The 57,671-nt window shown below is 51.4% G+C and carries 54 protein-coding genes and 2 tRNA genes (2 of these 56 cut by a window edge); 37 read left to right on the top strand and 19 right to left on the bottom strand.

Annotated elements, in window-relative coordinates; translation table 11 throughout:
• From AC0LWT_RS02210 to AC0LWT_RS02200, 3 genes are all read left to right on the top strand, one after another.
• Positions 1–1,094, top strand: the 3' portion of a protein-coding gene (locus AC0LWT_RS02210) for a right-handed parallel beta-helix repeat-containing protein (RefSeq protein WP_474679566.1). Its footprint begins 292 nt before the window's first position; only the last 1,094 of its 1,386 coding nucleotides appear in the window; the start codon falls outside the window, past its left edge; the stop codon is at positions 1,092–1,094.
• A gap of 57 nt (positions 1,095–1,151) precedes the next feature.
• A complete protein-coding gene (locus AC0LWT_RS02205; protein WP_474679565.1) occupies positions 1,152–1,982 on the top strand; it encodes an AraC family transcriptional regulator in 831 nt (276 codons plus the stop codon).
• Positions 1,983–2,149: 167 nt separating this feature from the next.
• Complete coding sequence (locus AC0LWT_RS02200) at positions 2,150–5,443, top strand: S-layer homology domain-containing protein (RefSeq protein ID WP_474679564.1); 3,294 nt, start codon at positions 2,150–2,152, stop codon at positions 5,441–5,443.
• A 43-nt stretch (positions 5,444–5,486) separates the two neighbouring features.
• Here the strand turns inward: AC0LWT_RS02200 and AC0LWT_RS02195 are convergent, their stop codons facing one another.
• Positions 5,487–6,404 (bottom strand): LysR family transcriptional regulator, encoded by a 918-nt coding sequence (locus tag AC0LWT_RS02195; RefSeq protein WP_474679563.1) that lies wholly within the window; start codon positions 6,402–6,404, stop codon positions 5,487–5,489.
• 140 nt (positions 6,405–6,544) lie between these two features.
• Between AC0LWT_RS02195 and AC0LWT_RS02190 the strand changes: the two genes are divergently transcribed.
• The 17 genes from AC0LWT_RS02190 (at position 6,545) to AC0LWT_RS02110 (ending at position 23,817) form a co-directional block, all read left to right on the top strand.
• Complete coding sequence (locus AC0LWT_RS02190) at positions 6,545–7,762, top strand: acetyl-CoA C-acetyltransferase (protein WP_474679562.1); 1,218 nt, start codon at positions 6,545–6,547, stop codon at positions 7,760–7,762.
• A 23-nt stretch (positions 7,763–7,785) separates the two neighbouring features.
• Positions 7,786–8,475 carry a CoA transferase subunit A gene (locus tag AC0LWT_RS02185; RefSeq protein ID WP_474679561.1) on the top strand — a complete coding sequence of 230 codons (690 nt, stop codon included), beginning with the start codon at positions 7,786–7,788 and terminating at the stop codon, positions 8,473–8,475.
• Positions 8,476–8,505: 30 nt separating this feature from the next.
• Complete coding sequence (locus AC0LWT_RS02180; protein ID WP_474679560.1) at positions 8,506–9,174, top strand: 3-oxoacid CoA-transferase subunit B; 669 nt, start codon at positions 8,506–8,508, stop codon at positions 9,172–9,174.
• 220 nt (positions 9,175–9,394) lie between these two features.
• Positions 9,395–10,351: a thiamine pyrophosphate-dependent dehydrogenase E1 component subunit alpha gene (locus AC0LWT_RS02175; RefSeq protein ID WP_474679849.1), complete on the top strand. Its 957-nt coding sequence runs from the start codon at positions 9,395–9,397 to the stop codon at positions 10,349–10,351.
• Positions 10,352–10,384: 33 nt separating this feature from the next.
• Positions 10,385–11,362, top strand: a complete 978-nt coding sequence (locus AC0LWT_RS02170; protein ID WP_474679559.1) for an alpha-ketoacid dehydrogenase subunit beta — start codon at positions 10,385–10,387, stop codon at positions 11,360–11,362.
• Positions 11,363–11,384: 22 nt separating this feature from the next.
• Positions 11,385–12,773, top strand: a complete 1,389-nt coding sequence (locus tag AC0LWT_RS02165) for a dihydrolipoamide acetyltransferase family protein (RefSeq protein WP_474679558.1) — start codon at positions 11,385–11,387, stop codon at positions 12,771–12,773.
• Between the two features lie 19 nt (positions 12,774–12,792).
• Positions 12,793–14,163, top strand: coding sequence for a dihydrolipoyl dehydrogenase (lpdA, locus tag AC0LWT_RS02160; protein ID WP_474679557.1), 1,371 nt, complete (start codon positions 12,793–12,795; stop codon positions 14,161–14,163).
• A gap of 17 nt (positions 14,164–14,180) precedes the next feature.
• The gene (locus AC0LWT_RS02155; protein ID WP_474679848.1) at positions 14,181–15,470 is read left to right on the top strand and encodes an NAD(P)H-dependent oxidoreductase; all 1,290 of its coding nucleotides are present in this window, start codon (positions 14,181–14,183) and stop codon (positions 15,468–15,470) included.
• Between the two features lie 1,096 nt (positions 15,471–16,566).
• The gene (locus tag AC0LWT_RS02150) at positions 16,567–17,538 is read left to right on the top strand and encodes a sugar-binding transcriptional regulator (protein WP_474679556.1); all 972 of its coding nucleotides are present in this window, start codon (positions 16,567–16,569) and stop codon (positions 17,536–17,538) included.
• Between the two features lie 143 nt (positions 17,539–17,681).
• Positions 17,682–18,059 (top strand): transcriptional regulator GutM, encoded by a 378-nt coding sequence (locus tag AC0LWT_RS02145; RefSeq protein ID WP_474679555.1) that lies wholly within the window; start codon positions 17,682–17,684, stop codon positions 18,057–18,059.
• A 13-nt stretch (positions 18,060–18,072) separates the two neighbouring features.
• Entirely contained in the window at positions 18,073–18,603 is a 531-nt protein-coding gene (gene srlA / locus AC0LWT_RS02140) for a PTS glucitol/sorbitol transporter subunit IIC (protein ID WP_474679554.1), read from the top strand.
• Positions 18,604–18,621: 18 nt separating this feature from the next.
• Positions 18,622–19,638 carry a PTS glucitol/sorbitol transporter subunit IIB gene (gene srlE, locus AC0LWT_RS02135; protein WP_474679553.1) on the top strand — a complete coding sequence of 339 codons (1,017 nt, stop codon included), beginning with the start codon at positions 18,622–18,624 and terminating at the stop codon, positions 19,636–19,638.
• Positions 19,639–19,670: 32 nt separating this feature from the next.
• Positions 19,671–20,039 carry a PTS glucitol/sorbitol transporter subunit IIA gene (locus AC0LWT_RS02130; protein ID WP_474679552.1) on the top strand — a complete coding sequence of 123 codons (369 nt, stop codon included), beginning with the start codon at positions 19,671–19,673 and terminating at the stop codon, positions 20,037–20,039.
• A 21-nt stretch (positions 20,040–20,060) separates the two neighbouring features.
• On the top strand, positions 20,061–21,362 hold the full coding sequence (locus AC0LWT_RS02125) for an NAD(P)H-dependent oxidoreductase (RefSeq protein ID WP_474679847.1): 1,302 nt from the start codon (positions 20,061–20,063) through the stop codon (positions 21,360–21,362).
• A 1-nt stretch (position 21,363) separates the two neighbouring features.
• A complete protein-coding gene (gene ptsP, locus AC0LWT_RS02120) occupies positions 21,364–23,028 on the top strand; it encodes a phosphoenolpyruvate--protein phosphotransferase (RefSeq protein WP_474679551.1) in 1,665 nt (554 codons plus the stop codon).
• Positions 23,029–23,049: 21 nt separating this feature from the next.
• Positions 23,050–23,316: an HPr family phosphocarrier protein gene (locus AC0LWT_RS02115; protein WP_474679550.1), complete on the top strand. Its 267-nt coding sequence runs from the start codon at positions 23,050–23,052 to the stop codon at positions 23,314–23,316.
• 156 nt (positions 23,317–23,472) lie between these two features.
• Positions 23,473–23,817, top strand: a complete 345-nt coding sequence (locus AC0LWT_RS02110) for a bh protein (RefSeq protein ID WP_474679549.1) — start codon at positions 23,473–23,475, stop codon at positions 23,815–23,817.
• Positions 23,818–24,271: 454 nt separating this feature from the next.
• Here the strand turns inward: AC0LWT_RS02110 and AC0LWT_RS02105 are convergent, their stop codons facing one another.
• The 7 genes from AC0LWT_RS02105 to AC0LWT_RS02075 form a co-directional block, all read right to left on the bottom strand.
• Entirely contained in the window at positions 24,272–24,430 is a 159-nt protein-coding gene (locus tag AC0LWT_RS02105) for a hypothetical protein (RefSeq protein WP_474679548.1), read from the bottom strand.
• Positions 24,431–24,502: 72 nt separating this feature from the next.
• Positions 24,503–26,731, bottom strand: a complete 2,229-nt coding sequence (locus AC0LWT_RS02100; RefSeq protein WP_474679547.1) for a YcdB/YcdC domain-containing protein — start codon at positions 26,729–26,731, stop codon at positions 24,503–24,505.
• 445 nt (positions 26,732–27,176) lie between these two features.
• Complete coding sequence (htpG, locus tag AC0LWT_RS02095; protein WP_474679546.1) at positions 27,177–29,057, bottom strand: molecular chaperone HtpG; 1,881 nt, start codon at positions 29,055–29,057, stop codon at positions 27,177–27,179.
• Positions 29,058–29,652: 595 nt separating this feature from the next.
• A complete protein-coding gene (locus AC0LWT_RS02090; protein WP_474679846.1) occupies positions 29,653–31,044 on the bottom strand; it encodes an MFS transporter in 1,392 nt (463 codons plus the stop codon).
• Between the two features lie 92 nt (positions 31,045–31,136).
• Positions 31,137–31,730, bottom strand: coding sequence for a TetR/AcrR family transcriptional regulator (locus AC0LWT_RS02085; protein ID WP_474679545.1), 594 nt, complete (start codon positions 31,728–31,730; stop codon positions 31,137–31,139).
• Positions 31,731–31,972: 242 nt separating this feature from the next.
• Complete coding sequence (locus AC0LWT_RS02080) at positions 31,973–32,959, bottom strand: polysaccharide biosynthesis protein (protein ID WP_474679544.1); 987 nt, start codon at positions 32,957–32,959, stop codon at positions 31,973–31,975.
• 108 nt (positions 32,960–33,067) lie between these two features.
• A complete protein-coding gene (locus tag AC0LWT_RS02075; protein ID WP_474679543.1) occupies positions 33,068–33,691 on the bottom strand; it encodes a DUF1796 family putative cysteine peptidase in 624 nt (207 codons plus the stop codon).
• Between the two features lie 298 nt (positions 33,692–33,989).
• Here AC0LWT_RS02075 and AC0LWT_RS02070 point away from each other — a divergent pair, with 298 nt between their 5' ends.
• The 3 genes from AC0LWT_RS02070 to AC0LWT_RS02060 are packed head-to-tail and all read left to right on the top strand — an operon-like array spanning position 33,990 to position 36,714.
• Positions 33,990–35,204, top strand: a complete 1,215-nt coding sequence (locus tag AC0LWT_RS02070) for a glycosyltransferase family 4 protein (protein WP_474679542.1) — start codon at positions 33,990–33,992, stop codon at positions 35,202–35,204.
• Positions 35,205–35,209: 5 nt separating this feature from the next.
• Positions 35,210–35,809 (top strand): hypothetical protein, encoded by a 600-nt coding sequence (locus AC0LWT_RS02065; protein WP_474679541.1) that lies wholly within the window; start codon positions 35,210–35,212, stop codon positions 35,807–35,809.
• Positions 35,806–36,714 carry an NAD-dependent epimerase/dehydratase family protein gene (locus AC0LWT_RS02060; protein WP_474679540.1) on the top strand — a complete coding sequence of 303 codons (909 nt, stop codon included), beginning with the start codon at positions 35,806–35,808 and terminating at the stop codon, positions 36,712–36,714. Before AC0LWT_RS02065 ends, AC0LWT_RS02060 begins: the two co-directional genes overlap by 4 nt.
• A gap of 132 nt (positions 36,715–36,846) precedes the next feature.
• Here the strand turns inward: AC0LWT_RS02060 and AC0LWT_RS02055 are convergent, their stop codons facing one another.
• From AC0LWT_RS02055 to AC0LWT_RS02035, 5 genes are all read right to left on the bottom strand, one after another.
• Entirely contained in the window at positions 36,847–37,302 is a 456-nt protein-coding gene (locus AC0LWT_RS02055) for a DoxX family protein (protein WP_474679539.1), read from the bottom strand.
• A gap of 20 nt (positions 37,303–37,322) precedes the next feature.
• Complete coding sequence (locus AC0LWT_RS02050) at positions 37,323–37,922, bottom strand: TetR/AcrR family transcriptional regulator (protein ID WP_474679538.1); 600 nt, start codon at positions 37,920–37,922, stop codon at positions 37,323–37,325.
• Positions 37,923–38,479: 557 nt separating this feature from the next.
• Positions 38,480–39,439, bottom strand: a complete 960-nt coding sequence (locus AC0LWT_RS02045; RefSeq protein ID WP_474679537.1) for an endo-1,4-beta-xylanase — start codon at positions 39,437–39,439, stop codon at positions 38,480–38,482.
• A 189-nt stretch (positions 39,440–39,628) separates the two neighbouring features.
• Positions 39,629–39,868 (bottom strand): hypothetical protein, encoded by a 240-nt coding sequence (locus AC0LWT_RS02040; RefSeq protein WP_474679536.1) that lies wholly within the window; start codon positions 39,866–39,868, stop codon positions 39,629–39,631.
• A gap of 37 nt (positions 39,869–39,905) precedes the next feature.
• Entirely contained in the window at positions 39,906–40,766 is an 861-nt protein-coding gene (locus AC0LWT_RS02035) for an arylamine N-acetyltransferase family protein (protein WP_474679845.1), read from the bottom strand.
• Between the two features lie 453 nt (positions 40,767–41,219).
• Between AC0LWT_RS02035 and AC0LWT_RS02030 the strand changes: the two genes are divergently transcribed.
• The 3 genes from AC0LWT_RS02030 (at position 41,220) to AC0LWT_RS02020 (ending at position 44,178) form a co-directional block, all read left to right on the top strand.
• Entirely contained in the window at positions 41,220–41,909 is a 690-nt protein-coding gene (locus tag AC0LWT_RS02030) for a response regulator transcription factor (protein WP_474679535.1), read from the top strand.
• Entirely contained in the window at positions 41,890–43,308 is a 1,419-nt protein-coding gene (locus AC0LWT_RS02025; protein ID WP_474679534.1) for a sensor histidine kinase, read from the top strand. Before AC0LWT_RS02030 ends, AC0LWT_RS02025 begins: the two co-directional genes overlap by 20 nt.
• 174 nt (positions 43,309–43,482) lie before the next feature.
• Positions 43,483–44,178, top strand: a complete 696-nt coding sequence (locus AC0LWT_RS02020) for a hypothetical protein (RefSeq protein ID WP_474679533.1) — start codon at positions 43,483–43,485, stop codon at positions 44,176–44,178.
• Between the two features lie 40 nt (positions 44,179–44,218).
• Here the strand turns inward: AC0LWT_RS02020 and AC0LWT_RS02015 are convergent, their stop codons facing one another.
• Positions 44,219–44,656, bottom strand: coding sequence for an Lrp/AsnC family transcriptional regulator (locus AC0LWT_RS02015; protein ID WP_474679532.1), 438 nt, complete (start codon positions 44,654–44,656; stop codon positions 44,219–44,221).
• A 153-nt stretch (positions 44,657–44,809) separates the two neighbouring features.
• Here AC0LWT_RS02015 and AC0LWT_RS02010 point away from each other — a divergent pair, with 153 nt between their 5' ends.
• From AC0LWT_RS02010 to AC0LWT_RS02000, 3 genes are all read left to right on the top strand, one after another.
• Complete coding sequence (locus AC0LWT_RS02010) at positions 44,810–45,487, top strand: oxidoreductase (RefSeq protein ID WP_474679531.1); 678 nt, start codon at positions 44,810–44,812, stop codon at positions 45,485–45,487.
• 357 nt (positions 45,488–45,844) lie between these two features.
• Positions 45,845–45,920, top strand: a tRNA-Ala gene (locus tag AC0LWT_RS02005).
• A 211-nt stretch (positions 45,921–46,131) separates the two neighbouring features.
• Complete coding sequence (locus AC0LWT_RS02000; RefSeq protein WP_474679530.1) at positions 46,132–46,701, top strand: dihydrofolate reductase family protein; 570 nt, start codon at positions 46,132–46,134, stop codon at positions 46,699–46,701.
• Positions 46,702–46,978: 277 nt separating this feature from the next.
• Here AC0LWT_RS02000 and AC0LWT_RS01995 read toward each other — a convergent pair whose 3' ends face one another.
• Positions 46,979–47,185 carry a helix-turn-helix transcriptional regulator gene (locus AC0LWT_RS01995; protein WP_474679529.1) on the bottom strand — a complete coding sequence of 69 codons (207 nt, stop codon included), beginning with the start codon at positions 47,183–47,185 and terminating at the stop codon, positions 46,979–46,981.
• Complete coding sequence (locus AC0LWT_RS01990) at positions 47,178–47,633, bottom strand: hypothetical protein (protein WP_474679528.1); 456 nt, start codon at positions 47,631–47,633, stop codon at positions 47,178–47,180. Before AC0LWT_RS01990 ends, AC0LWT_RS01995 begins: the two co-directional genes overlap by 8 nt.
• A gap of 263 nt (positions 47,634–47,896) precedes the next feature.
• On the opposite strand from AC0LWT_RS01990, the gene AC0LWT_RS01985 reads away from it, so the two are divergent.
• The 3 genes from AC0LWT_RS01985 (at position 47,897) to AC0LWT_RS01975 (ending at position 49,363) form a co-directional block, all read left to right on the top strand.
• Complete coding sequence (locus AC0LWT_RS01985; protein WP_474679527.1) at positions 47,897–48,415, top strand: VOC family protein; 519 nt, start codon at positions 47,897–47,899, stop codon at positions 48,413–48,415.
• Positions 48,393–48,485, top strand: a tRNA-Ala gene (locus tag AC0LWT_RS01980). The genes AC0LWT_RS01985 and AC0LWT_RS01980 overlap by 23 nt, the downstream gene beginning before the upstream one ends.
• Positions 48,486–48,727: 242 nt before the next feature.
• Positions 48,728–49,363, top strand: a complete 636-nt coding sequence (locus tag AC0LWT_RS01975; RefSeq protein ID WP_474679526.1) for a GyrI-like domain-containing protein — start codon at positions 48,728–48,730, stop codon at positions 49,361–49,363.
• Positions 49,364–49,488: 125 nt separating this feature from the next.
• Here the strand turns inward: AC0LWT_RS01975 and AC0LWT_RS01970 are convergent, their stop codons facing one another.
• From AC0LWT_RS01970 to AC0LWT_RS01960, 3 genes are all read right to left on the bottom strand, one after another.
• Positions 49,489–49,815, bottom strand: coding sequence for a PaaI family thioesterase (locus tag AC0LWT_RS01970; RefSeq protein ID WP_474679525.1), 327 nt, complete (start codon positions 49,813–49,815; stop codon positions 49,489–49,491).
• Between the two features lie 273 nt (positions 49,816–50,088).
• A complete protein-coding gene (locus tag AC0LWT_RS01965; RefSeq protein ID WP_474679524.1) occupies positions 50,089–50,745 on the bottom strand; it encodes a transcriptional regulator in 657 nt (218 codons plus the stop codon).
• Positions 50,746–51,043: 298 nt separating this feature from the next.
• Positions 51,044–51,520, bottom strand: a complete 477-nt coding sequence (locus tag AC0LWT_RS01960; protein ID WP_474679523.1) for a MarR family winged helix-turn-helix transcriptional regulator — start codon at positions 51,518–51,520, stop codon at positions 51,044–51,046.
• Positions 51,521–51,687: 167 nt separating this feature from the next.
• Here AC0LWT_RS01960 and AC0LWT_RS01955 point away from each other — a divergent pair, with 167 nt between their 5' ends.
• From AC0LWT_RS01955 to AC0LWT_RS01935, 5 genes are all read left to right on the top strand, one after another.
• A complete protein-coding gene (locus tag AC0LWT_RS01955; RefSeq protein WP_474679522.1) occupies positions 51,688–53,202 on the top strand; it encodes an MDR family MFS transporter in 1,515 nt (504 codons plus the stop codon).
• 260 nt (positions 53,203–53,462) lie between these two features.
• Positions 53,463–54,116, top strand: coding sequence for a formylglycine-generating enzyme family protein (locus AC0LWT_RS01950; protein WP_474679844.1), 654 nt, complete (start codon positions 53,463–53,465; stop codon positions 54,114–54,116).
• Between the two features lie 116 nt (positions 54,117–54,232).
• Complete coding sequence (locus tag AC0LWT_RS01945) at positions 54,233–54,733, top strand: DinB family protein (protein WP_474679521.1); 501 nt, start codon at positions 54,233–54,235, stop codon at positions 54,731–54,733.
• A gap of 213 nt (positions 54,734–54,946) precedes the next feature.
• Positions 54,947–57,481 (top strand): SEL1-like repeat protein, encoded by a 2,535-nt coding sequence (locus AC0LWT_RS01940; protein ID WP_474679520.1) that lies wholly within the window; start codon positions 54,947–54,949, stop codon positions 57,479–57,481.
• A gap of 113 nt (positions 57,482–57,594) precedes the next feature.
• A protein-coding gene (locus AC0LWT_RS01935; protein WP_474679519.1) for a hypothetical protein crosses the window boundary here: on the top strand, positions 57,595–57,671 show its beginning. The gene runs 232 nt beyond the window's last position; only the first 77 of its 309 coding nucleotides appear in the window; its start codon is at positions 57,595–57,597; its stop codon lies off the right edge, out of view.

Here is a 57,671-nt window from a genome sequence, read left to right as displayed (position 1 = left end):
GTCTTCAGCTCGTCACCAATTTGACAGGCGCCAAATTCCTTACGTTGAAGGGGGAAGGGGAGAACTCCCGGATCGTCGCCAGCGGCATTTCTTACATGGTCACCGCCAGCGGCACGAGCAATATCGAGGGAGTCCGGTTCGAGAGTTTATCGTTTTACAGCCCGAATCGAAGCGCTTCCGCCATCGACTGCTCGAAATTTTTGCGTTGGTCCGCAGAAGACTGTTTTTTCATCTATCTCAATAACGGCATTCGATCCACGAATGCGTCCTCCATCTGGGTATGCCGCCTGCAGAACAATCGCTTCGAGAGCTGCAGCAGCTTTGCCATCGACATTCTCCAATGCTACGATTTCACGATTGCCGACAACATCATCGAGAATTGCTGGGGAGGCATTAAGATCGGCGCGCCGAGTACAGGGCAAAGTTTTGCCGGTAACACCATCCGAATCGAGAATAACGTCATCGAAGGCATATCGATCAACCCCGCTATCCAAACTTCTACTTTGATTGCTTCGAAAATAAGCGGGAACTATTTCGAGGCCAATTCCGGCGGAGATATCGAAGTTCATGACGGTCCTCAATTAGGTTTGATCATTGAAGCGAACAGCTTTTCCCCTACTTCAACGCAAAAAAGCCAAACGCCAACGTATTATCCCGTCAAACTATCGCTGCCTAACGGCGTTCACGTGATTAGCAATTTCAGTACCTATTGCCTGGTCGGTGCGGTCGATTCCGGTTTCAATACAAACTCATGCATCTTTTACCACGGCAACGTCATTTCTACAGGGTCCACATACATGGAGAACGCTATCGTCGCAAACTTAGCCAAGCTCTCGCACGTCCAAGCCAATCAAGAGTTCGGCTTGTCCGCGACGAAAGGATTTTACCGGAACCATCCCTCTTACGGAGAACGCTACATCACTTACGGTACGACCAATCCGCAGACGACGCCGGCGAACTACGGGAGTCGAACGTGGAATGCAGGGGATATCGTCATCAATTACAATCCTGCCGCAGGAGGGTATATAGGGTGGGTTTGCGTGGCCGGCGGATCGCCGGGGACGTTTAAAGATTGGGGAGCCATACAGCCGTAGCTTTAGCGGAATCGGAACGGCAGGCAATTTGATCCGACATTGAGAGGGGGTTGTTTCATGTTACCTTTTAAAATATTTCCGACTGCAAGTGGTAACATGCATCATTCTCTTCCGCTCCGGCTCCATTCGGTCGGGTACCACAGCCAGCCTCCGGTTCATCACCCAAACGGCATACATTTCTGTCAGTTGATCATCGGAAAAAGAGGCAGAGGATTGTTTCGAGTGTCCGGCGAAAAAGAATTCGTGCTGAATAGCGAGCAGGCGGTCATCATCAAGCCCGTAATCAGGCATGAATATCGCGCGTTGGATGACGTGTGGGAGACAGCGACCCTTTGGTTTGATTGCAATCCTTTCGTTTTATCGCAATTTCGCATGCAGACGCATAAGCCTATGGAATTGCTCTCCTCGAAACGAGCGATGGAACTTATTGAGTTATTATGGTGGCAGGGAGGCGAGGAGGAAGGAGTGGCATCCAAAACCTCCGAGTTGATTTATTCGCTGCTGCTGGAGATCAAATTGCAATCCGCGGGATTTCAAGAAAAGGACTCCAATCCTGTATTGACGACACAGAAAGTGATGGACTACATTCATATGCATTATGCACGAAAGCTGACTCTTGACGAACTTTCCAATTTTTCCGGTTATACGCCTCAGCATTTAAACCGGATTTTTAAAAAGGAATCGGGCTGTTCCGTCTATCAGTATATTTTGAGGATACAGTTGGAACAGGCGGCGAATATGCTTCGAAACCAAGAAATGACCGTGGAGCGGGTAGTCTATGAAGTGGGGATGGAATGGAGATCTTTTTACCGGCTGTTCCAAAGGATGTACCAGGTTTCTCCGGGTGAATTTCGGAATCAAGTAAAACGCAGAACATTCGGTTCATAATACGAAATACCGTGAGCGAATTTAGCTTGCGGTATTTTTTTATTTCTTTAGGGGTTGTTCGTTCATTTTCACCATAATTAGGTTCAATTCGTACATAACAAATTGTTATCGATTTCGCTAGAATGAGCGTATCTACACAGAAATACTTTAGAGGGGGATAAAAAGATATGAAAAAAAGCTTAAAAGTGATCGCTTCCGCAGCTTCAGCATTCTTGATGTTCACATCGGCAGCAATGGCTGACACAGCGGCAACAACCGGCACTTCCGCTACTGCGACTGCAGCAGCCAAAACATCCGCCGATTTTAAAGATCTGGCTAACGTTGATGCAAGTCTGAAAGCAAAAATTGACGCCCTGCTGAAAGCCGGCGTGATTGAGGGCGTATCTGCCGATTCCTTCGGCATCGACCAAAACATGACTCGCGCTCAAGCTGCAAAAGTGCTGACGCTGATCTACAACGTTAAAGTTGACGATTCCGTTAAAACTTCCGGCTTCTCCGACGTTAATGCTGACGACAAAGCAAACGGCTGGGCAATTCCTTACATCGAAGCCGCTAAAAAAGCAGCTCTTATCGACGGTGTAACGGACACTGCCTTCGCTCCCGGCGACAAGGTTACGTTTGGCCAACTCGCTGCTATGCTCATTAAAGGTCTTGGCAAGAAAGTTGACGTATCCGGAACTCCTTGGTACAAAGATGCAGTCGCTCAAGCAGCAGCTGACAAGCTTCTTCCGGAAGGCGTTGACGGCGCTCAAGCTGCCACTCGCGCTGACCTCGTAACAGGCGCGTTCGGCGGACAAGAAGCTTTTGCTGCTCAAAACAAGCCTGCTGCAGTTTCCGTTAAAGAAGTTAAAATTACCGGCGTGAAGACGGTCCAAGTTATTTTTGACCGCGACGTTGATACTGCAAAAGCTGCGCTGTCCCTGAGGAATGGTTCGGCAGCTGTAACAACAACAACCAAATGGTCTGACGACAAGAAATCGGCTGCGCTGACTCTGACCGATACGAAGCTGATGGCAGGCGAGTACACGGTAACTCTTGCCGGTTTGGATGCAGCTGATATCAAGACAGCAACCGGTACCTTCACCGCTCAGGACGAAACCGTTCAAAAGCTGGAATTCGTCACGACAAGCGATTCGATTGCTTACACCAGTCATGCTGCCGTAACGCTTAAGGCTACGAACCAATATGGCGAAAATGCTTCCTTTACATCCGGTGCCTACTCTGTAATTGCTGGAAACAATAACGATGTTCAGCCGATTATCAGCAAGAATGATGATGGGACACTGAAAATCAAGATGAACACCAAGAGCCTGACGAATGCACAGCAAAACGTATCTGTCATCCCGGTGAACGTATGGTTCATCGATACGCACCTTTCGGTCAGCAAAAACTTCACTCTGGGCGTTGCGCCGTTTGTAACTAAATTGGAACTCGGCGATGTAAAATATACGACCGGTACGGCGATCAACAAGTTGGGAGAAGTGGCTGCGATTGCCTTGAAGCTCTATGATCAATATGGCGGCCTTATCGGAACTGACAGCGACGCTTATTCCAGCGCCAACCTGAACACTCTTTTCACTCCTTATGAAAGCAACCTGCAAGTGGATAAGACGTATGTAAACACGGATCATCCGAACGATCCTTTTGTTCGCGTGTATCTGCTGAACGATCTGGAGAAGTCCGGCGATTACAACCTGCAAGTTTATTATCAAGGTTCATCAGCGACTACAAAGATCAGCGTTAAATCCGCAGCGGTCGCTTCCAAAGTTGTTATCGGCGACTTAGATGGCGTAATTGCTTCCGGAGATAGCGATGTTTATATTCCGATTCTCGCGTACGATGAAGCAGGCAATCAACTGAGCACTGATGACCTGATCGCCGATAAGAACCGCGATCGCATTCATTTGTCGGTTTCCGGTGCAGGTTATGAAGCGAAGATCATGAACACGGGTGACAAGAAGGGGACTATTCACATTCCTATGGTGACCGCTCCTGCGAAGAGCGTTATCACTGTCACGGCATACATTGCAACAACCGGTGCCAGCAGCACATCTACGAAGAATTATACCATCGCTGATGTCCGCACTCCTGATCGTCTGAAGATCGCTACTGAGCCGGCTAAGAAAATCGTTGCCGGAACTAACTCTTACACGCCGTTCGTTGTTCAAGCTATCGATCAAAACGGTTCCAGCCGCGATAATTTCTACATCCTTAACAACGCTGGCGCAATGGTAACAACCGCAACTCCAATTACCGGTGTTCCGACGTCCACCACTGATGTCCTGACTGCCGGCGTTGTCGGTAGTGTATACTACTATGCGCGTGTTACTCAGTCTGGAACGAACTCGACTAACTTTATGATTACACCGTCCGCCGATAACAAAGTAAATGCGGATCCGGGCGTTCCAACGACACCGGTTACCGGAAGCGGTGCGGCTTCTACCGTATCACCCGCTAACTTCGGCAGCCTGCTGAACAAACGTTTGGCGTATTTCGATCTGGGTAATGGCACCTATGCTTATAGGATTACCGACTTCGACAGACTGAACGACACTTATCGTATTTATGCTTTTCCAGGTGCTAACGGCACTGTAACGTTCAAGGTAGAATTGGTTAAAGCTTTGATTACTGCTGTCGATGCGTCAGGCAACATTACTGCAACGAAAGAAACAGTAATAGATACTCAAACAAGAAGTGTAGACGTTGTTCCAAGTACCACGGATCTGACATACTCGCTTAACAGTATAGCGACACTTTGGAATGCACTGGATAGCGGGGTTATCAAGGATACCAGCTATGTAAATTCAGCCGGAACAACAATAACGGTTGATGATGATGCGGTGCAAAAGGCGGCTCCATACAGCAAATTTGCTCGTGAAATCACGATATCCGCTAAACATGCATCCGGCGATGCAGTTGCAATTCCGAAGAAAATTACGGCAGTTGTTACTTCCAATCCAAGCGTCGCTCAAGCAGTTTATTGGACCAACCCGGCTACTAATGATCAAAAAGCATACGTCATCGGTAAAAAAGCCGGTACAGCCATAGTCAGCGTAACATTCCAGGCCAATGACGGAACGCAAAAGCAGTTGTCCACTACAGTAACGGTTAAGGGCGATGCACTGACTGCTGATTATCTGAAAAATGGGAATACCGGCGTACAAGCCTTCACATTTTCTACAGCCGGTGTAATTGCCAACGCATGGGATGCTATGAACTTGTCCACTTTTGACAACTATAACGTAGAGTACAATAAGCAGGCAGCCCTTCAGTACAACTACTTGCTGGGTGTAACGTTCTCTTTCTCAAACGTGAAGCCAATCAATAGCGCTCTTGCACAAGGTTCTATTTCCATCGATCCATATGGCAACATCTCCACAACCGGCGGCAACGTAACCTTCGACGTAACAGCTACCGCGCCCAACGGTAAGTCCGTGACAACCCCGATCAAGATCAACTAACGATTCAAAAAAAAGGAGATCCTTCCGGGATCTTCTTTTTGTCTCATTTGTTGCCTGGGGGGCATTTCCCGTGCTCTTCCTGCGCGAAAAAATCCCGCACATACTGCACCCAGCCTCTGGCGGCGTAAGAGAGGTAGCTGTTTTTCCGCCAAATGATGGCGATGTTCCACTCGATAGTGGGCTTGACAGACGGGATGACCGCGATTTGCGAAGGATCGAGCTTGTGGCAAACCGTCTCCGGCAAAAAGGAAATGCCGTGATTGGCGGCGACCATCTCGCTGATAAAATCCCACTGCGTGCTTTCGTACGCGATGCTCGGCTCGAAGCCCTCGCGAATGCACGCTTCGCGGACGCGGTCGTACAAGGCGAAGCCTTGGCGGAACACAATGAACGGTTCCCCGGACAGCTCGCCGAGAGCTACTTCGCTTCTGTGAGCGAGCGGATGTGCGTTATTAACGATCAGCATCAGCTCCCGCTCGACCAGCGGCACGATCTCGAAAACTTCCGCGTCGACAGGCAGCACGACGATGCCCAGATCAATGCTTCCGGCGAGCAAAGACTGTTCGATCTGCCTGCTGCCCTCTTCGATAACTTGAATATCGACTTGCGGATGTTCGTTTCGAAACCGGCTGATGATTTTTGGAAAAAAGCTGGAGCCTACGACGGGAGGCAGCCCCAGTTTGAATTTGCCCTTTTTCATTTGGGCGACGTCCGCCAATGCGGCGGAAAAATCGTCGATCGCTTTAAAAATGAGCTGCGCATGAAGGTGCGCCACTTCGCCCGCATCGGTTAACCGAACCCGCCGCGTGGAGCGGTCCAGCAGGACGACGCCGAGATCGTCTTCCAGCGTTTTCAGCATTTTGCTTAACGTCGGCTGCGATACGTGGAGGTTTTGGCTTGCTTTTGAGAAGCTGACTTGATCGGCTATTTCCCGGAAGTAGCCCAGCTGTCTTAGATCCATAATGAACGCACCTCTTCATTTATAGCATTATCGCATAAATATTATTCAATATATGTATTTTACCTATAAAAGACAGAGGAGTAAACTGGAAAAAGAAAGCGTTTTACACAACCGCATTTATTATGCAGGAGGTCATAAAAATGAACCCACGCGACGTTGTCATCGTTAGCGCGGTGCGCACGCCGATCGCCAATTTTAACGGCGCATTGAAGGATGTGTCCGCCGTGCGGCTCGGTTCGGTCGTCATTCAGGCCGCTCTAAAGCAGGCGGCCATCGAGCCGGCCCAAGTGGACGAGGTGCTGATGGGCAACGTGCTCCAGGCCGGCCTCGGGCAAAACCCGGCGAGGCAAGCGCTTTTGGCGGCGGGCCTGCCGCAGGAAATTCCGGCCGCGACGATTAACAAAGTGTGCGGCTCGGGGCTCAAAGCCGTACATCTCGCCTGGCAGTCGATCGCATGCGGCGAGAGCGACATTGCCGTCGCCGGCGGCATGGAAAATATGAGCCAGGCGCCTTATTTGCTGCCCGGAGCGCGCGGCGGCTACCGGATGGGCGACCGGAGCGCCGTCGACAGCATGATCCGCGACGGCTTGTGGTGCGCGTCGGGCGATTATCACATGGGCGTCACGGCGGAACATTTGTGCGACCGGTATGCGCTCACCCGGGAGCATCTGGATCGGTTCGCGTGCGAGAGCCAGCGCAAAGCGGCGGAGGCTGTCCGGGCCGGCCGGTTCAAGGCCGAAATCGTTCCCGTTGAAATCCCGCAGCGCCCGGGTGCAGGCGCCAGCGCCGGTGCCGGGCCGGTCGTGGTCGACGCGGACGAGTATCCGCGCCCGGACACGACCCCGGAGACGCTGGCCCGCCTGCGTCCGGCTTTTCAAAAAGACGGCCGCGTGACCGCCGGCAACTCGTCCGGCATCAACGACGGCGCCGCCGCGCTCGTGCTCATGAGCGCGGCCAAGGCCAAGGAGCTCGGGCGGAGGCCCCTCGCTGCGATTCGCGCCAATGCGGCGGCAGGCGTAGACCCGGCCCTGATGGGCATCGGTCCGGTGCCTGCGACGCGCAGGGCGCTGGAGAAAAGCGGGCTGACGATGGCGGATATCGGCCTGATCGAAGCGAACGAAGCGTTCGCCGCGCAGTCGCTGGCCTTCGCCGGCCATTTCGAATTCGACCCGGCCATTTTGAATGTGAATGGAGGGGCGATTGCTTTGGGGCATCCGATCGGGGCCAGCGGGGCGCGCATTCTCGTTACCCTGCTTCATGAAATGAAGCGCAGAAGCGAAGTCAGGTACGGCCTTGCCGCCCTGTGCATCGGCGGGGGCCAGGGCATTGCCACCATTGTGGAAAGGTGGAACGAATAAACCGTGCGGGAGGCTATGGAAGCATGAAAACCATCTTAACTTCTTTTGCGGAAGCGGTTGGCGATATACAAGATGGCGCTACGCTGATGGTAGGCGGATTCGGTCTGGTCGGGATTCCGGAAAATTTGATTCTCGCTCTGGCGGACAAAGGAACAAAGGACTTGACGGTCATTTCCAACAACTGCGGCGTCGACGACTGGGGGCTCGGCTTGCTGCTGCGAAACAGGCAAATCAAAAAAATTATCGCCTCCTATGTAGGCGAAAACAAGGAATTCGAGCGCCAGGTGCTGGCGGGCGAAATCGAAGTGGAGCTGACTCCGCAGGGCACGCTGGCCGAAAGAATCAGGGCGGGAGGCGCGGGAATCCCGGCCTTTTACACGCCGGCAGGGGTCGGAACCCCCATCGCGGAAGGCAAGGAAATACGCCGGTTCAACGGGACGGATTATATGCTCGTCCATGCGCTCACCGCCGATTTCAGCTTCGTTCGCGCTCATGTGGCGGATACGATGGGCAATCTGGTCTATAACAAAACGGCGCGGAATTTCAACCCGATGATGGCTGCGGCGGGGAAAGTGACGATCGCCGAGGCGGAGCGGCTGGTCGAAGCCGGGCAAATCGATCCCGAACACATTCATACGCCGGGCATTTACGTGCAAAAGCTGATCACAGGCCGGCAGCAAAAACGGATCGAAAAACGGACGACGACAGGATGACCCGCATAATAATGGGGAGGAGCAACGACGATGGAAGAAAAACAGCTTTCATTGCGGGAGAGAATTGCAAAGCGGGCGGAAAAAGAAATTGAGAGCGGTTTCTACGTAAATCTGGGCATCGGAATTCCGACGCTGGTCGCCAATTTTATTTCCGCTCATAAGCAGGTCGTGCTGCAGTCGGAAAACGGGCTGCTCGGCATCGGGCCGTACCCGGCTCCGCACGAAGTCGATCCCGATCTCATCAACGCCGGCAAAGAGACGGTGACGACGATCCGGGGATCGTCTTTTTTCAGCAGCGCCGATTCGTTCGCCATGATTCGTGGCGGGCATATTGACCTGGCGATTCTTGGAGGCATGGAAGTGTCCCGCAGCGGGGACCTGGCCAACTGGGTCATTCCCGGCAAAATGATCAAAGGGATGGGCGGCGCGATGGACCTTGTGCACGGCGCCAAGCGCATCATCGTCATCATGGACCATGTGAACAAAAACGGGGATCCGAAAATACTTGACCAATGCACGCTGCCTCTTACGGGCAAGCAGGTAGTGAACCGGATCATTACGGACCGCGCGGTCATCGACGTAACGCCGAACGGTCTGCGCCTCGTCGAAGCGGCTGCCGGATATACGGTTGAAGACATTCAGCGCGCCACGCAGCCGAAGCTTTTCATAGATGAACATATTGTGCTCGACGCTTATTGAAGCTATGCAAAATAAACAAGAATAAACAAAATTACGGTACCGGTCTCTTGCGCCATTCGTGCGTGCAGAGGCCTTTTTTGTTTGACAAAGCCCGCTCCCTGCAAGAATTTCTTGACAAAGAATAGGGTGGGGAGTACTATGGTTTTACAAATGTAATTAATTAAAACATATGTAAAAGGAGGGTCCGCAAGTGGCTGTAAAGTTCATTCAGAAGACGGAAATGTCTACGGAAAAATTGTTGGATCTGTACTATCAAATGTGGCTTGTGCGCTATTTTGACGAAAAAGTGGACGAATTTTTTGCCAAAGGTCTTATTCATGGAACGACCCATCTGTGCGTCGGGCAGGAGGGAACGGCTGTAGGAGCTTGCGCCGTACTGGAAGAGAGGGACAAAATTACAAGCACGCATCGCGGGCACGGACATTGCATTGCCAAAGGCGCCGAAGCGAGCAAAATGATGGCCGAGCTGTTCGGCCGCGAAACCGGCTACTGCAAAGGAAAAGGCGGCTCCATGCACATCGCCGACGTCGATAAGGGAAATCTCGGAGCCAACGGCATCGTCGGCGGAGGCATCCCGATTGCCGCCGGAGCGGCGCTTACCTCCAAGATGAAAAATCTCGGGTACGTTGTGCTGTGCTTTTTCGGCGACGGAGCGAGCAATGAAGGAAGCTTCCATGAAGCGGTCAACCTGGCGGCGGTTTGGCAGCTGCCTGTCGTTTTTTTCTGCGAGAACAACCAATACGGCATGTCCGGCCCGGCCAAAGAGATGATCGGCGCCGAGCATATCGCGGACCGTTCCAAAGCTTACGGCATTCCCGGCGTTGTCGTCGAGGGAAACGATATTTTCGAAGTGATGCGGGTGACGAAAGAGGCGGTCGACCGCGCGCGGTCCGGAGCCGGCCCGACATTGATCGAAGCGAAAACGTACCGCTGGAAAGGGCACTCGAAAAGCGATGCCAAAAAGTACAGAACGAAGGAAGAAGAGCAGTTCTGGAAAGAAGAAAAAGATCCGATCGTCCATATGGCTCAAAGATTGCTGGACGAACAGGTAGCTTCGCAGGATGAACTGGCGCGGCTGCAGCAGCGAGCGCTGGAAGAAATCGAAGCGGCCGTGAAGTTCGCGGAGCAAAGTCCGATGCCGTCTATGGATGCTCTTGAAGAGGACGTATATGCATAAAGCCGGGGAATCACGGCCGGGAGGAGAACAAACATGAGGGAACTCACCTATTTGGAAGCGGTTAAAGAAGCGATGTCGCAAATGATGAGGGAAAATGAGGACGTTTTTGTGCTCGGCGAAGACATCCGCGTATATGGCGGCGCTTTTGGCGTGACGAGAGGGATGATCGAAGAATTCGGTCCCGAAAGAATCCGCAATACGCCGATTTCGGAATCGGCGATCGCAGGCGCGGCCGTCGGGGCGGCGCTGACCGGGATGAGACCGATTTTGGAGCTGCAATTTTCCGATTTTATTACGATCGCTACGGATCAAATCGTCAATCAGGCGGCCAAAATCCGCTACATGTACGGCGGCAAAGGAAAAGTGCCTATGGTGCTGCGCACGCCTGCAGGTTCCGGAACGGGCGCAGCCGCGCAGCATTCGCAAAGCCTGGAGGCCTGGATGGCGCACATTCCCGGGCTGAAGGTCGTTCAGCCGTCGACGGCGTACGATGCCAAAGGTTTGCTGCGGGCGGCGGTCGAGGACGATAATCCCGTCATTTTTTACGAGCACAAATTGCTGTACAGAACGAAAGGCCCGGTTCCCGAAGAGCCTTACACATTGCCGCTCGGCAAGGCGGATGTGAAGCGCAAAGGCAGCGATGTTACGGTAGTCGCCACGTCGATTATGGTTCACAAGGCGCTGGAAGCCGCGGAATTGCTCGACCGGGAAGGCATCAGCATCGAAGTCGTTGACCCGAGAACGCTCGTTCCGCTTGATATCGAAACGATTGTCGAGTCTGTCAAACGCACCGGACGCCTGGTCGTCGTCCATGAAGCGGTGAAGCGCGGGGGATTCGGCGCGGAAATCGTCAGCCAAGTGACGGAAAGCGAAGCGTTCGATTATTTGGATGCACCGATACAGCGGCTGGGGGGGATGGCGGTGCCGATTCCGTACAATCCGTTTTTGGAAAAGAAAGCGGTTCCCCAAGTCGACGATATCGTCCATGCGGTTAAATTGACGCTGAAGTAAAGCGGCAGGAGGCCTGAGCAACATGTTGAATGAAGTGTTTATGCCCAAGCTGGGCATGACGATGGAAACAGGAACGATCATCAAATGGTTCAAAGAGGAAGGGGAGGCGGTCCGGCAGGGCGAGGTGCTGCTGGAAGTTTTGACCGACAAAATCAATATCGAAGTCGAAGCCTACCACTCCGGACTATTATTGAAGCGTTACTATGAGGAAGATTCCGTTGTTGCGGTTAATCATATTATTGGCTATATCGGCGAAGCCGGCGATCTGGCCCCCGACGGCCCGCCGGACGCCGCAGGCTTGGCGCAGGATAGCGGCGGCGCCACGCAGGAGCGGGATGCGGCGGCAGAGCAGGATGCGGCTGCCGCGGCTTCGCCGGACGGCCAAGAAGCGGCCCGCCCGGCGGGCAAGCCGCGCGCTACGCCCGCAGCCCGCAAAGCCGCTCGGGAGCGCGGCATCGAGCTGGCCGCGGTTGCCGGCAGCGGCGCGCACGGGCGCATTCACCGCACGGACGTCGAGCGCCACGCCGCCGATGCTGCGGCCGCGCAGCAAGTGCTGGCGACGCCGCTTGCGAAGCAGATCGCTGCAGCCGGCGGCCTGCAGCTCGACGCGATCGCGGGCAGCGGCGACCGCGGCAAAATCGTCCGCGCGGACGTCGAGCGCGCGCTTCATGCAGGCGCGGCGAACAGCGCCGCCGCCGAGCCGTCATCCGCGCAGGCGGGTACGCAGCGCACGGTCAAGCTGCAGGGCATGCGCAAAATTATCGCGCAGCGCATGGCGCAAAGCGCCTTTACGGCGCCGCATGTCACCCTCACATCGACTGTCGATATGACGGCGGCCAAGGCGCTGCGGGCCGAGCTGCTGCCGGTTATCGAGCGGCAGACCGGACTACGCATTTCGTATACGGAAATTTTGCTTAAAGCGGTTTCAGCCTGTCTGGTTCGCCATCCGCTCCTCAATGCGCGCTGGAAAGACGACGAAGTCGTGCTGAGCGATCGCGTCAACATCGGACTGGCCGTGTCCGTGAAGGATGGCCTGATGGTTCCGGTTATTAACGGCGCAGAGCAAATGGGACTGGCCGAATTGGTCAGGAAGTCGAAGGAGCTGGCGGCCGGCGCGAGAGACAATAAGCTGAAGCCGGAAGATTTGAGCGGGGGCACGTTCACCGTAAGCAACCTGGGGATGTATGCGGTCGATTCGTTCACGCCGATTATTAATCAGCCCGAGGTGGCCATTCTTGGCGTGGGCCAAATTCAGGATCAGCCTGCGGCTGTTGACGGCCAAATTGCCATTCGCCCGATGATGACGATCAGTCTGTCGTTTGACCATCGGGTTATTGACGGCGCTCCTGCGGCGGCATTTTTAACCGATTTGAAAAACGTGCTGGAGCATCCTTTTCAATTACTAGTCTGAGGTCTGAGGTGAAAATCTAATGAACGCTTACGATTTGGCTGTACTTGGCGGAGGCCCGGGGGGATATGTCGCCGCTATTCGCGCCGCCAGGCTCGGGCTATCCGTTGCGCTGATCGAAGGGTCCGAGCTCGGCGGGACTTGTCTGAACCGGGGCTGCATTCCTTCGAAGACGCTGCTCCATATGGCGGAAATCGCCGAAGCGATCCATAAAGCGCACGATTGGGGCATTCAAACGGGTCCGGTCTCTTTTTCCTGGAAAACGATGCTGGACCGGCAGTCGCAAGTGATCGGGCAGCTGCGCAGCGGCATCGCCGGGCTGCTGAAAGCGAACAAAATCGCCCACATCCGCGGTTGGGGCAAACTTATGGGCGCCGGTGAGATCGCCGTGCAAACCGCAGAAGGGGACATCGCAGTTAGCGCGCGGAAAGTAATTCTGGCGACCGGCTCGAAGCCTTTTGTGCCTCCGATTCCGGGACTGGCCGAAGCCTCGCACTATACGAGCGATACGATTTTTCAAATGGAGCGCATTCCGGCTTCGCTGGCGATAATCGGGGGCGGGGTCATCGGCGTGGAGTTCGCAGCGATGTTTTCCGCGTTCGGCTCCGAGGTAACGGTCATCGAAGCTGCCGAACGCATCGTGCCGGGCGAGGATGAAGCGGCTTCGCAAGCGCTGGCGAAGGCGCTCAGGCAGCGCGGCGTGACGATTTTGACGGGCACGAAAGTCGAGCATGTCCGGCAGGCGGGTGCGCACGTCCATATTGCTGCGTCCGGGAAGTCGAGCGAGCTGTCGGCGGAAGCGCTCTTGGTCGCAGTGGGGCGGGTGCCCAATCTCAAAGGGCTGGAGCACTTCGCTTTGGAAATGAACGGCCGCTATGTCAAGGCGAACGAGCGGATGGAAACGAGTGTGGATAACGTATACGCCATCGGCGATCTCATAGGGGGATGGCAGCTCGCTCACGTTGCGAGCGCGGAAGGCTTGGTCGCCGCATCGAACGCGGCCGGGAAGCGGGAATCCGTCAATTACAAAATTATTCCCAGATGCATATACACCCATCCGGAAATCGCCAGCGTCGGCATGACCGAGCAGGAGGCGAGAAACAGCGGGCTGCCCGTCAAGGTGCACACCTACTCGCTGAGGGGCAACGGGAAGGCGATATCGATGGGCGAATCGGACGGATTCGTCAAACTCATCGCCGATGAGCGGTACGGCGAAATTTTGGGCGTTACGATGGTCGGGCCCCATGTCACCGATATGATCGCTACTTCCTCCGCATTTATGCATTTGGAGGGAACGGCGGCGGAATGGGCCAAGCTGATTCATCCGCATCCGACGGTGTCGGAAGCTTTCTTTGAAGCGGCCAACGGATGGCTGGGATTGGGAGTTCACTAGAACGGGAGGAAGATATGATGATGAACTTGAACAAAAAGCTGCTGGAGCTTGACCGCCGAGGCGGGGTTATCCGCGTGGGCCTTGTGGGAGCGGGCCAAATGGGAAGAGGGATGATCTCGCAAATCGAGAGCATGAAAGGGATGCGCGTGGCGGCGACGGCCGACGTGCGCGTCGAGAACGCCCGCAACGCGTACCTGCACGCCGGCGTGAAGCCGGAGCGGATCGTGGAGACGCGGGAGCTGGAAAAAGCGGAGCGCGCGATCGGGCAGCAGCACGTCGTCGTCACCGACGACATGCACCTGCTGCTGGCGCTGCCGAACATCGACGTGATCGTCGATGCGACCGGGGTGCCGAGCGTCGGCGCGGAAATCGCTTGGAAAGCGATTTTGAATAAAAAGCACATCGTCATGCTTAACGTCGAAACGGACGTAACCGTCGGCCCGCTGCTGAACAAAATGGCGGCCTCCGCCGACGTCGTCTACACGGGCTCCGCCGGGGACGAGCCGGGCGCGGTGATGGAGCTGTACAATTTTGCCGACGCCATCGGCTTCGAGGTTGTGGCGATCGGCAAAGGCAAAAACAACCCGCTCAACGTGCAAGCGACGCCGGATTCGGCGCGGGAGGCGGCGCTGCGTGTCGGAGCGAACCCGAAAATGATCGCTTCGTTCCAGGACGGGACGAAGACGATGATCGAGATGACCGCGGTCGCCAATGCGACCGGATTTATACCCGACCGGCCGGGGATGCACGGCCCGAGCGCGCAGGTGAGCGAGCTGACGGACATATTGCGGCTGAAGGAAGACGGCGGGATTTTAGAGCGGACGGGTGTGGTGGAGTACGTCAACGGCGTCGCGCCGGGGGTGTTCGTCATCGTCACATCGGATAAGGAAGAAGTCCGGCATGAGATGGAATACTTGAAAATGGGAGCAGGCCCGAACTACGTGCTATTCCGCCCGTATCATTTGACGAGCCTGGAGACGCCGCTGTCGGTGGCGAGCGCTTACTTTTACAAGGAGCAGACGATTGCGCCATGGAAAGGGCTTGTAGCGGAGACGGTAGCGGTCGCGAAAAAAGATTTGCAGCCGGGAGACCGTCTGGACGGCATCGGCGGGTTTACGGTATACGGGACGATCATGACGGCCGCGGATGCGAAGCAGTGCGGCGGTCTGCCGATCGGACTCGTGCAGGCGCAGACGGTGAACCGGGCCGTCAAGGCGGGAGAGGTTATTACCTACGACGCCATCGAGCAGACGGAGCAGTCTGTCATTTGGGAACTGAGAAAGCTGCAGGACCGAGAAGGCTATTGAGAAACGCGCCCGGCCGGAGTTGGCGCGTCCGCTCTTGGCCTTTTGGCTGTGCGGAAATTTGCTGCAAACGAGACTGCACGTACGTTAGAGCAGCGCATTCCTATTTGTTAGTGCGTAGAAAACTTGCAATAATCAAATTGTTATGAAAGCTGCGGGTTGGGGGAACCAGAGGGGCGCAGCACTGCCCAGCGTTCGCACCACGCACAGCACCCAAGCGTTCGCATCGCTTGAAGTTCCCAGCGTTTGCACCGCGTAGCACCCAGCGTTCGCACCGCTTGCAGTTCCCTGCGTTCGCATCGCGCACAGCACCCAGCGTTCGCACCGCTTGCAGTTCCCTGCGTTCGCACCGCTTGCAGTTCCCTGCGTTTGCACCACGCGCAGCACCCAGCGCACGGTGTTACGCTGCATGACGTCGGTCGGTCGACCACTTACTGGGGCCGCTGGAAAACCTGCAAAAGTGCAGGAATTTCCTGTAATAATGGTCCATTTTAGCGAAAAACCTGCAAAAGTGCAGGAATTTTCGCTAAAAGTGAACCTGAACCCATCTCCCCGCTGAAAAGCCTGCACATTTGCAGGAATTTTCCATGGCCGGCGACCAAGAGCGCAAATTCATGTATTTTTGCAGGTTTTTTTCGTGCGGTCAGCCAGATTGTGGTATCGCCCTCTGACGTGGGGGTTTTTCAAGAGATTTCATGGCCGGCGACCAAGAGCGCAAATTCATGTATTTTTGCAGTTTTTTTCGTGCAGCCAGACGGATTGTGACTATCGACTCGGACGCGGGGGGGGTTCAAGGGCGCATTAGGAGCAAAAAGCCGCACAATCTTTCACAGGTTTTTTTTCGCGCAGCCGGGCAGAACTTTTCCGCACCCGACACAGCTAGGCGGGTATGTGCGCCCAGCTCCTGCTTACGGGTTTCTCGGCAGCCTGCGGAATCAGGCGGTTTTTGCTTAAACAGGGCTTGCTTCGGCTTGCTGAAATCGGCGAATCCACCTTCGGCGCAAACCGGCAAGGGTGGATTTTTCCTCATTGAAGGAATGGAATCTGTCCTATATTATGATATAATCTGGGTATTGATTACGGGTGATGGGATTGATCTATGATGACTGATGAGGAAAAGAAATTTTTGCTCAAAATTAGCCGGATGTACTATTTCGACGAATGGACGCAAGCCGAGATCGCCAAAAAAATCGGCGTTTCCAGGCCGATTATTTCCAAAGCTTTGCAGAGAGCCCGCAATGAAGGGCTGGTCGAAATCATTATTCACGACGACGGCTTTCCGACGATCGATATGGAGCAGGAAATTGAAAGCGTTTATTCTCTGGAAGACGTCATCGTCGTGCCTACGGCCGAAATGCCCCCAGAGATGAGCAAAACCGCCGTTTCCAAGGCTGCTGCGGCGTACATCGCCAAGCACCTGAAGGACGTGTCCAGGCTCGGCGTATCCTGGGGCAGAACGCTGCACGGCATCGTCAAGGAGTTCCCGAGCGACGCTTACGAGCAGCTCAAAATTATCCCTTTGGTAGGGGGGATGGGCTCCAACCGGATTGAGCTCCATTCCAATCAAATCGCCTTCGAGCTGTCCAAAAAATTAAGCTGCAGCTGCGAGTCGCTGTACGCGCCCGCCATCGTGGAAAGCGGCAGCCTGCGCGATCTGCTGCTGCAAACGCCGACCGTCGCCGATGTGCTGGAAGAAGCGAGAAGCATCGATATGGCCGTTGTAGGCATCGGCAATCCGTTCGTGCAGTCGACGATGGAGGAAATCGGGTACCTGGCCCGGGCGGAAATGGAAGATATCCGGCAGGCCGGGGTCGTCGGCGACATCAACTCCTGTTTTATACGCGCAGACGGTTCCATTGCCACCAATACGATCAACGAGCGGGTCATCGGCGTCAATGTCGAGGATTTGCGCAAAGTAAGCAAAGTAGTCGCGGTTGCGCAGGGCACCCACAAAGTGGAGAGCATTCTGGCTACGCTTGGCGGAGGATACATCGACGTGCTTATTACCGACGAGCAGACAGCGCAGGACCTCGTGCGAAAAATGAATAAAAAGAAGTCGACAATCTCATAATAAAGACGCAAAGGGTTGCATGAATACATGCGATCCTTTTGTTTTCAAGAGAAATATTGTTATTGACACCAAAAATGAAAGCGGTTTATAATACAAATGTAATTAAGTAAAACAAATGTAAATCGAGATTGAGGTGAGGTAAAGTGCAATGGTGGAATTCGGCAATATTGCTGCTGATCATTGCGTGGTTTCTCCAAGTCGCCCTTAGCTTTGTCCAAACGAAACATTATCAGCAAACGGTAAGAACGATGTCGAATCAGGGGTCGGGATTTTTAGGAGTGGGAGTGGTGAAGAGGCGGCTGGGTATCGGATCCGTTGTCATCTTGGTAACGAATCCGGAATGCATCGTTACCCAAGCCAAAGAGTTGACCGGAGTTACGGTCTTCGGACGGTTCAAGCCGGCGAAGGACTTCATCGGACGATCGGTTAACGAACTAGAGAATGAGCGCTCGGCGCACTCGCGTTATCATGCGGTAAGACAGGCCGCGGCCAGAATCAAACAACAGCTCGCCCAACAATAAGGAGGGAACTCGAATGGATTTTCTCGTACATGTAGCGGAAGGGTTTATCGGGATGTTTCAAGCCGGGGGCAAAACGTTCGTCGGATTGCTTACAGGCATTATCCCGACCCTCATTTGTTTAATCACGGTGATCAATGCGATCATCAAATTCGTCGGCGAAGAGCGGATCAACCGCTTTGCCCAAAAAACGACCAAATACGCTTTGCTGCGCTACACGGTGTTTCCGATTCTTGCCGTATTTTTTATGACTAACCCGATGTGCTACAGCTTCGGCAAATTTTTGCCCGAACGTCAAAAGCCCGCTTTTTACGATTCGGCCGTATCTTTCGTCCATCCGATTACAGGGCTGTTCGCCCACGCCAACGCTTCCGAGCTGTTCGTATATCTGGGTATCGCAAGCGGCATTACCGCGCTGAACCTTTCGCTCGGGCCCTTGGCGATCCGGTACTTCCTCGTCGGCATTATCGTCATCTTGATCCGCGGTCTCGTTACGGAATGGATTACGGCGTCCATGCTGCGCAAAAAAGAATCTCAAGCCCTCTAATCGAAAGGAGACGGCAACATGACAACTGGCACAACTTATCAAGCTGTAAGGGTCAGCAAAGGAACCGGCGGATGGGGAACGGGCTTCGTCGTTCAGCCGGATGAGAACAGGAAATATATCGTGTCCGTTACCGGAGGCGGCATCCACCCGGTCGCGCAGGCGATCGCCGATATAACCGGCGCAGAAGCGAAGGATGGCTTCAGCACGGCGATCGAAAGCGACGAGATGGCGTGCGTCATCATCGATTGCGGAGGTACGGCCCGCTGCGGCGTATATCCGAAAATGGGCATCTTGACGCTGAACGTGCATGCGACTTCGCCTTCCGGTCCGCTAATGAAATACATTAACGAAGACAACTTCGTCTCGGGCGTAACCGTAAGCTGCATATCCCCTCTGGACGGAAGCGCGGAAACGGTGCAAGCTCCGGCCGCGGCGCCCAAGTCGGTCGCGGAAATTAAAGCGGACGCCAAGGCCCGCGCTAAGGAAATGTATCCGAAGGGCCAGAAATCCAGTTTTATCGTCAACATCGGCCGCGCTATGGGCAACGTCGTCAGCGTGTTTTATCAGGCGGGCCGGGAAACGATCGATATGGTGCTGAAAAATATTTTGCCTTTCATGGCTTTTGTAAGCGCGATCATGGGTATCATTGTCTACACGGGAATCGGCGATCTGATCGCCAAATTCGTCACCCCGCTGGCCGGCAACCTGATCGGTCTGATCATTCTCTCCATCGTTTGCGCGATTCCGATCCTGTCGCCGATGCTCGGGCCGGGAGCGGTTATCGCTCAAGTCGTCGGGGTGCTGGTCGGCACGGAAATCGGCAAAGGATCGATTCCGCCACAGCTCGCTTTGCCCGCATTGTTCGCGATTAACCCGCAGGTAGGGTGCGACTTTGTCCCGGTCGGGCTAACGCTGGGCGAAGCGAAGCCGGAGACGATTGAGGTAGGCGTGCCGGCGGTGCTGCTATCCCGTCAAATCACCGGACCTATTGCCGTCCTTGTCGCTTACTTGTGCAGCTTTGGCTTGTATTCCTAATATAGAAACGAAAAAACGCGGAGGTGTTGGAGTTGCAAATTTTATACGATGCAGCCATTACTGAAATTGGCGACGATGTCCCCATGATTGTTGAAGAAAACATGTTGATTTTTTTCGATCAAAAAGTACCGAAAGAACTGCACGACGTAGCCGTTCTGCATAAGGACGGAAGCCTTGCTGACGATATCCGGGACGGCGATACGCTGGTGCTTGGCGATGCCGAATATCCGATTATTTTTGTGGGAGATACGGCCAATTCTACGATTCGTTCGCTGGGCCACTTTACCGTCAACTTCACCGGCGATACGTCGGAAGCTTTGCCCGGAAGCATCTACGTGGAGGCCGGACCGGTTCCCGAAGTGAGCGCGGGCTCCTCGCTCCGCTTTGTTAGAGACAAATAAACGAATCCTGGGAGGGAAACCATCATGAATTTGAATCAAAAGCTGCTGGAACTGGACCGCCGAGGCGGGGTTATCCGCGTGGGCCTTGTGGGAGCGGGCCAGATGGGAAGAGGGATGATCTCGCAAATCGAGAGCATGAAAGGGATGTGCGTGACGGCAACGGCCGACGTGCGCGTCGAGAACGCCCGCAACGCGTACCTGCACGCCGGCGTGAAGCCGGAGCGGATCGTGGAGACGCGGGAGCTGGAAAAAGCGGAGCGCGCGATCGGGCAGCAGCACGTCGTCGTCACCGACGATATGCACTTGCTGCTGGCGCTGCCGAACATCGACGTGATCGTCGATGCGACCGGGGTGCCGAGCGTCGGCGCGGAAATCGCCTGGAAAGCGATTTTGAACAAAAAGCACATCGTCATGCTCAACGTCGAAACGGACGTCACCGTCGGCCCGCTGCTGAACAAAATGGCGGCCTCCGCCGGCGTCGTCTACACGGGCTCCGCCGGGGACGAGCCTGGCGCGGTGATGGAGCTGTACAACTTTGCGGACGCCATCGGCTTCGAGGTTGTGGCGATCGGCAAAGGCAAAAACAACCCGCTCAACGTGCAGGCGACGCCGGATTCGGCGCGGGAGGCGGCATTGCGCGTCGGAGCCAACCCGAAAATGATCGCTTCGTTCCAGGACGGGACGAAGACGATGATCGAGATGACCGCGGTCGCCAATGCGACCGGATTTATTCCCGACCGGCCGGGTATGCATGGCCCGAGCGCGCAGGTGAGCGAGCTGACGGACATATTGCGGCTCAAGGAGCACGGCGGGATTTTGAACCAGACGGGTATCGTGGAGTACGTCAACGGCGTCGCGCCGGGGGTGTTCGTCATCGTCACATCGGATAAGGAAGAAGTCCGGCATGAGATGGATTATTTGAAAATGGGAGCAGGTCCCAACTACGTGCTGTTCCGCCCTTATCATTTGACGAGCCTGGAGACGCCGCTGTCGGTGGCAAGCGCTTACTTTTACAAGGAGCAGACGATTGCGCCATGGAAAGGGCTTGTAGCGGAGACGGTAGCGGTCGCGAAAAAAGATTTGCAGCCGGGAGACCGTCTGGACGGCATCGGCGGGTTTACGGTGTACGGGACGATCATGACGGCCGCGGATGCGAAGCAGTGCGGCGGTCTGCCGATCGGACTCGTGCAGGCGCAGACGGTGAACCGGGCCGTCAAGGCGGGGGAGGTTATTACCTACGACGCCATCGAGCAGACGTCCCATTCTGTCATTTGGGAACTGAGAAAGCTGCAGGATCAGGCTCTTCTTACTGGAGGGTTGTAATATGCTGCAAGGAATTTCGGCTTCTGCCGGCATCGCGATCGGCCGCGTGCTGATCGTTGCCAGAGAAGAAAGAAACTTGAGCAAACAAGTTATCGACGAAGCACATGTGACGGACGAAATCAACCGGTTTCTGCAAGCTCTTGAACGAGCGAAAGAGCAGCTGAAATCTCTTATAGACGAGTTGGAGCGTACAGGAAACGTCCAGGAAGCCGGAATTTTGGAAGGACAATGGTTTTTGTTGGACGATCCCGAGCTTAAGCAGGACGTAACCGGCAAGATCGGCGGCGAGCGGGTTGCGGCGGCTTGGGCGGTCCACGAAGTTTTTCAGCTATATGCCTTGGCGTTCGAGTCGATTGAAGATGCTTACATCAAGGAACGAATTGCCGATATGAAAGATGCCGAAAGCCGGCTGCTGGATGAAATTACGGGCGCGACCAACACGGACCTTGGCGCTCTTGCCGAGCCTGCCGTTATTTTGGCCCATGACTTGACGCCTTCCATGACGGCGCAAATGAACAAAACGATGGTGCTGGGGTTCGCCACCGAAGTGGGCAGCCAGACGAGCCATACCGCTATTATGGCCAGAACTTTCGGGATACCGGCTGTGGTCGGCGTAAAAGATTTGCTGTCCGCATTCGAGCAAGGCGACACTGTCGTATTGGATGGAGAAGCCGGCCGCATCGTGAAAAATCCCGACGGCGCACAGCTCCAAGCGTATGCGCAAAAAAGAAGCGAATACGCCGATTTCAGAAAAAAGTTGGACGACATCCGGCATATGCCGGCAAAGACGAAGGATGGCAAAACATTCGACTTATATGGTAACATAGGGAAACCGGAAGAAGCCGAAGCGGTTTTGAAGCACGGCGGCGAAGGCGTCGGGCTGTTCAGAACGGAATTTCTGTTCATGGACAGAAGCGAAATGCCTTCGGAAGACGAGCAGTATGAAGCGTACCGAAAGGCGCTTGACACGATGGAAGGCAGACCGGTGATCATTCGGACGCTCGATGTCGGCGGAGACAAGGAAATTCCTTACCTTCCGATTGACAAGGAATTCAACCCGTTTCTCGGCTGGCGCGCGATCCGTTACTGTCTGGCTGATCCCGTCTTGTTTAAAATCCAGTTGAGAGCTCTGCTGCGCGCGGCCGTTCATGGCGATCTGCGCATCATGCTGCCGATGATTTCCGGCTTGAAGGAAGTGGAGGACGCCAGGAAACTGCTGGATGAAGCGATGCAGGAGCTTGCTGCGCGCGGCGCCGACTTCAAACGGGAAGTTCCCGTCGGCATCATGATCGAAGTTCCCTCCGCGGCGCTCATTTCCGACCGGCTTGCCCGGCATGTGGACTTTTTCAGCATCGGGACGAACGATCTGATCCAATATACGGTGGCCGCGGACAGAATGAACGAAAATGTAAGCTACTTGTACGACGCGCAGCATTTGGCCGTATTGCGGCTGATCGACATCGTCTGCACGAACGCCAAAAAATACGGCAAGCACGTCGGCATGTGCGGCGAAATGGCCGGAGACCCGCAGATGGCTCCGCTGCTCGTAGGGCTTGGCGTAGACGAGTGGAGCATGAGCCCGTCGCAAATTCCGCTGGTCAAGCAAGCGATCGCGGGCCTAACGGAAAGCGATTGCATCCGCCAAGTGCGCGAGCTTTTGAACTGAAACCGGGAAGGAGCACAAAAGATGATAACGCAAACAGTGACTGTACAAAATCATACGGGTCTGCATACGCGTCCCGCCAAAGAAATCATCAAAATGGCCGGCTCGTTCCGGGCGCAAATTACGCTGCAAAAAGAAAACAAGGTGGCGAACGCGGCAAGCTTTATCAGCGTGCTGTCCTTGGGCGCTCCGAAAGGAACCGAGCTTCTGATTAGCGCCAGCGGTGAAGACGAAGAGCAGGCGCTGCAGACGATCGTCGCCTTTTTTAACAATAAATTCGGGGAAGAATAACGAACTTGCAGGCAACTCTAGCTTTGACAGTAGATTTGCCTCTTTCCTTTTTAATGAACGATCGCGGATTGCGGCTTCATCCTGATGTTGCCGTTGCAGATTTAGGTTATACTATGCATAGAGAGAGAAAAGACTGTTTCGGGAGGGAGTGATGTTATGAAAGAGACCGAAGTGAACACGTTCCTTTTTTGCGTCCGCTGCAAAGAAGAGACGGAGCACACCATCGTCTATCTGAATCAACATATCTCTCGTATCGGGTGCGACCGCTGCGGAAGGCACATTGATATTAACATCGATATATCCCATGAAGTATACGACGAGGTTTTAAAAAGAATTATGAGCAAGCCTGTCCGCATGACCGAGGAATACCGCGATCATTTGCGGGAATTTCTGCTTTCATTGCCCGGAAGAATCGTCAGCAAGCCGTACCGCGTATACCGCGAAGCCAGGGAAATCAAAGGCTATTTTAAAAAATACAGCGTTCGGAAAAAGAAACAATAACGGGCTCTGCGGAATTTTCCGCAAGCCCGTTTTTTGCTCGCCGGAGCGCACCGCTTGCGCCGGTTGAGCGGGGACTCGCGGGCACATCCATCCGTGGGCATGGCCATGTGAAGCAGCCGCAGATGAGGCTGGCGAGAACTCGCCACGCTAGAGCCAGCAGCAGTGCATCTGCCCGGATAAGCCCGGCAATGCGAAGAGAACCTGCAAAAACTCTCATGCTGCCGCGGACGTCACCACACAGAATGGTATACTGCGTTTTCGTATAAAGTTCATAGCCAGCAGAAACACCTGCCCGGCAGCGGGAAGAAAACTAGTCAGACTGATGGAAACTCATACGCTAGAAGGTAACACATTTATTCGAAAACGCGAAGAAAACCTGCAAAAGTGCAGTTTTTTGCTCGTCGATACGCTAGCAGTGAAAAATTCCTGCAAATGTGCAGCCATTTCATCGAATCTAGGGGCGCAGCCTCATTTTCAGCGAAAATTCCTGCACAATCGCAGGCTTTTCGTCAAAACGAGCCGCATTCATCGAAAAAGCCTGCACTTTCGCAGGCATTTCAAGCTGCCAGGCCGCTTTTACGGGCGGTTGCGCGCGGTTTATGGCGGCGGCCATGTCCAGCGCCACCCTTCCGGTTGTTTCAACCGAGACCTGGTGTCACGCCCTCAACCGAGGGACTCGGACATCTTAGTTCCGAGGCGGCGAAGTCGGGACGGTGATGCCGTCAGCTGGCTTGAAAGAGAAAATGTCGCGCCATATACCCGTCTGAAGGTCGAGGTCGTTCATGTATGATTCGGATGCGCGTGGGACGAGCCTGTAACAAACGCTTGTTCCAATATCTCCGAAAAACACGCTGTCCGGTCTGTAAAAACGCTCGACCCGATAAAGCTCCAGTACTCGCTGCTTCGCTTCCTCCTTCGAGATGAGGGGCGGCCTTTGCGCCGGATAGGGAATGGCGGAAAGCTTATTGTCAAAAACAATCAGTTTGCCGTCGTAGGCGCTGATTTGCAGTTCAACCTGCTCGTCGTCTACGGAAACCCCGTCCACGCGGCGCTGGTACGTAAATTTGTAGCCTTGCGAAGATGTGACGTTGCCATCCGTTAAGTACAAATTCATGGCGCTTAGCGATAGCTGGTTCGTCATATGGGGCAGCAGCGTCTTCAACCATTGCTCGGCGATAGCTCTGGCTTCCGCCTTGGATATCTCCGGCACGGTAATCCAATCATAGCTTTGCCCGTCTGTGGAGGAGTAGGACAAAAGAACTCCGGTGTCGGCATTCACAGAGGCATATGCGTAGCGGAAACGGTCCTGGTCCACGGTCGGGATTTGCAGCCGGATGTTCCAGTTTCCGTTTATGCCGTCCGCTTGCACCGCTTCCGTCTGTTCAGGAAAAGCGAGCGCCTTCTTGACGATGTCCGCGGCCTGCGCAGAAGTCAGGCCCAGGCCTCCCGAAGGCTGCGCAGACAAAGGCTCTTCCGTCACCGTTCCGGACGAAGACACCTGGGGAGCGACAAGCCCTGTCTCGGCATCGACATACGAGTAGCGCTTGGAGAGAAAGGGAACAAGAGCTTCGCTGCCGCTTGCCTTGCTTCGATAAGGAGTGGTGTACGTCATATGGTCGTACCCGTCATCCGCCAAAACTTGCGCAGCCTCGTCGGCGGAAAGCTTCGACGCGTGCGGATCGAATTGTTGGGCCGGACTCCAGTTAACAAGGTAGCTGCCCACCGTGCCGTCAGGAAGCATCCGGACTTCAAACGTGTCCTGATCATACAGAAGGCCGCCCACGGTTCGGACAAATTTTACGTTCTCTGAAGCATCCTGATCCCGGCGATTACGCAGCGGATTGACCGGCGTTTGATCCAGTGCCCACACGGCATCCGGGTCAGGGCTGTAGCGCTTGACGAAGTCGGCGGCAGTCTGTTTCAAATCCCGCCCCGTACCGGCAGGCGCAGTCGTTTTCGAAACCGGCAGCGTTTCACTCTTCGTGTAAAAATAGATCTTGCCCGTTTCGGCATCCGACCACAGGTTGACCGAACCTGCAATGTGATCCCCGCTTTTTTTCGCCAAGCCAAGGGTCCATATTTTTACATCGCTGCCCGGCGTGAGCAATAAATGGGCCGCGTCGACGGCATACTCGGAAGAAAGCCGCAGTTCCTTGACGGCAGCTGCAGCCGCCTGCTCCTTGCTGATTGCGACCGGCGCATCGTCATTGTTGTTATCCGGTTCCGCCATGCCGCCCAAGTAAGCCCAGCCGTCGCCGAATGCGCCTTGCAGATGATACCAGCCGCTCCCTTCCTCCACGGGCATCACCGTCTGAGCGGGAAGCGAAGCCGCAATCGTCTCGGACTGTCCGAACGGGTACCGGTACAAAATAGTCCCTTCGGGGACTTGAACCTGTTTGCCGGAAGGGGCTAGATGCTTGGGCAGCTTGTAGCCCATATTCAGCCACTTATCGCCTTCCTCCGTCCGCACGTGATACCAGGTCCGCCATTTTTCGAACGTATGCACCGTTCCGGCGGGCAAAGTTTTCCCGGTATTGCGCGACAGGACCGGAGCGTCGAACAAATAAGCCGGCGTTTGAAGCAGCACCGGCAGATCCTCTTGTTCCACATCTTCGAGCACGCCGTGCTGCGGCAAAATCCACTTTGTCCCGAGCCAGGTGGCAATCGGATAAAAGCCGTTGCGCGGCTCCCCGATTGGCGTCACCTGCTGAGAGGCAATTTCGGCGCCGGTCAGGGCGCCCTTGTCAGGGTTATCGTAAAGCTGCTCCGTTCCGAGCAAAACGATGCCCGCCGGCTGCGGTTTCGAGACGCCAACGCCGTCGTCATGCCGGTCTTCCGCCGCATAGGCAGGCGCGGTTCCGAGTACGAGCAGCGCAGTGCAGACCGCGCCGAACAGATGCTTTCCACCATGCATGGAGGCTTCCCTCCTCCTCATAAGTTTGTAAACAATATCATACATTAGACGCGAAATGCCGGGACTAGTTGCATCCATACATGAACAAACAAAACAACCCGAGACCGGCCGAACGGCCGATTCAGGTTGTTTTTCGCACAAGGCCGCAGCCTTTATTTTCGCGACTGTGCACGCAATTCGTATTTTAATGGCTGAGCCAATAGGCAGCGACTAAAAGGGTGTACAAGATGCTCGAAAATCCGATATAAACCGGCTGCTTCAATCTGATCATCCGTTACCAACTCCTTTTTTTGAATATTTGTATGATATCACAAAAGTGTGAATGGAGTATGAACAAGGATGAAGGGCGAAATATAGGCCCTTTTCACCACAAAATCCGGCATCAATAAAAAAACCGCCGAACGCCCGGGAATCCGGGCATTCAGCGGTTTTTTCGGCAAGCGGTTTACACCATAATTTTGCAAATATCGTTTGTAAATTCGACCGGGTCCTGGATCGGCAGTCCTTCAATGAGGAGCGCCTGATTGTACAAGAGCGCCGTGTACAAATTCAGCTTTTCCTTATCTTGCTCGAAGGCGTCTTTCAACGAACCGAACACGTCGTGATTTATATTGATTTCCAACACTTTATCGGCTTTCACGTTAGGGTTGTTCGGCATCGCATTCAAAATCTTTTCCATCTCGATCGTCACTTCGCCGTCGGTAGAAAGGCAAACGGGATGCGATCTGAGCCTTTTCGACGCCCGCACGCTCGTTACTTTGCCCGCGAGCAAGCCGGCCATATGTTCGAACAGTTCTTTGTTGTCGGCTTTCTCCGCATCGCCGTTATCCTGGTTCTCTTCCGCTTCGATACCGAGATCGCCGCTGGATACCGATTTGAATTCCTTCTCTTTGTAATTCATGATCATTTTGATCGCGAACTCGTCGATATCATCGGTAAAATAAAGAATCTCAAAGCCTTTTTCGGCTACCAGCTCCGTTTGCGGCAGCTTCTCGATTCTTTCGTTCGATTCTCCGGAAGCGTAGTAAATGTATTTCTGATCTTCCGGCATTCTCGATACGTACTCGTCCAGCGTGACCAGCTTTTTCTCCTTGGAAGAGTAGAACATCAACAGATCTTGCAGCACATCCTTGTGGGTGCCGTAATCGCTGTAAACACCGAATTTCAGCTGTCTGCCGAACGATTTGTAAAATTGCTCGTACTTGTCCCGCTCGTCCTTTAACAGGCTTTGCAGTTGGCCTTTTATTTTGCTTGAAATGTTTTTGGCAATGAGTTTCAGCTGCCGGTCATGCTGCAGCATCTCGCGCGAAATGTTCAGAGACAAACTTTCCGAATCGACCATCCCTTTGACAAAGCTGAAATAGTCAGGCAGCAGGTCGGCGCATTTGTTCATGATCAGCACGCCGTTTGCGTACAGCTCCAGCCCTTTTTCATATTCCTTGGAATAGTAGTCAAATGGAATATTTTCCGGGATAAAGAGGATCGCCTGGTAAACTACGGCTCCGTCGGCGCTGATGTGAATATGCTTGAGCGGCTTGTCGAAGCCGTACCGCTTTTCCGTGTAGAACTTCTCGTAGTCTTCGGCAATCAGTTCACTTTTGTTTTTGCGCCAAATCGGAACCATGCTGTTGATGAGCTGCTCTTCTTCATAATCTTCGAATTCGTTGTCGCTGCCTTCTTTCAGCCTTTTTCCGGTAATGTCCATCTTGATCGGGTAGCGGATGAAGTCGGAATATTTTTTGATGATCGCTTTTAACCGATATTCCTCCAAAAACTCATCGAAGCTTTCGTCCTCGGTGTTGTCTTTGATTTTCAGGATCACTTCCGTGCCGACCGAATCTTTGTCGTACGGCTCAATGGTGTATCCGTCTGCGCCGGTGGACTCCCATTTGTATGCGCTGTCGCTGTGTAACGCTTTGCTGATGACCGTTACAACGTCCGCTACCATAAAAGCGGAATAAAATCCTACGCCGAACTGGCCGATAATATTGTGCCCGTCTTTCGCTTCGTTATCTTTTTTGAAGGCCAGGGAGCCGCTTTTGGCAATGACGCCAAGATGGTTTTCCAGCTCTTCTTTGGTCATGCCGATGCCGGTATCGCGGATGGTTAGCGTTCTGCTGTTTTTGTCGACCAGCACTTTGATGTAGTAGCTGTCTTTATCAAAGACCAGCTTTTCATCGGTCAGAGCCGTATAATAGATTTTGTCGATAGCATCGCTGGCATTGGAAATCAGCTCTCTCAGAAATATTTCTTTTTGCGTATAAATGGAGTTGATCATCATTTCCAAAAGCCGCTTGGATTCCGCTTGAAACTGTTTTTTTTCCACTGGAGTTTCTCCTTTCAAAATATGAAATGAAGCTGTGACCCTCTGCAGATCACTGAATCAATTTCGCGTTAGCACTCTCGGTCAACGAGTGCCATTCCTTCTTTTTTATACCATTCCTTATTTTTGAAGTCAATACGCTGCTTGGGCTAGCCCGCGATAACCAGGCTGCCCCAAAACCCCCGCGTCAGAGGCGATAACCACAATCTGCCTGGCTGCAGGGAAGAAAAACCTGCAAAATACATGAATTTGCGTCCTTGATCGCTGGCCACGAACAATTCCTGCAATTGTGCAGGCTTTTCAGCGGGGACGTGGGCTCAGGTTCACTTTTAGCGAAAATTCCAGCACTTTTGCAGGCTTTTCGCCAAAATAAGCTAATTTCAGAGAAAAAACCTGCACTTTCGCATGTTTTCCCTACCACGCTGCCTTCTGCCCATTATGTTCAGTTCCACGACTTCACAAGGAGAGGCGCGCGCCTAGAAAAAGCGGCTGTCACTCTAAGCTGGATAAGCAGGTCGTTACCGCCGGCACACTAATTTCTCTCATACAAAAAAGCCGCTAACGCTCGGAAGCCCGAATGTTTAGCGGCTTTTGACGATTATAAGGCATCGGCTTTCTCTTGAATGCTTGTTTTCCGCGGCCTGAACTGAAAATAATAGAACAGCAAAATGCCTGCGTGCAAAGCGGCGAGAACGAGATAAATGTTGCTGAAAATCGAACTATCCGGGTTGCCCGGATACATACGAACAGGGTTCCAGGAAACCGCGGAAGGAAGATCCACCAGTTTGCTATAAACGCCTGCGGCCATTCCCTGGGTAATGAAATTCAACATGGAAAAAAGTCCCATGCCGACTCCGATCCGTTCCTTCGGCAGCATCCTTGAAATCGAGTTCGACATCGCGATCAGCATAAAAGATTGCCCCACATTGCCGAATATGAGAATCATAGCAATAATGACGGGGGAAGCTGCCGCGAAGGCCGAGAGCAAAACAAAGCATGTCAATAGCGACCCGGATGCGACGAAAAATAAAAACGGGTTTCCTTTCAAGTCCGCCAGCTTGCCGCCTTTTCGCCCCAGGATGGCGGAGGCAATCGCCGCCGGAACCATGGCAAAGCCGATCCAGGACGGCGGCAGCTGCTGCACGCGGGACAAAAGCATCGGACTCAGAAAATACAGGGAGACGCCAATTCCGTTGATCAGCACGGCAATCGTCAGACCGAGCGTATAATTTTTGTTTGTAAAAAGCTCAGGCTGAACAAACGGTTCCGCGGCGGACCGAATCCGCACAATAAACATCGCCACAGCAACCACACCGCCAATCAAGTACCACAAGCCCCCGTTCGTGACGCCAAGCAAAAGCAGCGCAACCGCAGCAGCCAGCAAGCTCCCGCCAATCCAGTCGAATTTGCCGGGTACGGCTTGTTCGTCCCGCAAATATTTGCGGTAAAAGGGGAGCGTGAACAAAATGAGAAGAGTCACGCAAAATAACCACCGCCAATGAGCGACACTGACGATCAACGCGGAAATAACCGGACCCAGCGCGCTGCCGAGCGCCAAGCCTACGGCCGACATGCCTAAAGCGGTTCCTCTGCGTTCCGGAGCAAAGTAGCGCACAGGGATGATCGCAGCCGTTGCCGGAATCGCCGCTGCGCCCGCCGATTGCACGCACCTTCCGACAAGCGCCATCCAGAACGATTGGGAGGCGAGGCCGATTACCGAACCGACGGCGAACACAAGCAAGCCGAACGTCAGCAAATTTTTGAGCTTGTACCGGTCGGCCAGCTTGCCGTAAGTCACCGTTCCTATTGCATAAATCAAAGTATAAGCCGAAGAAATCCAGCTTACTTGAGCGATAGTCAGATCGAACTCTTTGCTGATTTGCGGGAGTACGATGTTGAACATCAATGCGCTCATCGATGACAAAGTCAGCGTAAACATCAGAACGCGGATCAATTTCTCGCCCATTTGCCGCTGCGCTTCCGGTTCCATTTCCATTCCTGCATCTCTCCTTCCGGGTACCGTGCATAACGAAAACCAACGTGTGTATGCATGTACTTACTTGCAGATTTTTGATAAAAAAACTAGGGGGATAGCGCCCTAGCGAAGGTCTGTACACTCTCACGGATAAAATCTTCCATGGACACGGCGGGGAACAATGTTCCCTCGGAATTCATATTGCTTACAAACGCACCATAGTTCATACACATGAAAGCTAACGCCTGTATGTCCGGATTGACCCGGATCAGCTTGCCTTTCTCGTACATGGCATTGAAATAATCGATCAACAATTGTTTTAATTGCTCAGGGTGTTTGTTTACTTTTTCCCGGAACCCGGAGAATACGCTGCTTTCCTTGAGCGCGATCTGAATCATTTTCCGGTTGCGGTTCATGATTTCATGGTACGTCCGGCTGATGAGGAGCAAGTCGGCGTACAAATCCCATACCAGCTTTTCGTTAAAAAGCTTTGTCATCTCTTCGGTATAGTGGAAGCGATGAACGGCGGATTCGAGCAGATTTTGCTTGCTGCCAAAATGGCGGAACAGCGTTACTTCGTTCAGGCCGGCCGCGGCGGCGATTTCTTTGGTGGTGACGCCGTTATAGCCTTTTTCCGCTATTAAATCGATGACGGCCGTCAACAGCTTGTCGCTGCTGCTCGCATGCTTATCGATGGACATGTCTCTCCTTTCGAAACGATTGCAAGTAATTACTTGCATTTAGGCTAATCATATTTTGTTTATCTTAAAAAGTCAAGATCCCGGCTGCTGCTCAATGTGCAATGGAAGCCCGATCGCCTGGCCAGTAATAAAACCCCCGGATTCGCACTCCGAGGATTTTATTTGAGAGCCGAAGGGGCAAGCCCCTGGACATGCCGATGCCGGCGATGCGCTCCTCGCCAGTTTTTACAAGTTGATCCGGTTTAGCCGATAAATCCGCCTTTTTGCAGCATTTGCTTAATTTCGTCTTTGGTCATCAAAACATCATTGGCCGAATAATTCCGTGTTTTAAAAGGTGGACTGTCCGAATAAAATTCCTTTAGCTCGGCGCTTTCGTACGTAGGAAAAACGACGATAACCCGCTGATTGTACTCAACCGCATTATGGCTTTCGTATTCGGAAATGAGCAGTTCGTTGATTTTTTCGCCCGGCCTTATGCCAAGCTCGACGATCTCGACATTTTTTTTGCCGGATACATCGATCAAAACTTCGGCCAAATCGAGGATTTTGCAGGCGGTCATCGCCTTTACGAACGTTTCCCCGCCTTTTCCTTCTATAGCGGCATTAATCAGCAGTTCGCTCACTTCTTGCGGCGTCATGAAGAAGCGGACCATTCGCTTATCCGTAATGCCGACCTGATTTTTCTCCTGAATTTGCTTCATGAACAGGTGGAGCACACTTCCGCTTGTCCCCAGGACGTTGCCGCCTCTGACGCACACGAATTTCGTATCCGCGCTCAAATGATTGGACAAAATCATCAGTTTTTCCCCGATCGCTTTGGTCATGCCGTAAAAATTGCTAGGATCGGCCGCTTTGTCCGTGGACATATTGATTACTTTTTTCACCCCGTTCTGCAGGGCGGCGTCGATAATGTTTTGCGTGCCGAGCACATTCGTTTTCAGCGCTTCGATAGGCTGTTCCTCGCAAACCGGAACATGCTTCAGCGCAGCCAGATGGAATACGTAATCAATGCCTGCACACGCTTTGACAGTCGCTTCTTTGTCTCGGATATCGCCGATGGAAAACTGTAATCTAGCATCGTCAAAGGTCCGTTTCATAGCAATTTGCCCTGATTCGTTCCTCGTATATATGACGATTTTTTTCGGATTGTATGCAAGTAGTCCCCGAATCAATGCATAGCCGATAGAACCGGTTCCGCCGGTCACCAAAATATTAGATTGCGTCAGCATGATGTAACTTTCACCATCCTACATTTATTTTTACCACATAAGAATGTTTAAGTTCTTTACAGCGCTAAAGCGTGAAGAACAGCCTTCTTATTGGCGAATAAACCTATCTCATATAAGATGAATACCTCCCAGAATCGCTGTCCAGAGGTGGTTGTTGCCTTCCCATTTTTCCGCGTTGGGCAGTTGAATAGCGCACACCTTTTCCAGAGGCCAATCGAGTTCCACAATTCCGCTGACAGGGGCATGGTTAACGAGCAGAACCCGAAAATCGTGCCGGACGAGCCCCGATAAAACCGTCTGAAGGTCGTAAGTACCCTGAAAATCCCCTTCTGTTCGAATAAAAAGAATGCGCTGGCAGGTATCCGCCTTTTCCAATAAACGTTGGATGCGTCTATCAAATTTAGCTTTTACTTCCGGATAAGTCGCCAGGTTTCCGTGTGGATTAGCGGCTTTGGTGAAATCATGGTTGGAAAGAATGTGATAGAAATCGTCCGATACGAGCAGCATTTCTTCAGTAGCGTCCCCGACCACCCTCAAATTTGCCAATTCCATAAATCCGTTAAAGCGGTTCATCAGCAGCCGGTTTACTTCCGGCAATTGCGGCGATCCCATCCAATCCAACACGCCGGCATAAGGCCGCATGCCGTTCTTTTCAAGCTGAATGGAGGCCAGGCAAAGATCTCCCAAACTGAAAATGGCGTCATAATTTCCTTTCAATTCTGATAATCTCATAACGTTCCAGCTCCTAAATGGTAAGTTTTCATCATACATATCGATTTTGCATGCCGCAGCAAACCGACCGGATGATGCAGAATGGTGATACGCATGTGTTTTCCTGCCTCCTTTTCTATCCTTATAGTTCTATTTGATTCAGTTTTCGAAAAATTGCTTGGACGAAGTAGCTATAAAAATATGCTTTTATACAATTTGGGATAAGTTACCAGTAGTTTCGCCCGAACTTATCCACCTTTTCCCAATAAGCTATAGAATGTACAGGTAAATAAGAGTAGGAAGGGAAAGGTGATGAACGGTGAAGATACTTCTTGCAACATACTGGCCCGTTCCGCATGTAGGAGGAGTATGGCCTTTTATGGTGCAGCTTAGAAACAAGCTGGAACTTATGGGGCATGAAGTGGATATGCTCGGAAACGGGGACGACGACACAAATTCATTCATTTATATGGTGAACCAGAACCGGCGGCTGCCTAAAGAAAAACTCCTTCCGCTCCTCAAAGCCAAGCTGGGTTTAACGTCATTTCCGGTTATGCATGCGAATCCGCTCGTTCAATATGCAGAATTCCAAAGGTACATGTTCGAACTGGCGGCAGCTTATTTCAATATAAGCGGGTATGATGTGATCCATACGCAGGATGTCATTTCCACAACGGCGATGTCCCGGGTACGCTCCGGCAATACGGCGCTGGTCGCTACTTTGCACGGGTGCGTCGCTCATGAAATCAGGCATATCAATCATCCGACGGATTATATCGCGCACGCTTATTACGATGCGATCGAATACACGGGAGCAAGTTCCGCCGAGGCGACCCACGTTGCTAACCGATGGTTAAAAAAGATTTTGGAAAACGAGTTTAACGTGCCCGACAAACAGCTTCATGTATTTCCGTATGGCTTCGATACGGACGGTTTTATTAAACAGATGAAGGTCAAAACCGACGTAGAACGGCCGCACGGCAAGAAGGTCATCATTTTTACAGGACGGTTGGTCGAACTAAAAGGCGTTAATTTCCTGTTAGCCGCTCTTAAAAAATTGAAAGAAAAACGAAAAGATTGGGTTTGCTGGATCGTAGGAGAGGGCCAGGATATGACCGCGCTTAAAAAACAGCGCAGCGACCTGGGGCTGCAAAAAGACGTCGTATTCTGGGGGAAACGGAACGACATTCCTGCGCTGCTGCAGCTTTCCGATATTTTTGTGCTGCCCAGCATTATCGAAAACCAGTCGGTTTCCTTGATCGAAGCGCAAATCGCAGGCAAAGCGGCCATCGTCAGCAATACGGGAGGGCTGCCTGAAATGGTGGAGCACGAAGTTACGGGCTTAACCTTCCCGGTAGGGGATATCAATATGCTTGCTTCCAATATGAATCGTTTGCTGCAAGAGGAAAGTTACCGCAAAAAACTTGGAACGAACGCCCAACGATGGGGCATGCAGCATTGGTCGATGGATGCCATGACGAAGCAGCTGCTTACGCTGTATCAAAGCGCTATCCAACAACGAAGAGGGGGGTAACGCGTATGAAGCAAATCCCGGCTTTGACTAAAAGTTGGCTGCGTCGCTTGTATTGGAAAATTCGCATGATGACGGTATGGGATCGTCTGCAGAAAACTTATTATTCGTACTTCGACAAAAACCGGAAAGAAACCGTTGACGGGAAAGAATTCAACTACTTATTTATTTCACCGCCAAGCCCTGATGTTTTAGTAGACAGCAAAATCTGGCAGCGTATCGCGGATCACTTGCCCGAAAACTACCGAATTCCGGATCAGACTTCGCTTGATGCCCTGCTGCCTTCGACAGGCGATTATTACCACGCCCTGTTTTCCAACCCTGTGCCGATGTTTGGCTTGTACGTGGATAGTTCCGTTTGGAAGCCAATCAAGGCTGCCTTGCCTGTGGGATATACGATTCCCGATCCCGTTTCGCTTAGCATTTTTAAAGAGATGAAGGCGGAAAGCTATGATTCTATGTTCAATTCGAAGGCGTCTGCGCCTGGAATTATAGTCGATAGCGAGGTATGGAAGCGGGTTGTGAACAACTTGCCCAAAGGGTATACTTTGCCGGACTCTATAACGATCAATGTTCTGAACCAAATAGAACGGGGAGTGGGAGTATGAAGGCCGTTGTGACCGGGGGGGCCGGATTTATCGGTTCCCACCTCGTAGATACGCTGGCGGCAGCCGGATTCGAAGTGCATGTCATTGACAATTTGCAATCCGGATACGTTTCCTATGTCCATCCGCAGGCGGTATTTCATAAGGAAGATATTCGCAGTCAAGAAAGCAAGGAGATTATTGTAAGGGAACGGCCTGACGTCGTATTTCACCTGGCCGCTCAGGCGGATGTGCAGCGATCTATGAACGACCCGCAGTACGATGCGGACGTCAATATTAAGGGAACCATCAACCTGCTTGAGGCTTGCCGGGCGGCTTCCGTTAAAAAACTGGTCTTCTCCTCGACCTCCGGCGTTTACGGGAATTTGCAAAAAGAACTGATTTCCGAGGATGACGCTGCGTCGCCGATCTCTTACTACGGTTTGTCCAAATGGGCGGGGGAATCGTACATCCGCATCTATGCCGCGCAGCACGGCGTTCCTTTCACGATTCTTCGCTACGGCAACGTATACGGCCCAAGGCAAATGCCCAAAGGCGAAGGGGGAGTCATTGCCGTTTTCATCCAAAATATGAAAAACGGGCTGCCCCTGCACATTCATGGAGACGGCGAACAAACGCGCGACTTCGTATTTGTAAAAGATGTCGTTCAGGCGAATATCGCTGCGATCGACGCGGGAAACCGGGAAACGATTCATGTCAGCACGGGCCGCAGCATTTCTATCAATAAGCTGGTTCATTTGCTAAAGCAAATACACGGTTCCGATATTGAGACCCGCTATTCGCCGGCCCGGGAGGGCGATATTCTTCACAGCTGCCTGGATAGCAGAAAAGCCGGCCGCGAGCTGCAATGGCACCCTCAAGCGGACATGGCGGCCGGATTGTTGGAAACTTATCGCTCCTTGAAATGATGGGGATACCCGCGCCCTTCATGTCGATTTATGCAAAATGGCCCCCTTTGGCTCATAAAGGGGGCCATTTTGTTACCGGACATTCAAACAGTCGGCGAAATGCTCCTCCCTGAGACCGGCGTGCGCACCGCATCAGGAAAGCGGAGCAAAGATCGGGGAAGCCAGAATGATCGCGGAGATGAAAACGATCTGCAGCAAAGTTCGGACAAGCAGCTTTGGCACAGGCTTGCCGTCGATCGTTAAGCGTTCCCGGGCCGCTCTTATGTTGGCCGGGAACATGGCGATCAGCAGCACCGTCAAGCAGACGGATGCGGCAAGCGAAGTGGCGGGGATCAGCATGCCGATGGCCCCGGCGATTTCAAGCCACCCGGTTATCGTCACGATAAAACCGGGGTTCGGCAAAGAGGGCGGAACCATCGCGACGAGGTCCGGCCGCCTTTTTCCCCAGTGGGCGGAAGCTGTAAGCAGCAGCATAGCGGCCACGGCCCCTTGCAAAGACGGATGCCAGCCGTCGAAATAAGTCCAGCCGAGCCAACCGGCGGCGCGGAAAAGCACAAACGATCCGATAAGCACGATAAAGGGGGCCATCTTTGTTCCTTCTTTCTTTACTATTTGTTGTCGGATTTTAAAGCCTGAGCCACAAAAGACGAAAAATCGTGAGCGGTGAAAGAAGCGGGCGCGACTGGAAAAGAGGAGCGGATGCGCAATCCGAGCGACATCAGGACAAACATTTCGGCTGTTTTGCCCGCATCGACCGATTCCGGAATAACCCCGTGCCGTTGGCCCGTCTCTATCCATTGATAGGAAAAATGCACGGACCGCTCGTAATAGTTTTTGAGCGCTTCGGCGACGGCAGGATCATCTTCTTTGCCCAGCAAATATACCAAAACCTTATTGGTCACATCATGCGCGTCTTCCAAATGGGGGAGCTGGCTTGCGACTTGCTGCATCGGCCCCTCAAACGTTCGACCGCCTTGCTCCACTTCGTCCATGAAACGCCGGTTGTTCTCTTCAAGCCGCTCTTGCAGCACCCAGGCAAAAATTTCGTCCTTGGTTTTCACATAGTGGAAGATGGCCCCTTTGGAAATGTCCGATTTTTCCATAATGTCTTTCATGGTGATGGCGTGGCAGCCTTTTGTCCGGATCAGCTCTTTGGCAGCATCGAGCAGTTTCTGAATCGTCCGCTGTCTGCGTTCCTCTTGTTTCAAAGTGATTCCTCCATGTATCGTTATAACCACATTATACATACCGACCATCGGTTTGTAAATGGAGTTCATGTCAAAATACGGCGGTTCCGCCGCCGCGAGGATGCGGCTTTGCGAAGGCAGCGCTGGCCGGCATCGCGCGCAGAAAAGCCCGCCAGAGCTGATGCTTCCTGCTTGCAATGCGCAGAATTCCTGCAAAAGTGCAGCTTTTTGCGCATTGATGCGCCGGCTGGGAAGAATTCCTGCAAAAGTGCAGGCTTTTCGCGGAAATCTGGTGCCCAGCCCATTCCTGAGCGAAAATACCTGCACAATCGCAGGCTTTTCCGCCAAACGGGCCGCTGCCGTCGAAAAAGCCTGCACTTTTGCAGTTTTTTGGACGGTTGAGGAGTTGTTCACCGGTCTCGCTTTAGCAGCCCCGACTATTTTCACTCTGTGGGGACGTCCACGCAGTTTTTGCCCGGCCACCGGCCGTTTCGCAAAAACGGGAAAAGCCCGCCAGGAAATTCAACCTGACGGGCATTACTGCCGTGCGAATGCCGGGTCCGGCGATTCGCCTTATTTTAAGAACCGCTTAAATATTGCTTTAACCATTTCAGAGCGGGACGCTCGGTTCCCGAACTGGAGATCAGGTGCGTATTCGATGCCCACGTTTGTCCTTGGATGTAGCCCCACAGAGTAATCCCTTTAACGGCCGAATGCTGCCATAAAACCGGGAATTTTTGCTGGTATCTGGCCAATTGCGTATTGTCGTCGCCGGTCATGTCCAGCTCGGATACATAAATGGGCAATCCCGTTGCCGCAAGCGTATTCAGAACATTGGTCATTGTGCTTACAGATACAGTGTCCATATTGAAATAATGGCATTGAATGCCAATGCCGTCGATTAGCCCTCTGCTTTTAAGCAGATTAATAATTTTGACATAGTTTGCCGCGGCGTTGGGATCGCTTATAATTCCATACTCGTTAATCAGCAATTTCGAATTGGGAAAAGCCTGCCTTGCTTGCTGGAATGACCAGATCACCCAATCCCAGCCCGTGGAACCGTCTCCGCCTATCGCATTCCTATAAGATGGCTTGGCGTGCAAAGGTTCATTGACAACGTCCACGAACTCCGCGTTCTTATATCTCTGGCCGGCTGCCTGGATCCACTGCGTGACCTCGGCCTTTTGATCGGCTGCCGAAAGACCGCTGATCCAGCCCGGCTCCTGGTTACCCCATACAAGCGTATGGAATTTGAATGGAAAACCTTTGCTTTTCGCATAATTATAAGACGTATCGGCCCCTGACCAGTTCATGCTGTTTCTGGTAGATTCGACGGAACCCCATTTCGTGGAATTTTCCGGTGTCACCTGGTTCCAATACGTGCCGAAGTTAGAAGGAACGCTGCCGGCAATAATGTTTCCTAAAAATTTGTTGCCGGTAGCGATACCCGCACTGGCGCTCGGAGCGATCGCCGTTGAGATCAGTGCGCCTGCCAATACAAGCGCTGTACTTAACTTTGCCAATTTTGACTTTAACATAAAATACCTCCTCAAAATAGTGTTTTATCCAAGCTTCATCTTTCCTTGATACCGCTTTGCCGCAGTTGTCATCCCACCTCCTCACATGGATAAGAACATAAATAAAACGCTTACATTTCTATATTATAAGGATAGATAAACGCATAAGATACCAAAAAAGTATAGATTTTACTTTCAAAATTAATGGAGTTACTCCGCCAGACGGTGTACGCCGCGAAACTGCTGGCGGCTGCGTTCATCGATGCTGGGGATCGCATACTCCGTAAAGGGATTCTGACCGCCGCCATGCGTCGGCGACACAACGCGCGCCCGGGATTCGCGAGCGTTTACTTTTCTCGCTTGTTCAATGCTACGGTGTTCCAGCGCCTGTACGATTTCCTTCAGGCAGTGCTGCACGCGGTGCACAAGCCGTTGTCTTTTGGCCGACACAAGCGGAAGCCGCTAATGGCTCCCGCTTGCACGACGTTTACAGAGCTTTTGCTTGTTTCCACTCTTCGTGTTTTTTCTGCACCTTTTTCCATAAATCGTCCCGCTCCCGGCTGCTATAACGAACCAGATGCTCGCCAAAAATATTTCCCAAAACTTCGAGCCATTGCGATTTCGTCCGAATCTCCGTTTTTTCAATACCGGCACTATCTCTTTTGCTCCATATGCAGCCTCTAAGTTCATTGCTTCCCTCTGCATGTCTTTGCCGGATAAGAAACAGATTGATCCAGGGTGACTCCGCCGACTGGCAGTAATGGTCGTGTTTCGGCTTAAATTCATTCATATCGTATATGACCTCTGGAGCAAAATCGACTCCGGCAAACGAAGCGCCAGAATCATGCTCCAACCGCCAGCCATTGTCAACTACAGCCGACTCCATGACCTTGTAAACGAGTGGGCCCTGCTTATAAACTCCTGTTTGAAGCGGCAAAGGTTCGAATGGCATGTCTCCGAGGCCGACATCGACGATCCATTTTTCTTCCTTCTGCGATTCGTTTGCCAAGTCGACTGTTAATCCGAGGTGGAACGAATTGACGCGAGGCTCTTCCCCGAGCGGCTGGACCCCGGCCCTGTGCCAGGAAACTTTATAGCCCAAGGAGCGGAGAAGCGTGCTGAACGCGCCATTGAGATGAAAACAATAACCGCTTCTGCGGTTAATGATAAGCTGCACCGATTCCTTGACGTCGATGGAAACCGGTCTTCCGGCAAAAATATCGACGGTTTCCCACGGAACGTTACTTACATGAGCTCTATGCAGTTCAAACAGATAGGCTTTGTTGGGCGGCTCTATTTCTGCAACACCGATTCTTTTCAAATAAGCTTTGACTTCTTCGTTCGTCATTATATTGAAGAAAGTTTTCACGCTGCACATCGCCTTTCCCGGAAATTAGGTGCTCCGTTTCGTCGCCGGACGGCAATTAATGGGTCACCCATATAATAAGTTACCAAATGGTAACGTGTCAATGGGTATTGGGACGATACGGCCTGGCAGCTTGGGCAAAAGCCTACGAAAATACAGGTTTTTTCGCTAGTAACGGCTCGTTTCAGGAAAAAGCCTGCGATTGTGCAGGAATTATCGGTCAAAATGGGTCTAAGCTTAAATTTGAGCGGAAAAGCCTGCAGATTTGCAGGAATATTTCGCGACAAGAGGATCAAGGAGCAAAAAGATGCACTTTTGCAGGCTTTCTGGTGAGCTCCTGGAAATTTCCAAGAAGAATCATCAGGATTATATCTGGCTATTCCAAATCCGGGGTTGTATAATTCATCCAAAGACCGCCGTATTGGAGGATATCGAATGAAAACGATTATGATCGTCGAAGACGAGGACGCGATTTCCCGGGTTCTCGCGGCGTATATCCGCAAGGCCGGATTTGATTGCCTTATCTTCCGGGACGGCTGTCAGGCCGTGGAGTCTTTCGGTTCGGTACAGCCGGCTCTTGTCATTCTTGACGTGCTGCTCCCTGGAATGAGCGGCTGGGAGGTTCTGCAGCATATTCGCAGCAAAAGCGTATGCCCTGTCATTATGCTGACAGCCAGGGGCGGTGTCGGCGACCGGATTACGGGACTGAACGAAGGGGCGGACGACTACATGTCGAAGCCGTTCGAGCCTGACGAAGTCATTGCCAGAATTCATGCTGTGCTTAGACGCCCGTCCCAGTCCCTGGTCGGTTCGGATCAAGTCAGCTTCGGGAGCTTTCGCATCGACTTCAAGTCCCGCAGTGTCTTCCTGAACGGAGCGACTTTATCGGTTACGCCCCGCGATTTGTCGCTTCTTATGTTTCTGGCGGAGCATCCGAACCAGATTTTCAACCGCGAGCAGCTGATTGAGAAGGTATGGGGCATCGATTATGAAGGCAGTGACCGGGCCGTGGACCTGGCTATCAAGCGTCTGCGGAAGCTGCTTCTTCACTGGCCGCCGGAAGAAGGGGAAATCAGAACATTGCGCGGGACGGGATATCAGCTTTATGCCAACACATCCAATTAGGCGCCGGACGCTGCTCAGTCGTTGGACGTTTCGTTATGTAATTACTCTTTTTTTGGGACTGCTTGCCATCGGACTTGTATCCATTCTCTATATCCGGCAGGAAACTATCGACGAGCGGAAGCATGCTCTCCAGGAATTTTCCCAAGCGGCAGCCCAGTATGTGACAGACGGTCATGGCAGCATCGTCATCCCGGGCGATTTGTATGAATGGATTGACCGCACGCAGCGGCGATACTCCATTCCCGGACAATTCGCTTTCGTTGTGTTCGAGCGCGGCGATACCCCTGTTTTTGTCAAAAAAGCGCCCCCAAGCGCCCCCGGCCGTTCCTCGCTGAATATCGAAGCGAAGCCGGAGCTGACCGACCGACTGCGTGCAGCGAGAATCGGGGAGGATTTTGTCGTAACGACACCGGTGATGGACAAAAATTCCCCTATCGGCGCGATCGTTATTGCCTACAGCTATCTTGAGCTCTCCGATGTCAATCAAAACTACATTTTGATTATCTCACTGCTCTTCTGTGCGGGCTTGCTTGGCTGGACGATCATCTATTTCCTGTCGTTGAATTTAAGAAAACCGATCATCCAACTGTCCGAAGCGCTCAACAAGATGGAAGCCGGCGATTACAATGTAACCGTCCCTGCCAATGTGAAGGAGAAAGAAATTCACGATCTTCTCTTGTCCTTCCAGGCAATGGCTTCGCGTCTGGGACAGCTGGAAGAGCTGCGTACGGAATTACTGGCTGGCGTCAGCCATGAGCTGAAGACACCTGTCGCCTCGATTCATGGCTTGATCCGCGCGGTTCGCGACCAGGTAGTTACGGACGGCGAAGCGGTGGAGTTCCTGGACATCTCCCTTGAGCAGACGCGCAGGCTTCAGCATATGGTCGCCGATCTGCTGGACTTTAATTCTTTTGCTTCAGGCATAATCAAAGTTCGGGAGGATTCGATTGATTTGGGCAAGCTTTTGAGCGAAATCGCTTATCAGTGGGGGCAGCTCGATCAAGAAGAAGGGATAGAGACCACGGTCGATATTCCAGACCGGATTTTTATGTGCATGGGGGACGCCAGCCGCATTCAGCAGATCGTGGTGAATTTGCTGAACAATAGCAAACAGGCGTTCCAAGGTCAAGGGCATATTGGCATAACGCTATCGGAATATTCGGACCAAACCTATGAGGTCATCGTTTGGGACGACGGTCCCGGCATACCGGAAGCCGAGCAAGCTCATATTTTCGAAAAATACTACCGGGGCGAGCGTAAAAAGCTATCCGTTGGAGGCCTAGGACTGGGCTTGACCTATAGCCGGATGCTTGCTGTTGCGATGAAAGGCCAGCTTCATCTAAAAAACAGCTCTCCCGGGGGCACCGCGTTCCAGCTGTTGCTGCCCAAGCAGCGTTAGGCATTGAAGCATTTTTGGGAACTAGCGGCTTCTTGACGTTTTCCTGACACATTGGTGCATTAATCTATCCCTAGGAGTCAATCCGAGGGAGTTACTTTTGTGCATGCCGGGGTAAACGAGTTCATCGGACAGACTCCTAACACAGTCATTCCCAATGTGAGAGGAGAACACAAATTGAAAATCAAAAAATTTATCATCGTCCCGACTTTACTGTTCGCTTGCAGCGCAGGTGTATGGTTGGCATTCGCCAGTGGTTCTCAATCCTTAACCAGAGCGGAGGCGGCAGCCGCTAAGAAATCTGATCCGGTTCATGCCGCTCCACAGCGATCCGCAGGCCCCGCAACCGAAAACGACAGCAGCATCACAACCGATCAGAACGGATATACCATCGCTATTTCCGGAGGGTATAATACGGACCCGCAGGATCATGGCAGGCCGATCGTGCTCATTGCTGCCGCGCTCGGCGTCCCTGACGATGTATTCAGACAAGCTTTCAGCGGCGTAAAACCGGCAGGCGCCGGAAGCTCCGGCCCGACATCGGAACAGGCGCGATCCAACAAAGCAGCCTTGATGAAGGTGCTAAAACCGTACGGCATCACCAACGAACGCCTGGATGAAGTATCCAACTACTACCGCTACAGCGGCGTCAAAGGCGAAGTTTGGAAAAGAACGCCCGCTTTGCTGGCCACAACGGTCAAGGACGGTATCTTAAGCGGGGTCACGATAATCCATGCAGGTTCCGGCTATTCTTCAGCACCGACTATCAAGATTACAGGACCGAATGGAGCGATCACCTCCGCAACTGCAACCATCGCCTACACGTCGGATTTCAAAACCAACGGCAGTATTGCCTCGATTTCAATTCAATAGGCATCGACTTCGCAGAGTGAAATTACCCAGAGCTATACATTTATTCGCCATTTTCAGCGATCAGGCGCTTGTTCTCAATCGCCGCGGAAAGCACGATCAGCGTCGAAGAGAAACCGTGCGGACCGCACGAATCGAGAAAAGCGCTCAACGTTTCCATCGATGCGGTAATTATTTTCAGCATAAAATTATACTCCCCGCTGATGCGGTACAATTCGACGACATCCGGGGATTGCGAGCAAAATTCCTGGAAGTCCTGACAATTATTCGTTTTGAACAGCACGAACGCCGTGACGTCTTTGCCGAGCTTCTTAGGCGATAGAACCGCTTTGTAGCCGGCGATGATCCCCTGTTCTTCAAGCTTGCGTATCCGTTCGGTAACGGCAGGCTGTGTCATCGCGATCGTGCGGCCGATTTCGGCAACCGGCATTCGCGCATTCTCATGCAGCAGCGATAAAATTTTACTGTCGATTTTGTCCATAGCGATTGTTCCCCTTTATTTTGTGTGCTGAAATCGTATTTTTAACTTTAATATAAAGAAAATTGCTCCAATATAACATGATTTATATATGTAAATTATATTCCTAACCTTATAAAATGTCATTGAAAGAGATTTTAAAGGAGTGGATAACGAATGATCGCGACAAAATCACTTAACCTTGATACCCCTCTCGCCATTGGCGGCGTCGAGCTGCGCAACCGGCTAATTATGGCGCCTATGCAGCAGTACAGCGGCTCGCCGGAAGGCTATGCGACCGAGCATCATATTCAGCATTACTCGAGAAGGGCAAAAGCGATCGGATTAATGATCGTGGAATCGACGGCCGTGTCCGATAACGGCAGGCTGGTGCCTAACGATATAGGCATTTATTCGGATCGGCACGCCGATGCGCTGAAAAGGGTAACCGATGCCGTCCATGCCCACCATACACCCGTATTCGTTCAATTGTCCCACGGAGGAAGAAAGTCGGCGCCTGAAGTGACGAAACGGCTCATTGCCCCAAGCGCAATTCCATATGACGATACTTACGGAAAGCCTGCGCAATTGTCGGTCTCCGAAATCGAGGCCCTCATTGAAGATTACCGAATAGCCGCCAGACGCAGCATCGCGGCGGGTTTTGACGGGATTGAGGTACATGCGGCTCATGGATTCTTGATTCACCAGTTCCTGTCGCCGATTACCAATCTCCGCAGCGACGAATACGGCGGAACGCCCCGTGGCAGGACGAAATTTTTGCAGGACACGCTTGCCGCAATCCGCTCCGAAACAGGCGGCCGCTGCTGGACGATCCCGATTTCGCACAGAAAATGATTGACCGAAAAGTGTGAAGCCTCCGGGGGCCAGGGAGCGATTCCCGGCTGTCCGAATAGCCCGGGGGATAAGGGATTGCTCCCATTTAAATGAGAAAGCCCTATCCGGTTGCTGGCCGGAAGGGCTCTCTCGGTACTAAAAATTAATTGAAAGAAACCTTTGATTCTGCTTGATGCACGTCCTCTCAAAACTTTTTTGCGCAGGGGCTTGCATACTCTGAGTTTTTCATGTATAATTCGAAAAGTCGACATCAATAAGGGGCCTTAGCTCATCTGGGAGAGCGGCGCAGTCAGTTACATTGCTCCAAAAATTGAATACCAGCAACGATTTAATACGTTTCCTTGATTGGAAATATATGGGGAATTAGCTCAGCTGGGAGAGCGCGTCGCTGGCAGCGACGAGGTCAGGGGTTCGAGCCCCCTATTCTCCACCAATACCACACACAGACGGCAGAGATGCCGTTTTTTTGTTCTTTTAAATACTTCTTCTATGCTACTTTGTGTGACAAAGCTTCAAAAAAATTTAGATTTCCACTTGAACCTTACTTAACGTAATGATTTATAGTGAACATAACGGCAGGACGAAACACGGGCCACCGGCCAAAAAATCGGCAAAATAATTTCGAAATCGGAGGAGAAACGAATATGAGGAAACTAGTATTGTTCATGCATGTGTCGCTGGATGGGTATGCGTCGGATTCGAACGGAGGACTGGATTGGATTCCATACAACGAGGAATTCGAGAAATACGCCGAGGAGGTCGTAGCCGAAGTCGGCTCTCCTGTTTACGGACGCACAACGTATCAATTGATGGAGGGCTACTGGCCCACGGTGCTGGACAATCCGAATGCTTCGAAGCACGGTTTGGAGCATGCCAAATGGCTGCAGGATGTGAAGAAGATCGTCATTTCCAGTACGATGGACAAGGTTGAATGGAACAATACGATGCTGATCAAGGACAATATAGCAGAGGCAATTAAGGCGCTCAAGGAACAACCTGGCAAAAATCTCGTCATCTTCGGCAGCCCGGGTGCGGCGAAGACGCTGCTTGAGCTCGGCCTGATCGACGAATTCCTGCTGACGATTTGTCCGGTCGTCCTTGGCAGCGGAAAATCGGTATTCGACGGCGGCGGCGAGAAAATCAAGCTCAAGCTGCTGTCCAGCCGAACGTTCAAGTCAGGCGTAATCGCGGCCCGCTACGAGTTGGAGAAATAACCGCGCCGTACAATCTGAACAGCATGTCTTGATCATGATTGCCTTAGGGCATCGTCCACCCAGCCGACGAATTCCCTGTTGCGCCAGAGCGCATCGCTGGCAGCGATGAGGTCAGGGGTTCGAGCCCCCTATTCTCCACCACATATACAAAAAAAGCAGCCGATACGGCTGCTTTTTTTGTATATGGTGAGCCTTGGGCAGGAGAGAACCCCTGGCGGGTTCGTCCCGCGCGGACGGAGCGTTCTTCGGTGCCCCCTCAAAGGCGTTCAGTCCCACGTTATTTCAGAATAAACAATTCTTCGACGGGAAGAGCAAAAACTCTTGCCATCTTAATGGCTAACACTGTACTCGGTATGAACTTGCCATTTTCAATCGTGTTGACCGTCTTTCTGGTGACCCCAATCAATTCTGCTAACTGTTCTTGTGTCAAATTCATTTTGGCTCGTTGCACCTTTATAGTATTTTCTAGAACATCTTCACTCATCGCCGAGAACCTCATCTTTGTCAAGGATTAAGTAACTTACTAGGGGAGAAATGACACCAACGACGAGCAATATGTGTAAAACAAGCTGGATATTTAATGCAACATACAAGCTGAGCGTAAATAAAATCCCAACCAACCCCAAAATAACCCAAAAGCCTATCGTAAAGCTCTTAAGTCGAATCATTTGAAAATACTCATTATTTAATGATATGGCCAATGGGCGCTTCTTTTGCATGAGAAACGATAACAGGACAATTTTTATGAGGTAATACGCCCAGACAATCCCACCAATAACAGAAATAATGGCAGTGAAGCCTGTGATTAATTTGACGGTGTCTAAATGTAGATACCGAATCAAATATGTCAGCTGCCATATTGCAAAACCAATCAGGCTTCTTTTAATGAATGTTGTCCTGTTCTTTTCCAACTGTGTTACTTCAGTTGCCAAATGGATTTCCCCCTCAATAATGTAACCTTTAGTACTCATAATATCACCTTAGTGTTACAAAAACAAGGTATACTTTCAAGCATCGCTCGTTTTGCACGGAGCGAATGGATACCTATCTTCATACATGACGTCAACGCCTTTTACTGCTATAGATTCGGGTGAGCCGAAGCGGCCATTAATGTCTGCGGTGTCGCCTTTTTACAATACATCGGAATTACGGAGCTCCTATAATAGAGACGAGCAGAAGAAATGGAGGAATGGAAATGACGAATGGCAGAAACAATGAAGGTATAACCGGAAAATATACCACAAATGGGAAACCAAACGGATACACGGCCATTACACCGTTTATCGTCGTGAATAATCCGGCTGAAGCGATTGCCTTTTACGAAACCGTATTTGGGGCAAAAGCGAAAAGTGTGACAGATATTGGCGATGAAGGCAATAAAATCATTATTCATGCCGAAATCGATTTTGGCAACGGGTTTCTGCAACTGGGAGCCGCTAACCCTGCTTTTCGATTGGTTTTACCGCCAGGGGAAGGCGATGCGTGCTATTCTTTAGGAATATATGTCCCCGACGTTGACCGTACCTTTTCCTTGGCCCTAGCCAACGGAGCGAGCGTCAGAGAGCAAACAACGAACTTTATTTCAGGGGATCGGTATTGCAGTATTCTGGACCCGTTCGGAATCAGATGGTCAATTATGACTCGAATTGAGGATATTTCGGAGGAAGAAAGTTTCCGTAGGGTGGCCGAATGGAGCAAAAGTTTGGGGCAATGAAACCGATAAGTGTGGGAGAATACTTGCACGGCATGCAAGAGTAGGGGTTCGATCCCCCTTGGCTCCACCAATATAAAAATTCAATCCACCCGACAAGGTGGATTTTTTATGCCTTGGCTCCACCAATATAGGTTAGCAGACCAGTTCGCCATGGAAGTGGTTTTTTTCTATTTTTTGATGGGCCCTGAAATAGAGAGGCGTTTCACGGGTTTGAGTAACTACAATCGTAACATGAACGTTTGAATATGACATACAGTTGTCAGTTTCTAAATGTTAATATATACAAAAACCATACAAAAGGAGAGACAGGCTTTGAATAAAAAGATAGATTACAAGAAAGATTTTAACCAACTCTATATGCCTGATATGTTACCGGAAATTGTGAAAGTGCCGAGGATGCCTTTTTTTATGGTCAGTGGTTCTGGAAACCCTAACGGTGAGGAATTTTCCAGGGTGGTAGAAGCTTTGTACAGTTTGAGTTATGCGGTGAGAATGTCTTACAAAAGTGACGATGTGCCGGCTGGATACTACGAATATACGGTTTTTCCGCTTGAGGGCGTGTGGGACTTGCTTGATCGGACCAAGCCGGCGACGGACAAAAACAATTTGAAATATACGATTATGATACGCCAACCCGATTTTTTGACAGAAAAATGGTTTATGCGGTTTCTAGAACAGACGAAAAAGAAAAAGCCTAATCCGTTCCTTGAGAAAGTCCGGTTTGAGCACGTGGATGAAGGTTTGTGTTGTCAAATGATGCATATCGGCAGCTTTGACGATGAACCGAAAAGCTTTGCTCGAATGGAAGCATTCTGTGAAGAGAATGGTTATATCCGTACCAGCAAAATTCATCGGGAGATTTATTTGTCAGATCCTCGAAAGACGAAACCGGAAAAGCTTAAAACAGTGTTAAGATTCCTGATAATGAATGCAGATTCTCGTCCTTAGGCAAATTGGGGCAGTGAAACTGGCCACGGCGGGAGAGCGCATCACTGGCAGCAGCGATGAGGTCAGGGGGTTCAATCCTCCTAGGCTCCACCATACCTATTCAGATACGGCAAATCCATAAAATGTTACCTTCCCTTTGCTTTATCTCCACGAAGGATCATGCAAGTACTTGTTGCATAGGCTACAAGACTTTGGTTTTTGTCAAATACACTGCAATCAATAAATCCTACGGTTTGTCCTTTCTTCATTACCTTCGATTCCGCCCTGATCGTACCACTCCATACCGGTTTCAAAAAAATGATTTTTAATTCAATGGTCGTAAAGCTCTCATCCGGCTGAAGGGTCGTCCCGAAAGCCACACCCATCGCAATGTCTGCAAGCGTACTTGTTACGCCCCCATTTAGTGTTCCTTGGGGATTGGAGTGGCTCTCGGTCGCCTCCATCTCAAACATGACACCCCCAACACGCCCATTAAGGCGTGTTTTTTGCGTTTGGCGGATCGATTCCCAGGACGCCATACCCTAACGGACACTAGGGACGTTAATTTGCTAAAAGCAGCCGTTTTCAAATTATAACGGTCACCTCAGCGCTTATTTAATCCGAACCGCCTCCCAAAGAGGCATTTTCACCAAATAGCTGCAACTGTGTCCGTTAGAAATCTAAATGGTCGAGATTTCCCTCAATAGGCGCCACTGTGTCCGTTAGAAGATTTGGTCTTACAAAATTCACCTACGCTCCCATCGTAATTGATAAGTTCGATATCGCTGCTTCCCGCTGGCTACCGTTAACAAATTTCGTTCGACTAATCCATGCAATAGACGTCGAGAGTGACGATCGGAAAGACGGAGATGACCAGCCAGTTCGGCAGCAGTAAAAGGATGCAGCAATCGGCGTGCGAATCGAATTGTTTCAGTTTCAGCCCAATCCAAGTCGGATGACACAGGAGTGGAAATGAATTTTCCGATAAAGGCAAGCACAAGTTGTCTGCAAAATTCAGGTTCTTCGACGATGGAGAGATAGGCAACGGTGAGGAGTGTCCAATCGTCAAGAATTAGCATGGAGTGCTTCTTGCATAAATCCTTGAAGCGTGTAACACCGATGTCTCTGGCGTGGGATCGGTAGTCTTGAATTTCAATGCAGCCCTTGGCGTCTCCCGGCATATACGCCAGATCCAGGTAACGCATGGAATTATGAATATCCCTGACCTCCCATTCGGGGTAAAGATGATCCAAATTTCCGACTGCCGGATACCAACAGGATCGTAGAAACTCCACGGAGCTGTGGGTCAATCCTTTCTCAAGAATTTCGCGTCTTCTTGGTTTTTTCTCGTTTGCAATATGTCGTTGCAGCCATTCCTCATAAGTTTTCGTAAAGAAGCCCATTGATGCAGATTCCCCCTTTTGTCAGCAAGTAAAAAGCCGCTCCAATACGGCAGCCGTAAACGGACGCTCGTATTAAAGCGGCATGTGCTTCACGCCGATTCGATTTGGTTAGAGTATACCCCATTATCCCGAATACCACAACTGATTTAGACATTAATAAAAGGCCGCGAAAGCGCTGAATGAGCATGAAACTAATCGGAACGAGCTTCAATGCGTGGCTTCACTTTGAGGGGAAGAAAAACTGCCGCTGCGATTTACTTCGGCGAAAAGGCTTCGTCAGCAGTTATAACGAGATACCTTATTCAGGGTCGATCTTTTCATGCGAGATGATCAACGAGAGGATATCGATAAGCTGGGTGCGCAAATCCATGGGCAATGGTTTAAGCAGATCCTCTTTCACTTTTTTCGCGGCTACACGTCCTTGTTCAATGATAGGCGGAGCAATGTCCGTCAGCTTGACCAGCATCGCTCGGCGATCCTTGGGGTCGGGTATTCGGACAAGCAGATGTTCTTTCTCCAAAGCATCGACGAATTGGGTAACCGAAATGGCCTTGATGTCCATCGCCGCGGCCAAATCGCTCATTCTGACCGGCTCCGATTCGGAAACGGCTATTAACAGGCGCAGTCTCGGCCCGGTTAAAAATGCAGGCAGATCCATGGAGGAAAGGCGCAGCTCAAATTCGTGCTTGATATAGTGGGCAGTACGAATAAGCGCATCAAGCGCATCGACTTCCGAAGAGACGGATTCTTCCGATGAAAACGGCATATTGGACATGAAAAAACTCCTTGACAGATAAATAACTAATAAGTAGACTTACTATCAGCAACCATATTAATAAGGTTACTTAATATATCTAACCTTTGTAATTCTATTGTACCGCATGATCCGTTTGAAGGGAAGCGGAGCAAACCGAATGGATTCTTTTTGAGGAGTGATCGCTTATGTCCGAGCAAGCAAAGAAAACCAACTATATTGTCGCCGGATTAATGCTGGGAATCTTGATGTCATCGATGGACAATACGATCGTCGCAACGTCGATGGGGACAATCGTGTCAGATCTGGGAGGGATGGAGAACTTCGTATGGGTTACATCATCCTATATGGTGACTTCGATGGCAGGCACCCCGATTTTCGGAAAGTTATCCGATATGTATGGCCGCAAACGTTTCTTCGTATTTGGTCTAGTTGTATTTCTAATTGGGTCCATTCTATGCGGGCTTGCATCAAGCATTGTTCAGCTCAGCGTGTTTCGGGCGATTCAGGGTATTGGCGGCGGAGCCATTATGCCTATTGCATTAACGATCCTGTTTGATATATTTCCTCCGGAAAAACGAGGGGAAATTTCGGGTATATCCGGAGCTGTGTTCGGCGCATCCAGTATTTTCGGTCCGATGCTTGGAGCCGTTATTTCGGACCACCTCGGATGGAATTGGATTTTCTACGTCAATGTGCCGTTCGGCATAATCTCTTGCCTGCTTATTGTGCTGTTCTATGAAGAATCGCTTGCGCATTCCAAGCAAAAGATCGATTGGCGCGGAGCGGCAACGTTGATCGGATCGGTTGTCTGCCTTATGTTCGCGCTAGAGCTTGGTGGCGGCCGTTATGCTTGGGACTCCGGCGTAATAATCGGTCTTATTCTGTTGTTTGTTATCCTGCTAACCGGATTTGTAATCGCGGAAACGAAGGCGGAGGCGCCGATCATTTCGTTTCGCATGTTCGCAAACCGCTTGTATACGGCCAGCATCGCAGCAGCTTTTTTTTACGGATCGGGTTTTGTTATTGCAACGGTATATGTGCCCATCTTTATTCAAGGTGTATTTGGTGAATCGGCGACCGGTTCTGGCATGATCCTGATGCCGATGCTGGTAGCCGGAGTCCTGTTTAGTCAAATCGGGGGCAGACTGACAATGAAAATAAGTTACCGGAATTTGATGATCGGTTCCGCCTTGTTGTTCGGTACCGGCATGTATTTGCTTAGTCTTTTGTCGCCGGCTTCTTCGCGTTTCATGACAACGGTGTTCATGATTGTAACCGGGATGGGGATCGGCGTGTCCATGTCCGTCTTGATGCAATCGGCGGTCCATCCCTTTGATATGCGGCAGCGCGGAACCGCGACTTCATCTGTCGTGTTCATTCGCTCGCTGGGCATGACGATAGGAATCACTATTTTTGGCATCATACAGCGGAACATCTTTAATCGCAAGCTGGGTGAGTCTTTCGAAGGATTAGGGGGGATTTCGGAAAACTCCTTGATCGACCCGCGCTCGGCATTGACACCGAGTCATCGCGCTCAACTCTCTCCGCGGACACTGGACATAATCATCAACTCTCTCTCTTCGTCGATTACCCATACTTTCCTATGGGCGCTCGTCCCGGCGGCGCTTGCCATGATCGCCGTTATGCTCATGCCAGCGGATAAGGTATCGGGGACAAGGAAAGCAGGCGAAAAGGGTTGAAGCATCGACCGAAAGAGCTTTTAGAGAATGTCTGGAACGAATTGAGGTCTGGTGGTAAGATTGGGTTATTTACGATCTTTACTGTGCGTTGCACGAACTGAGCAGCTCAGATCATCTCATAGGTTATGGATTAGCGGCACCGGCATAGGTCTGCAGTTGATAACGGGAATTATAGGTTGAACGAGGGGGTTCTCGCTTGAAAGTTTGGAACGGGAGGAAAATAGGTGTCAAACGTGCAGCGTAGTGATGCTGAGTATCCAATGGTGAAAATTCCTGCAGGTGAAATTGATTTAAGGGACGATCGAATAAAGAAGACATGGACGGCCAAGGTGAATTCTTTTTTGCTTGCACCGGTTCCTGTTACTAATGCGTTATATGGCTCGAACGTGAAAAAGCCAGCTGGACCTCATGACGAACCACAGGCTCCGGTTGTGGGTGTTTCTTGGAATGATGCTATTCTCTTTTGTAATTTGCTTTCTCGGCATTCGGGTCTACAGGAATGTTACTCGGTGAGCGATGATGGTGAGAATGTCGTCTGCAACTGGGAGGCGGATGGATATCGTCTTCCTACGGAAGCGGAATGGCAGTATGCGTGTAAAGCGGGAACGGGCGGTTACCGGTACGGCGAGCTTGATGAAATAGCTTGGTATCACGAAAACTCTGAGGGCTTGATGCATGAGGTCGGTAAAAAGCTGCCGAATGCATGGGGACTCTATGATATGTTAGGAAATGTTTGGGAGTGGTGTTGGGATTTATACGATGTAAAAGTTTACGGCTCCTACAGGGTTTTCCGCGGCGGAAGCTGGGCGGAAGAGGCCCGGGGCTGTGGAGCGACATGCCGCCGCCGCAGTCACCCTACGTTTCGCATCGACGATCTTGGCTTTCGTCTTGCCAGGTCGCTACAATCGGGATAAATAGCAATTGAAAAGAACTCCTATGCTGTACTGCGTGATATGATAAGGGAAAGTTATTAATCCTAGGTCTAACGAGTAGCGCAGCAAAAATTAAACGTTAAAGGAGTGCTTCCCGATTGAGTGATCAAGAATTGATTGAAACATACAAAAGCTATTTACATAGTTATTCCATGGAGCAGCTTAGGTATATACCCGCGCAAGGGGTTTGGTCTCTCGGCCAATTGTACAACCACATGATCCTCACTGCTCTTGATTACCTTGACAAAGTGGGAATTTGCGCGACTGAACGCGAAGAACAAGAGCTCGGGAAGACGGAGGCCGGCGAGCATTTGTTCAAAATTGGCGGTTTCCCGCCGATTAAAATCAAGCTGCCGGATGGGCCGGAAAACACGCCGAGCAATTCGGATAGTAAAGAAGACCTTATGCGCGGACTCGATCAAGTGCAGCAAAAGATGAAAGAATGGGAAGTGAAAATAGATGCTGTAAATCCAAATTGCAAAGTCAATCATGATGGCTTTGGCTGGTTGAACGCGAGAGAATGGTTTGCCCTTGTCGATATGCATTTCCGTCATCACTTGCGTCAAAAGAGCGAGCTGGATCAGATGCTTGGGTTGTGACCGCCGCGAATTTGGAGTTGGTGAAATCTTTGGGTGCGTGCGGAAGATTTGATTTTCCTCAAAGAGCTGTACTCATTCGTAAACGGCAGAAATGCCGTTTTTTGTTTTGCTGTTTTTCGGCTTTCAATCTGTCAATAATTTGAAACGCTTATTCGGCTCATGTTACGATGAAACAAGACGTAAAATTAAAGTACAGGGGGAGCCGTTAACACGATGTCACACAGAGTATATTTATACAATGTCAGCGAACCTTCTCAAGCGCAGAGTACCGACAAGATGATGATGGAGTGGGGTTATGAAATGCCTCTTTTATTGCAGCCGCTCTTAGTCGACGGAGGGTTCGCCGCCGGCAATAATTATAACAACCATACAGAGTTGGACAATACCGGACTGTATTTTAATGCCCGGACGGGTATCGAAAATTTGAAGCGGTTTTATGATTTCCTGGAGAAGCAGGAATCGCTGATCGAAAATAAAGAAGCTTTTATTGAAGCGAAAAACAATCTTTTGCACTACCTCGAAAAGCTGGAACTTCCCTATTTCCACCTGGATGCCTGGGATGTGTTCAATATGGACGATATCCCTCACGCCGAGCAGGCGGAAACTTGGCTGTCCAATATGAACCATAACAATGAGATCATTACAAGAGCGATGAAAAACGACGATATTTCGATGCTGCGCTATTCCGATTTCAGGGACGTAAGCCCCGGCTTCAAGTCGTTCGCCGAGCTGCTCAACTATGAGGATTACCAATATGGGTGGGAACATATTTGGCAATCTGAAGAAGATCGCGATGAACTGATCTTTGAAGAAAATGGCTTGTGGGGGTTTAAAGACAAGTCTGGCAATGTGGTGCTCAGCCCGCAATTTGAGGCGTTTTACAGCTTCGGATCCGAAGATCTTGCCGTTGTCGTCAAGGACGGAAAGTACGGCTATGTACATGTATCCGGCCATATTGCCATCCCTTTGGTATGGGACGATGCCTTCGATTTTGAATATGGCTCCGCTTCGGCGATTGTCAAACTGAATGACAAATTCGGTCTGATCGACATCAAAGGCCAGCCGGTTTCGCAAATGCAGTATGAAAGCTTGGAAGTGCTCGGCTACGACGGTTATTTTACGGCCAAGCTGGATGGCAAATGGGGAGTGCTTGATAATTCCGGTTCGGTAATTATAAATTTTGAACACGACGCCCCTTTCGAGAGCGGTGACCGCTTTTACCATACGGCAATCGAAGGGCAAAAAAACCGGAAAATATTTAACGGGAATTTTACATATATAGGCGAATTTCCGGTATCTGCACTGGAGTGCATCGGCGATGGGTTTATTCTGGTAAAAGCGCACAAAAATGTGAACCATAACACGCTGTACAAAAAAGACGGAACCGTGCTCGCAGCGGGCTTCGATAAAATAAACCGGCAAACCGGCCTCTCCAATATGCTTATACTGCACAAAGGGAAAAAATACGGAGCACTGGGCATGCAGCAGGAAAGCTTTCTTTTGCCATATGAATACGATGCGCTGATTGATATGCAGGTTAATGTCGATGCAAGTACAAGCAACCTGGTACTGGCGCAAAAGGATGGGGAAAAAGGCGTTTTTAGAGGAGACATCGCTCATCCGTCGTGGTTAATTCCTTTGGATCATTACAATAAAATCGTTTGGCTGTATGAACACTATTTTGCTTTGCAGCAGAACGGGGCATGGTGCATTATGTGTTTGCCCGATAACCTTTTGAGCGGCTATGAATTCGATCTTGTAACCCGGAAAATGCCTCTGAACGGTTTCGCTTATGCTTTTAAAGGTTCCGAAGTTTTTACAGCGGATGCGTACGGGCTTTCGAGGGCTGATAAAGCATTGGTGCTGGAAGAAATCGAGAGCGGATATGAAGACTATTATTTTGATGTCAACGTACGCAATCGCCTGCTGGCCTATGCAAAAACAGATGTTACCGATGATGGCGGCATGGATGAATATTCACCGGTGGAGACTTTACACGACTTGGGCTTGGATGCTCTTCAAACGGACGATTTTGAAACTTCCATCCGCTATAATACTCTTGCTGCTGAAAAGGGCTACGCTCCAGCCATGAACACTCTTGCCTATATTTATTACAGCATAGAGGGCTGCCTCGATGAGAATAAGGCTTTTTACTGGTACGAAAAAGGCGCAGCCGCAGGCAGCATATACGCCATGAACGGCTTGGGCATGTGCTACAGCAACGGTACGGGTACGGCCCCTGATGCGGAAAAAGCGCTGTACTGGCTGGGCCGGGCCGCACACAATGGCAACGCGATCGCAAACAACAATCTTGGCGAATTGTATTTTCAAGGGCAGCTTGTATCTCAAAATATCGATAAAGCGATATATCATTACGAACAAGGTGAAGCATTCGGCACACCTCACAATGACTGGCTCGGCTACCTGCATTACTATAAAGGGAATTATGACAAGGCGATGCACTATTTCCAGCGCGATTATGAAGACGGCGGCGATTTTGGGGCGTATTATATGGGGATATTTTACAGCGAGGGCTTGGGCACTGCCAAAAATATCGCCGAGGCCATAGCCTATTTTAACGCCGCAGCGGATAAGTCGTATCCTCTCGCCCATATCGAATTGGCGAAAATATATTTGAGCGAAAGTGATTTTGCCGACGAAGCCTTGGCGAAATACCATATAGCCCAGGCCGAAAAGGCGGGCCTCGAAATTCCCGATGACCTCAGACCTGATCATTCGAGGTCCTAAAATGATTGTGTATGACGATTTTGTTGCAATGGTTTTGGAAACGTTGTTTTCGGTTCCCGGTTCGTGCTAACCTAGAATAATAGACAAGTTTTGGCTAAAGGAGTGGGGCTGGGGTGTCGAACGGTTTATTGTACTGGATTTTTCTGGGGGCGGCGTTTGCGGTTCCATTTATTCTCGGTGTCTGGATGAT

Source organism: Paenibacillus sp. sgz302164 (genome assembly GCF_056120505.1).
Note: the sequence above shows the minus strand (reverse complement) of the source record. Positions and strands in the feature narration are given on the sequence as shown.

Coding starts and splice junctions, on each gene's coding strand:
- AC0LWT_RS02205 (WP_474679565.1), top strand. CDS start 1,152: ATGTTACCTTTTAAAATATTTCCGACTGCAAGTGGTAACATGCATCAT.
- AC0LWT_RS02200 (WP_474679564.1), top strand. CDS start 2,150: ATGAAAAAAAGCTTAAAAGTGATCGCTTCCGCAGCTTCAGCATTCTTG.
- AC0LWT_RS02195 (WP_474679563.1), bottom strand. CDS start 6,404: ATGGATCTAAGACAGCTGGGCTACTTCCGGGAAATAGCCGATCAAGTC.
- AC0LWT_RS02190 (WP_474679562.1), top strand. CDS start 6,545: ATGAACCCACGCGACGTTGTCATCGTTAGCGCGGTGCGCACGCCGATC.
- AC0LWT_RS02185 (WP_474679561.1), top strand. CDS start 7,786: ATGAAAACCATCTTAACTTCTTTTGCGGAAGCGGTTGGCGATATACAA.
- AC0LWT_RS02180 (WP_474679560.1), top strand. CDS start 8,506: ATGGAAGAAAAACAGCTTTCATTGCGGGAGAGAATTGCAAAGCGGGCG.
- AC0LWT_RS02175 (WP_474679849.1), top strand. CDS start 9,395: ATGTCTACGGAAAAATTGTTGGATCTGTACTATCAAATGTGGCTTGTG.
- AC0LWT_RS02170 (WP_474679559.1), top strand. CDS start 10,385: ATGAGGGAACTCACCTATTTGGAAGCGGTTAAAGAAGCGATGTCGCAA.
- AC0LWT_RS02165 (WP_474679558.1), top strand. CDS start 11,385: ATGTTGAATGAAGTGTTTATGCCCAAGCTGGGCATGACGATGGAAACA.
- lpdA (WP_474679557.1), top strand. CDS start 12,793: ATGAACGCTTACGATTTGGCTGTACTTGGCGGAGGCCCGGGGGGATAT.
- AC0LWT_RS02155 (WP_474679848.1), top strand. CDS start 14,181: ATGATGAACTTGAACAAAAAGCTGCTGGAGCTTGACCGCCGAGGCGGG.
- AC0LWT_RS02150 (WP_474679556.1), top strand. CDS start 16,567: ATGATGACTGATGAGGAAAAGAAATTTTTGCTCAAAATTAGCCGGATG.
- srlA (WP_474679554.1), top strand. CDS start 18,073: ATGGATTTTCTCGTACATGTAGCGGAAGGGTTTATCGGGATGTTTCAA.
- srlE (WP_474679553.1), top strand. CDS start 18,622: ATGACAACTGGCACAACTTATCAAGCTGTAAGGGTCAGCAAAGGAACC.
- ptsP (WP_474679551.1), top strand. CDS start 21,364: ATGCTGCAAGGAATTTCGGCTTCTGCCGGCATCGCGATCGGCCGCGTG.
- AC0LWT_RS02115 (WP_474679550.1), top strand. CDS start 23,050: ATGATAACGCAAACAGTGACTGTACAAAATCATACGGGTCTGCATACG.
- AC0LWT_RS02110 (WP_474679549.1), top strand. CDS start 23,473: ATGAAAGAGACCGAAGTGAACACGTTCCTTTTTTGCGTCCGCTGCAAA.
- AC0LWT_RS02105 (WP_474679548.1), bottom strand. CDS start 24,430: ATGGCCGCCGCCATAAACCGCGCGCAACCGCCCGTAAAAGCGGCCTGG.
- AC0LWT_RS02100 (WP_474679547.1), bottom strand. CDS start 26,731: ATGCATGGTGGAAAGCATCTGTTCGGCGCGGTCTGCACTGCGCTGCTC.
- AC0LWT_RS02090 (WP_474679846.1), bottom strand. CDS start 31,044: ATGGAACCGGAAGCGCAGCGGCAAATGGGCGAGAAATTGATCCGCGTT.
- AC0LWT_RS02085 (WP_474679545.1), bottom strand. CDS start 31,730: ATGTCCATCGATAAGCATGCGAGCAGCAGCGACAAGCTGTTGACGGCC.
- AC0LWT_RS02080 (WP_474679544.1), bottom strand. CDS start 32,959: ATGCTGACGCAATCTAATATTTTGGTGACCGGCGGAACCGGTTCTATC.
- AC0LWT_RS02075 (WP_474679543.1), bottom strand. CDS start 33,691: ATGAGATTATCAGAATTGAAAGGAAATTATGACGCCATTTTCAGTTTG.
- AC0LWT_RS02065 (WP_474679541.1), top strand. CDS start 35,210: ATGAAGCAAATCCCGGCTTTGACTAAAAGTTGGCTGCGTCGCTTGTAT.
- AC0LWT_RS02060 (WP_474679540.1), top strand. CDS start 35,806: ATGAAGGCCGTTGTGACCGGGGGGGCCGGATTTATCGGTTCCCACCTC.
- AC0LWT_RS02055 (WP_474679539.1), bottom strand. CDS start 37,302: ATGGCCCCCTTTATCGTGCTTATCGGATCGTTTGTGCTTTTCCGCGCC.
- AC0LWT_RS02045 (WP_474679537.1), bottom strand. CDS start 39,439: ATGTTAAAGTCAAAATTGGCAAAGTTAAGTACAGCGCTTGTATTGGCA.
- AC0LWT_RS02035 (WP_474679845.1), bottom strand. CDS start 40,766: ATGACGAACGAAGAAGTCAAAGCTTATTTGAAAAGAATCGGTGTTGCA.
- AC0LWT_RS02030 (WP_474679535.1), top strand. CDS start 41,220: ATGAAAACGATTATGATCGTCGAAGACGAGGACGCGATTTCCCGGGTT.
- AC0LWT_RS02025 (WP_474679534.1), top strand. CDS start 41,890: ATGCCAACACATCCAATTAGGCGCCGGACGCTGCTCAGTCGTTGGACG.
- AC0LWT_RS02015 (WP_474679532.1), bottom strand. CDS start 44,656: ATGGACAAAATCGACAGTAAAATTTTATCGCTGCTGCATGAGAATGCG.
- AC0LWT_RS02010 (WP_474679531.1), top strand. CDS start 44,810: ATGATCGCGACAAAATCACTTAACCTTGATACCCCTCTCGCCATTGGC.
- AC0LWT_RS02000 (WP_474679530.1), top strand. CDS start 46,132: ATGAGGAAACTAGTATTGTTCATGCATGTGTCGCTGGATGGGTATGCG.
- AC0LWT_RS01995 (WP_474679529.1), bottom strand. CDS start 47,185: ATGAGTGAAGATGTTCTAGAAAATACTATAAAGGTGCAACGAGCCAAA.
- AC0LWT_RS01985 (WP_474679527.1), top strand. CDS start 47,897: ATGACGAATGGCAGAAACAATGAAGGTATAACCGGAAAATATACCACA.
- AC0LWT_RS01970 (WP_474679525.1), bottom strand. CDS start 49,815: ATGTTTGAGATGGAGGCGACCGAGAGCCACTCCAATCCCCAAGGAACA.
- AC0LWT_RS01965 (WP_474679524.1), bottom strand. CDS start 50,745: ATGGGCTTCTTTACGAAAACTTATGAGGAATGGCTGCAACGACATATT.
- AC0LWT_RS01960 (WP_474679523.1), bottom strand. CDS start 51,520: ATGTCCAATATGCCGTTTTCATCGGAAGAATCCGTCTCTTCGGAAGTC.
- AC0LWT_RS01955 (WP_474679522.1), top strand. CDS start 51,688: ATGTCCGAGCAAGCAAAGAAAACCAACTATATTGTCGCCGGATTAATG.
- AC0LWT_RS01950 (WP_474679844.1), top strand. CDS start 53,463: ATGGTGAAAATTCCTGCAGGTGAAATTGATTTAAGGGACGATCGAATA.
- AC0LWT_RS01940 (WP_474679520.1), top strand. CDS start 54,947: ATGTCACACAGAGTATATTTATACAATGTCAGCGAACCTTCTCAAGCG.